Origin of the sequence: Terrabacter carboxydivorans (genome assembly GCF_039532035.1) — a bacterium.
GTDB lineage: Bacteria > Actinomycetota > Actinomycetes > Actinomycetales > Dermatophilaceae > Terrabacter > Terrabacter carboxydivorans.
Window position 1 is genome coordinate 113,685 of record NZ_BAAARE010000004.1, and the last position, 57,460, is coordinate 171,144.

Annotated in this window: 53 protein-coding genes (2 of these 53 only partly in view); 15 read left to right on the forward strand and 38 right to left on the reverse strand. The window is 71.9% G+C overall.

Features of this window, described 5'->3' with window-relative positions:
• A protein-coding gene (locus ABD297_RS05715; protein ID WP_344253818.1) for a TIGR03960 family B12-binding radical SAM protein crosses the window boundary here: on the reverse strand, positions 1–914 show its 5' end (the start). It extends 1,078 nt beyond the left edge of the window; the window shows 914 of its 1,992 coding nt (coding positions 1–914); the start codon lies at positions 912–914; its stop codon lies beyond the left edge, outside the window.
• A 115-nt stretch (positions 915–1,029) separates the two neighbouring features.
• Between ABD297_RS05715 and ABD297_RS05720 the strand changes: the two genes are divergently transcribed.
• Complete coding sequence (locus ABD297_RS05720) at positions 1,030–2,208, forward strand: MBL fold metallo-hydrolase (protein WP_344253820.1); 1,179 nt, start codon at positions 1,030–1,032, stop codon at positions 2,206–2,208.
• 126 nt (positions 2,209–2,334) lie between these two features.
• On the opposite strand, the gene ABD297_RS05725 is transcribed toward ABD297_RS05720, so the two are convergent.
• The 9 genes from ABD297_RS05725 to ABD297_RS05765 form a co-directional block, all read right to left on the reverse strand.
• The gene (locus tag ABD297_RS05725; RefSeq protein ID WP_344253822.1) at positions 2,335–4,188 is read right to left on the reverse strand and encodes an AMP-dependent synthetase/ligase; all 1,854 of its coding nucleotides are present in this window, start codon (positions 4,186–4,188) and stop codon (positions 2,335–2,337) included.
• A gap of 165 nt (positions 4,189–4,353) precedes the next feature.
• Positions 4,354–5,595 (reverse strand): rod shape-determining protein RodA, encoded by a 1,242-nt coding sequence (rodA, locus tag ABD297_RS05730; protein ID WP_344253824.1) that lies wholly within the window; start codon positions 5,593–5,595, stop codon positions 4,354–4,356.
• The gene (locus ABD297_RS05735; protein ID WP_344253826.1) at positions 5,559–6,530 is read right to left on the reverse strand and encodes a bifunctional riboflavin kinase/FAD synthetase; all 972 of its coding nucleotides are present in this window, start codon (positions 6,528–6,530) and stop codon (positions 5,559–5,561) included. Before ABD297_RS05735 ends, rodA begins: the two co-directional genes overlap by 37 nt.
• A 56-nt stretch (positions 6,531–6,586) precedes the next feature.
• Entirely contained in the window at positions 6,587–7,537 is a 951-nt protein-coding gene (truB, locus tag ABD297_RS05740) for a tRNA pseudouridine(55) synthase TruB (RefSeq protein WP_344253828.1), read from the reverse strand.
• A complete protein-coding gene (rbfA, locus tag ABD297_RS05745) occupies positions 7,534–8,037 on the reverse strand; it encodes a 30S ribosome-binding factor RbfA (protein ID WP_344253829.1) in 504 nt (167 codons plus the stop codon). The genes truB and rbfA overlap by 4 nt, the downstream gene beginning before the upstream one ends.
• 182 nt (positions 8,038–8,219) lie before the next feature.
• Entirely contained in the window at positions 8,220–11,177 is a 2,958-nt protein-coding gene (gene infB / locus ABD297_RS05750) for a translation initiation factor IF-2 (RefSeq protein ID WP_344253831.1), read from the reverse strand.
• A gap of 181 nt (positions 11,178–11,358) precedes the next feature.
• A complete protein-coding gene (locus ABD297_RS05755) occupies positions 11,359–11,757 on the reverse strand; it encodes a YlxR family protein (RefSeq protein ID WP_344253833.1) in 399 nt (132 codons plus the stop codon).
• A complete protein-coding gene (gene nusA, locus ABD297_RS05760) occupies positions 11,723–12,778 on the reverse strand; it encodes a transcription termination factor NusA (protein ID WP_344253835.1) in 1,056 nt (351 codons plus the stop codon). Before nusA ends, ABD297_RS05755 begins: the two co-directional genes overlap by 35 nt.
• Positions 12,778–13,407 carry a ribosome maturation factor RimP gene (locus ABD297_RS05765; RefSeq protein ID WP_344253837.1) on the reverse strand — a complete coding sequence of 210 codons (630 nt, stop codon included), beginning with the start codon at positions 13,405–13,407 and terminating at the stop codon, positions 12,778–12,780. Before ABD297_RS05765 ends, nusA begins: the two co-directional genes overlap by 1 nt.
• A 132-nt stretch (positions 13,408–13,539) precedes the next feature.
• Between ABD297_RS05765 and ABD297_RS05770 the strand changes: the two genes are divergently transcribed.
• From ABD297_RS05770 to ABD297_RS05780, 3 genes are all read left to right on the forward strand, one after another.
• Positions 13,540–14,598 carry a hypothetical protein gene (locus ABD297_RS05770; RefSeq protein ID WP_344253839.1) on the forward strand — a complete coding sequence of 353 codons (1,059 nt, stop codon included), beginning with the start codon at positions 13,540–13,542 and terminating at the stop codon, positions 14,596–14,598.
• Complete coding sequence (locus tag ABD297_RS05775) at positions 14,595–15,563, forward strand: aminoglycoside phosphotransferase family protein (RefSeq protein WP_344253841.1); 969 nt, start codon at positions 14,595–14,597, stop codon at positions 15,561–15,563. The genes ABD297_RS05770 and ABD297_RS05775 overlap by 4 nt, the downstream gene beginning before the upstream one ends.
• Positions 15,564–15,705: 142 nt before the next feature.
• A complete protein-coding gene (locus tag ABD297_RS05780) occupies positions 15,706–17,154 on the forward strand; it encodes an MATE family efflux transporter (protein ID WP_344253843.1) in 1,449 nt (482 codons plus the stop codon).
• On the opposite strand, the gene ABD297_RS05785 is transcribed toward ABD297_RS05780, so the two are convergent.
• Positions 17,130–17,753: a sulfocyanin-like copper-binding protein gene (locus ABD297_RS05785; protein WP_344253845.1), complete on the reverse strand. Its 624-nt coding sequence runs from the start codon at positions 17,751–17,753 to the stop codon at positions 17,130–17,132. The two genes, ABD297_RS05780 and ABD297_RS05785, sit on opposite strands and share 25 nt — an antisense overlap.
• A 91-nt stretch (positions 17,754–17,844) precedes the next feature.
• Here ABD297_RS05785 and ABD297_RS05790 point away from each other — a divergent pair, with 91 nt between their 5' ends.
• On the forward strand, positions 17,845–19,833 hold the full coding sequence (locus ABD297_RS05790; RefSeq protein WP_344253847.1) for a thioredoxin domain-containing protein: 1,989 nt from the start codon (positions 17,845–17,847) through the stop codon (positions 19,831–19,833).
• Between the two features lie 68 nt (positions 19,834–19,901).
• Positions 19,902–20,714, forward strand: coding sequence for a response regulator transcription factor (locus ABD297_RS05795; RefSeq protein ID WP_344253849.1), 813 nt, complete (start codon positions 19,902–19,904; stop codon positions 20,712–20,714).
• Between the two features lie 52 nt (positions 20,715–20,766).
• On the opposite strand, the gene ABD297_RS05800 is transcribed toward ABD297_RS05795, so the two are convergent.
• The 9 genes from ABD297_RS05800 to ABD297_RS05840 form a co-directional block, all read right to left on the reverse strand.
• Positions 20,767–21,240, reverse strand: a complete 474-nt coding sequence (locus ABD297_RS05800) for a hypothetical protein (protein ID WP_344253852.1) — start codon at positions 21,238–21,240, stop codon at positions 20,767–20,769.
• A 438-nt stretch (positions 21,241–21,678) separates the two neighbouring features.
• Positions 21,679–22,557, reverse strand: coding sequence for an FAD:protein FMN transferase (locus tag ABD297_RS05805; RefSeq protein ID WP_344253854.1), 879 nt, complete (start codon positions 22,555–22,557; stop codon positions 21,679–21,681).
• Between the two features lie 37 nt (positions 22,558–22,594).
• Positions 22,595–23,185, reverse strand: coding sequence for an FMN-binding protein (locus ABD297_RS05810; RefSeq protein WP_344253856.1), 591 nt, complete (start codon positions 23,183–23,185; stop codon positions 22,595–22,597).
• A gap of 47 nt (positions 23,186–23,232) precedes the next feature.
• On the reverse strand, positions 23,233–24,654 hold the full coding sequence (locus tag ABD297_RS05815; RefSeq protein ID WP_344253858.1) for a ferredoxin reductase family protein: 1,422 nt from the start codon (positions 24,652–24,654) through the stop codon (positions 23,233–23,235).
• A gap of 50 nt (positions 24,655–24,704) precedes the next feature.
• Positions 24,705–25,676: an NAD-dependent epimerase/dehydratase family protein gene (locus ABD297_RS05820; RefSeq protein ID WP_344253860.1), complete on the reverse strand. Its 972-nt coding sequence runs from the start codon at positions 25,674–25,676 to the stop codon at positions 24,705–24,707.
• Positions 25,673–27,241: a class I adenylate-forming enzyme family protein gene (locus ABD297_RS05825; RefSeq protein WP_344253862.1), complete on the reverse strand. Its 1,569-nt coding sequence runs from the start codon at positions 27,239–27,241 to the stop codon at positions 25,673–25,675. Before ABD297_RS05825 ends, ABD297_RS05820 begins: the two co-directional genes overlap by 4 nt.
• Positions 27,238–28,494, reverse strand: a complete 1,257-nt coding sequence (locus tag ABD297_RS05830) for a cytochrome P450 (protein ID WP_344253865.1) — start codon at positions 28,492–28,494, stop codon at positions 27,238–27,240. The genes ABD297_RS05825 and ABD297_RS05830 overlap by 4 nt, the downstream gene beginning before the upstream one ends.
• Positions 28,491–29,282 (reverse strand): glycosyltransferase family 2 protein, encoded by a 792-nt coding sequence (locus tag ABD297_RS05835; protein ID WP_344253868.1) that lies wholly within the window; start codon positions 29,280–29,282, stop codon positions 28,491–28,493. Before ABD297_RS05835 ends, ABD297_RS05830 begins: the two co-directional genes overlap by 4 nt.
• Entirely contained in the window at positions 29,279–30,289 is a 1,011-nt protein-coding gene (locus ABD297_RS05840) for a 3-oxoacyl-ACP synthase III family protein (protein WP_344253870.1), read from the reverse strand. The genes ABD297_RS05835 and ABD297_RS05840 overlap by 4 nt, the downstream gene beginning before the upstream one ends.
• 71 nt (positions 30,290–30,360) lie before the next feature.
• On the opposite strand from ABD297_RS05840, the gene ABD297_RS05845 reads away from it, so the two are divergent.
• The gene (locus ABD297_RS05845; RefSeq protein WP_344253873.1) at positions 30,361–31,626 is read left to right on the forward strand and encodes a cytochrome P450; all 1,266 of its coding nucleotides are present in this window, start codon (positions 30,361–30,363) and stop codon (positions 31,624–31,626) included.
• Between the two features lie 18 nt (positions 31,627–31,644).
• Here ABD297_RS05845 and ABD297_RS05850 read toward each other — a convergent pair whose 3' ends face one another.
• The 3 genes from ABD297_RS05850 to ABD297_RS05860 are packed head-to-tail and all read right to left on the reverse strand — an operon-like array spanning position 31,645 to position 34,984.
• On the reverse strand, positions 31,645–32,427 hold the full coding sequence (locus tag ABD297_RS05850) for a TSUP family transporter (RefSeq protein ID WP_344253875.1): 783 nt from the start codon (positions 32,425–32,427) through the stop codon (positions 31,645–31,647).
• The gene (locus tag ABD297_RS05855; RefSeq protein WP_344253877.1) at positions 32,424–33,209 is read right to left on the reverse strand and encodes an HAD family hydrolase; all 786 of its coding nucleotides are present in this window, start codon (positions 33,207–33,209) and stop codon (positions 32,424–32,426) included. The genes ABD297_RS05850 and ABD297_RS05855 overlap by 4 nt, the downstream gene beginning before the upstream one ends.
• Positions 33,206–34,984 carry a proline--tRNA ligase gene (locus tag ABD297_RS05860; RefSeq protein ID WP_344253879.1) on the reverse strand — a complete coding sequence of 593 codons (1,779 nt, stop codon included), beginning with the start codon at positions 34,982–34,984 and terminating at the stop codon, positions 33,206–33,208. The genes ABD297_RS05855 and ABD297_RS05860 overlap by 4 nt, the downstream gene beginning before the upstream one ends.
• A gap of 550 nt (positions 34,985–35,534) precedes the next feature.
• On the opposite strand from ABD297_RS05860, the gene mmsA reads away from it, so the two are divergent.
• From mmsA to ABD297_RS05880, 4 genes are all read left to right on the forward strand, one after another.
• Entirely contained in the window at positions 35,535–37,082 is a 1,548-nt protein-coding gene (mmsA, locus tag ABD297_RS05865; RefSeq protein ID WP_344254016.1) for a multiple monosaccharide ABC transporter ATP-binding protein, read from the forward strand.
• 59 nt (positions 37,083–37,141) lie between these two features.
• The gene (gene mmsB / locus ABD297_RS05870; protein WP_344253881.1) at positions 37,142–38,437 is read left to right on the forward strand and encodes a multiple monosaccharide ABC transporter permease; all 1,296 of its coding nucleotides are present in this window, start codon (positions 37,142–37,144) and stop codon (positions 38,435–38,437) included.
• A gap of 102 nt (positions 38,438–38,539) precedes the next feature.
• Positions 38,540–39,643: a substrate-binding domain-containing protein gene (locus tag ABD297_RS05875; RefSeq protein ID WP_344253883.1), complete on the forward strand. Its 1,104-nt coding sequence runs from the start codon at positions 38,540–38,542 to the stop codon at positions 39,641–39,643.
• 144 nt (positions 39,644–39,787) lie between these two features.
• Positions 39,788–40,591, forward strand: coding sequence for a methyltransferase domain-containing protein (locus ABD297_RS05880; RefSeq protein WP_344253885.1), 804 nt, complete (start codon positions 39,788–39,790; stop codon positions 40,589–40,591).
• 334 nt (positions 40,592–40,925) lie between these two features.
• On the opposite strand, the gene ABD297_RS05885 is transcribed toward ABD297_RS05880, so the two are convergent.
• A complete protein-coding gene (locus tag ABD297_RS05885; RefSeq protein WP_344253886.1) occupies positions 40,926–41,183 on the reverse strand; it encodes a hypothetical protein in 258 nt (85 codons plus the stop codon).
• A 73-nt stretch (positions 41,184–41,256) separates the two neighbouring features.
• Between ABD297_RS05885 and ABD297_RS05890 the strand changes: the two genes are divergently transcribed.
• Positions 41,257–41,499 carry a GNAT family N-acetyltransferase gene (locus ABD297_RS05890; RefSeq protein WP_344253888.1) on the forward strand — a complete coding sequence of 81 codons (243 nt, stop codon included), beginning with the start codon at positions 41,257–41,259 and terminating at the stop codon, positions 41,497–41,499.
• Here the strand turns inward: ABD297_RS05890 and ABD297_RS05895 are convergent.
• The 5 genes from ABD297_RS05895 to ABD297_RS05915 form a co-directional block, all read right to left on the reverse strand.
• Positions 41,489–41,899, reverse strand: coding sequence for a DoxX family protein (locus tag ABD297_RS05895; protein WP_344253889.1), 411 nt, complete (start codon positions 41,897–41,899; stop codon positions 41,489–41,491). The genes ABD297_RS05890 and ABD297_RS05895 overlap by 11 nt on opposite strands.
• Before the next feature lie 25 nt (positions 41,900–41,924).
• Positions 41,925–42,770, reverse strand: a complete 846-nt coding sequence (locus ABD297_RS05900) for a GNAT family N-acetyltransferase (RefSeq protein ID WP_344253890.1) — start codon at positions 42,768–42,770, stop codon at positions 41,925–41,927.
• Between the two features lie 122 nt (positions 42,771–42,892).
• Positions 42,893–43,570, reverse strand: a complete 678-nt coding sequence (locus ABD297_RS05905; RefSeq protein WP_344253891.1) for a nucleoside/nucleotide kinase family protein — start codon at positions 43,568–43,570, stop codon at positions 42,893–42,895.
• Between the two features lies 1 nt (position 43,571).
• A complete protein-coding gene (gene ispG / locus ABD297_RS05910; protein ID WP_344253892.1) occupies positions 43,572–44,732 on the reverse strand; it encodes a flavodoxin-dependent (E)-4-hydroxy-3-methylbut-2-enyl-diphosphate synthase in 1,161 nt (386 codons plus the stop codon).
• A gap of 47 nt (positions 44,733–44,779) precedes the next feature.
• Positions 44,780–46,126, reverse strand: a complete 1,347-nt coding sequence (locus ABD297_RS05915) for a M50 family metallopeptidase (protein ID WP_344253893.1) — start codon at positions 46,124–46,126, stop codon at positions 44,780–44,782.
• A 177-nt stretch (positions 46,127–46,303) separates the two neighbouring features.
• Between ABD297_RS05915 and ABD297_RS05920 the strand changes: the two genes are divergently transcribed.
• Positions 46,304–47,224 carry a DUF559 domain-containing protein gene (locus ABD297_RS05920; RefSeq protein ID WP_344253894.1) on the forward strand — a complete coding sequence of 307 codons (921 nt, stop codon included), beginning with the start codon at positions 46,304–46,306 and terminating at the stop codon, positions 47,222–47,224.
• 38 nt (positions 47,225–47,262) lie between these two features.
• Here the strand turns inward: ABD297_RS05920 and dxr are convergent, their stop codons facing one another.
• From dxr to ABD297_RS05935, 3 genes are all read right to left on the reverse strand, one after another.
• Positions 47,263–48,468, reverse strand: coding sequence for a 1-deoxy-D-xylulose-5-phosphate reductoisomerase (dxr, locus tag ABD297_RS05925; RefSeq protein WP_344253895.1), 1,206 nt, complete (start codon positions 48,466–48,468; stop codon positions 47,263–47,265).
• Positions 48,469–48,493: 25 nt separating this feature from the next.
• Positions 48,494–49,015: a pyridoxamine 5'-phosphate oxidase family protein gene (locus ABD297_RS05930; RefSeq protein ID WP_344253897.1), complete on the reverse strand. Its 522-nt coding sequence runs from the start codon at positions 49,013–49,015 to the stop codon at positions 48,494–48,496.
• A gap of 64 nt (positions 49,016–49,079) precedes the next feature.
• Entirely contained in the window at positions 49,080–50,453 is a 1,374-nt protein-coding gene (locus tag ABD297_RS05935) for an SRPBCC family protein (protein ID WP_344253898.1), read from the reverse strand.
• Positions 50,454–50,527: 74 nt separating this feature from the next.
• On the opposite strand from ABD297_RS05935, the gene ABD297_RS05940 reads away from it, so the two are divergent.
• Positions 50,528–50,995 (forward strand): guanyl-specific ribonuclease, encoded by a 468-nt coding sequence (locus tag ABD297_RS05940; protein ID WP_344253899.1) that lies wholly within the window; start codon positions 50,528–50,530, stop codon positions 50,993–50,995.
• A complete protein-coding gene (locus tag ABD297_RS05945; RefSeq protein WP_344253900.1) occupies positions 50,992–51,339 on the forward strand; it encodes a barstar family protein in 348 nt (115 codons plus the stop codon). The genes ABD297_RS05940 and ABD297_RS05945 overlap by 4 nt, the downstream gene beginning before the upstream one ends.
• 96 nt (positions 51,340–51,435) lie before the next feature.
• Here the strand turns inward: ABD297_RS05945 and ABD297_RS05950 are convergent, their stop codons facing one another.
• From ABD297_RS05950 to ABD297_RS05975, 6 genes are all read right to left on the reverse strand, one after another.
• On the reverse strand, positions 51,436–52,452 hold the full coding sequence (locus ABD297_RS05950; RefSeq protein ID WP_344253901.1) for a DnaB-like helicase C-terminal domain-containing protein: 1,017 nt from the start codon (positions 52,450–52,452) through the stop codon (positions 51,436–51,438).
• A gap of 100 nt (positions 52,453–52,552) precedes the next feature.
• Positions 52,553–54,022, reverse strand: a complete 1,470-nt coding sequence (locus ABD297_RS05955) for an NAD-dependent succinate-semialdehyde dehydrogenase (protein ID WP_344253902.1) — start codon at positions 54,020–54,022, stop codon at positions 52,553–52,555.
• Between the two features lie 153 nt (positions 54,023–54,175).
• Positions 54,176–55,423 carry a saccharopine dehydrogenase family protein gene (locus ABD297_RS05960; RefSeq protein WP_344253904.1) on the reverse strand — a complete coding sequence of 416 codons (1,248 nt, stop codon included), beginning with the start codon at positions 55,421–55,423 and terminating at the stop codon, positions 54,176–54,178.
• A 6-nt stretch (positions 55,424–55,429) separates the two neighbouring features.
• Positions 55,430–56,224: an ABC transporter permease gene (locus ABD297_RS05965; protein ID WP_344253905.1), complete on the reverse strand. Its 795-nt coding sequence runs from the start codon at positions 56,222–56,224 to the stop codon at positions 55,430–55,432.
• A 1-nt stretch (position 56,225) separates the two neighbouring features.
• Positions 56,226–57,176, reverse strand: coding sequence for an ABC transporter permease (locus tag ABD297_RS05970; protein ID WP_344253906.1), 951 nt, complete (start codon positions 57,174–57,176; stop codon positions 56,226–56,228).
• A gap of 1 nt (position 57,177) precedes the next feature.
• A protein-coding gene (locus ABD297_RS05975) for an ABC transporter ATP-binding protein (protein ID WP_344253907.1) crosses the window boundary here: on the reverse strand, positions 57,178–57,460 show its final stretch. It continues 842 nt past the right edge of the window; 283 of the gene's 1,125 nt are visible here — the last part of the coding sequence; its start codon lies off the right edge, out of view — the gene reads right to left on this strand; it ends in the stop codon at positions 57,178–57,180.

Here is a 57,460-nt window from a genome sequence, read left to right on the forward strand (position 1 = left end):
GACCGCTCGCGCACCGGACGGGTGATCATGCCCGCCTGGCAGAAGCGGCAGCCACGGGTGCAGCCGCGGAAGATCTCGACCGACATGCGCTCGTGCACCGACTCGGCGAGCGGCACGAGCGGCTGCTTCGGGTAGGGCCACGCGTCGAGGTCCATGACCGTGTGCTTGGACACCCGCCACGGCACCCCGGGGGCGTCGGCGCTCGGCGCGACCCGCTGGATGCGCCCGTCGGGCAGGTAGGACACGTCGTAGAACGCCGGCACGTAGACGCCGCCGGTGCGGGCCAGGCGCAGCAGCACCTCGCGTCGTCCACCGGGACGGCCCTGGGCCTTCCACTCCCCCACGATGTCGGTGACGGTCAGCACGGCCTGCTCGCCGTCGCCGACGATGGCCGCGTCGATGAACGACGCGATCGGCTCGGGGTTGAAGGCCGCGTGCCCGCCGGCGATGACGATGGGGTCGTCGACGTCGCGGTCGACCGAGTGCAGCGGGATGCCGGCGAGGTCGAGCGCCGTCAGCATGTTCGTGTAGCCGAGCTCGGTCGAGAAGCTGAGGCCGAAGAGGTCGAAGTCGCGCACCGAACGGTGCCCGTCGACGGTGAACTGCGGAAGGCCCGCCTCGCGCAGCTGCGCCTCCATGTCGGGCCACACGGCATACGTGCGCTCCGCAAGGGCGTCGGCCCGCTCGTTGAGGACTTCGTAGAGGATCATGACGCCCTGGTTGGGGACGCCGACCTCGTATGCGTCGGGGTACATCAGCGCCCAACGCGTGGTCAGCTCCTCGCCGTCGGGGCCGTGGCCGCCGACGTGCCAGTCCTTGACCGTCGAGTTGAGCTCGCCGCCGACGTACTGGATGGGCTTGTTGACCCGCTCCAGCAGGGGCTCGAGGGCGTTGAACAGTGACTCACCGGGCATTGGACCATCGTACGTGCGGCCGCCGGACGTGCGAAAACACCGCAGACCGCACCGGGTCGGCGAAGCCCCGGACACGCACCGGGGACGGTCCTAGTCTGGGCCTGAGGAGGCAAGGGTGGCGACGGTGCCAACGGCGATCCACGTGGAGGTGCTCCCCGCGCGTCTGGGTGACTGCCTCCTCGTCGAGTGCCCCCGCCCCGGCGGCCCGACGTGGCGCATGCTCGTCGACGGTGGACCGCCCGACACCTGGCCGCTGCTCGAGGCCCGACTGCGCCGCCTCGACCCCGCCGACCGGCACATCGACGTCGCGGTCATCACCCACATCGACAACGACCACATCGGGGGCATGATCCCCTTCCTCGCGAGCGACCTCGCCACGGACGTCGGTGACTTCTGGTTCAACGGCCGTACGCACCTGTCCCCGACCGCCCCCGGGCGGACACGCAGCATCGAGCAGGGCGAGAGTCTCGTCACCGCCCTGCTCGGACCGCTCGGCACCTCGAAGTCCGGCACGCCCGGCGTGCAGGCCCCCGGCCACGCCCTCCCGTGGAACGTCGCCTTCGGCGGCGGACCCGTCGAGACCGGCGCTCCCGCTGGTCCCGCTGGTCCCGCTGCTCAGGGGACGATCGGCGCAAGCGTCACGGTCACGGTTCCCGACGGCCCCACGATCACGGTGCTATCCCCCACGCCCGGCGGGCTCGCCAAGCTCGCGGCCACGTGGTCCGCGACCCTCCACACCGCGCTGCAGCCACGCGACCGTGGCCTCGCACCGCCGGTCGACGTGCTCGGACCGCTCGACGACCTCCCCCACCTCGCCGGCGAGCGGACGCCCGCGGACTCGTCCGTGCCCAACGGCAGCAGCATCGCGCTGCTCCTCGAGCACCGCGGCGCAAGCATCGTCCTCGGGGCCGACGCCTACGGCGACGTGCTCGCCGCAGGCCTCCACGGCGTGGCCAGGGCGCGCGGGCAGCAGAACCTGCCCGTCGACGCGGTCAAGCTCCCCCACCACGGGAGCCAGGCCAACGTCGTGGCTGCCCTTCTCGCGGCCGCGCCGGCATCGCACTACCTCGTCTCGACCAACGGCGACGTCTTCCACCACCCCGACGACCCTGCCATCGCCCGGGTCGTCGTCGACGCACCCGCGGGACCGACGCTGCGCTTCAACTACCGCACCGCACGCACGCAGCGGTGGGCCGACCCGGCGGTGATGCGGGCGCACGGGCACCAGGTCGTCTTCCCCGACCCGGCCCAGGCCGACGCCGGCGCCGTCCTCGACCTCCCCGCACGGACCTGAGAGGAAGCAGGTCCAGCGCGCGTCACGCCTGGACCGACGAGTTATGCGAGCGCAGCGAGCGAGCCGAGGAAGGAAGGCGTGACGACGAGGCGCGCCGAACACGGCGAGCGGAGCGAGCCAGATAATTCAGTACATGGCGTCGAGCTCGGCGCGGTGCTTCTCCGTCACGGCCTTGCGGCGCAGCTTCATGCTCGGCGTGAGGTCGCCGCCCTCGACGGTGAGGTCCTGGTCGAGGATCGTGAACTTCTTGATCGTCTCCCAGCGGTTGAGCCCGTCGTTGAGCTGGTCGACGTAGCGCTGCACGAGAGCCCGGGCCTGGGGCGAGGCCACGACCTCGGCGTACGGCTTGCCGCCCAGCCCCACCGTGGGCGCCCAGCCGGCCATGGCGTCGGGGTCGAGCGTCACGAGCGCCGTCGCGTAGTTGTGACCGGCGCCGTGCACGAGGAACTGGCTGACGAACGGGCACAGGCCCTTGAAGCGCGCCTCGATCTCCGCCGGCGCGATGTACTTGCCGCCCGAGGTCTTGAAGACGTCCTTCTTGCGGTCGGTGACGTAGAGGAAGCCGCGCTCGTCGATGCGGCCGATGTCGCCGGTGTGGAACCAGCCGTCGTCGGTCAGCACCTCGGCCGTCGCCTCGGGGTTGTTGTGGTAGCCGCGCATGACGCCCGGCCCCTTGACGAGGATCTCGCCGTCCTCCTCGGCGATGCGCACCTCGGTGCCCGGCAGGGGCCAGCCGACGGAGCCGTACTGGTAGGAGCCGTGGTCGGGGGCGTTGACCGTCGTGCCGGACGAGGTCTCGGTCAGCCCGTAGCCCTCCTGGACGAGCAGGCCGACCGACCCGAACCACCGGGCGACCTCGGCGTTGAGGGGCGCCGACCCGCTGATCATGAAGCGGACCCGTCCGCCGAAGCGCTCCTGCACCTTGTGCAGCACGAGCTTGGTCGCGAGGCCGTGGCGCCGCTGCAGCCCGGACGAGGGCTGCTCGCCGCGGGCCTGGACGTCGCGCATCTCGCCACCGACCTTGAGGGCCCAGTCGATGAGCCGCTTCTTGACGCCCGTCTCGCCGGCGAACATCAGCGCGATGCGCCCGTGGGCCTTCTCGAAGATGCGGGGCGGCCCGGCCATGAAGGTCGGCTTGATGACCGCCATGTTCTCGACGATCTTGTCGACGCGGCCGTCGACGGCCGTCGGGAAGCCGATCTGCAGTCCGGTCGCGACGAGCATCTTGCCGAAGACGTGCGACAGGGGCAGCCAGAGGAACTGCAGGTCGTCCTTGGTGAAGGTGCCGATGGCGTCGATGACGGCACCTTCGTAGACGACGCTGTCCTGGACGAGCCGCACGCCCTTGGGGCGGCCGGTCGTGCCCGAGGTGTAGATGACGACGGCGAGCGACTCAGGACCGAGCTGGTCGACGCGCGAGTCGACGATGTCGGGCGTCGCCGCGAGCCACTCGCGGCCCCGCTCGGCGAGCTGGTCGGTCGTGATGACCCAGCCGTCGTCGCTGCCGGGACCCGTGAGGGCGATGACCTGGCGCACCCCGGGCACCTCGGAGCGCACGTGCTGGAGCTTGGCGACCTGCTCCTCGTTCTCGGCGAACACGATGCCGCTGCCGGAGTCGGCGAGGATGTAGGCGACGTCCTCGGCGATCGTCGTCGGGTAGACGGTCGTGGTCGCGCCCCCGGCGCAGATGACGGCGAGGTCGGCGAGGATCCACTCGACGCGCGTCGTCGACGCGATGGCGACGCGGTCCTCGAGCTGGACCCCGAGGCTGATGAGCCCGGCAGCCCACTGCTCGACGATCTCGTGCGTCTGCGCCCAGCTGAGGGTCGTCAGCTCGCTCGAGTCGTCGGCGAAGTAGAGGTAGGCGGGTGCCTCGGGCGTGGCCCGGACCCGGCTGCGGAAGAGCGCGCCCACACTGGGTGCGCGGCCGTCGAGGACGTTCTGGTCGACGGTCCGGTCGGCAAGGGCCTGGAGAGGCATGTGGACTCCTTCGTCACTTCGGGCCTGCCCGTCATCGGCGTCTGCGGGCGCCCGCCATGCCGGGATGATGTCAACAATCGCCTCTCCAGTCACGCATTGTCGACCTTCCTCATCGAAACGTGACCGCCGGGTAACCCGCGGTGCCGACGGCAACCGCACCGCGGATCAGGCTGTCGGCGACACGATCCGGTGGCGACGCCCCTGGGCGGACACCGACGCGACGTTGCCGACCAGCCCGATCGCGACCCACGAGGCGATGAGGGAGGAGCCTCCGCTCGAGACGAACGGCAGCGGCAGCCCGGTCACCGGCATGAGCCCGAGGTTCATCCCGACGTTCTCGAAGGCCTGCACGCCCAGCCACACGGCCACACCGGTCGCGACGAGACGGCCGAACGCGTCGGCCCGGCGCGCCACGACGATGCAGCGCACGACGATGAACCCGATGAGCAGCACGACGCCGGCGGCCCCGAGGAAACCGAGCTCCTCCCCCGCGACCGAGAAGACGAAGTCGGTCTCCTGGAACGGGATGAAGCCGCCCTGGGTCTGGCGACCCTCGAACAGGCCCTGGCCGCCCAGACCGCCCGACCCGATCGCGATGCGCACCTGACGGGTCTGGTAGCCGATGCCCTGCGGATCGAGCGTCGGGTCGAGGAAGGCCCGCAGCCGGTTGCGCTGGTAGCCCGAGAGCACCGGGGTGAGGAAGGCCGCCGCCACGGCGCCGGCGCCCGCCACGAGCACCGCCGCCGTCCAGAGCCAGGGGGCGCCCGCCGCCGCAATGATGACGACCGACATCGCCACGAGCACGAGCGCCGAGCCGAGGTCGGGCTGGGCCAGGACGAGCAGCACGGGTATGCCGGCCACGACCCACGCGAGCACGACGTCGCGGTGCCGCTGGCGCAGCCCCCGCTCGGCTCGCTCGGCGAGGAGCATCGCGAGACCGACCGCGAGGGCCACCTTCATGAACTCCGAGGGCTGCAGGCTCGTCCCCCCGGGGAGCCGGATCCACGAGCGGGACCCGTTGACGGTCGAGCCGAGCGGAGAGACGACGGCGGCGAGGCCGAGGACGGCGAGCACGTAGACGACCGGGGCGACGGCCCGCACGGTGCGCACGTCGAGCCGGGTGACGGCGGCCGCGCAGCCGACGCCGATGGCCAGGGCGACGAGCTGCTTGAGCGCCGCCGACCCGCCGGCCGAGGAGCGGGTGGCCGACCAGACGAGCACCACCCCGACGAGGGAGAGCCCGAGAGCCCCGATGAGCAGGCCGAGGTCGTTCTGCAGCCACGTCGACGTGACCCGACGAAGGCTCCCGCGCCCGCCCGGCGGCAACCCGCTGCGGGCGGGCCGCGGAGCCGGCCGCGGAGCCGGCCGCGCTAGGACGGGACGATCGCCGAGAGGATCTCGCGACACCGGGCCACGTCCTGCGCCATCTGCTCGACGAGCGAGTCGATCGTCTCGAACCGCAGGGTCGGTCGCAGGTGCGAGACGAACTCCACCGCGACGCGCTCGCCGTAGAGGTCGAGGTCGGTGCGGTCGAGGACGTAGGCCTCGACCCGGCGCTGGTGCCCGTCGAACGTCGGGTTGGTCCCGACGGAGACGGCTGCCGGCAGCGTGCGGTCGGGAGCGCCCTCGGCGAGGTCGAGGCGGACGAGCCACCCGGCATACACCCCGTCGGCGGGCACGAGGCCCTCGTGGTCCTGCGAGAGGTTGGCCGTCGGGTAGCCGAGCTCGCGGCCGCGGTGGTCGCCGTGCACCACGGTGCCGGTGACGCGGTGGGGGCGCCCGAGGATCTGGGTGGCGTGGTCGACGTTGCCGCCGAGGAGCTCGGCCCGCAGCTGCGTGGAGCTCCAGCGGGCGCCCTCGGTGGCGCCCTCGCCGATGTCGTCGAGCGCGACGACGTCGAAGCCGTGCGCCCCGCCGAGCTCGCGGAGGGTGTCGACGTCACCCGAGTTGCGCACGCCGAAACGTGTGTCCTTGCCGACGACGACGGCGCACGCGCCGAGGGCGTCGACGAAGGTGCCGCGGACGAACTCCTCGGGCGTCTGCTGGGCGAACTCCGGCGTGAACTCGAGGACGAGCACGGCGTTGAGGCCGACGGCCTCGAGAGCGTCGAGGCGCTGCTCCAGGGACATGACGGCAGCGGGGGCGCGGTCGGGGTAGAGGACCGCGATCGGGTGCGGCTCGAAGGTCACCGCGACCGGGAGGGCGTCGCGGTCGGCGGCCTCGCGCACGACGCGCGTCAGGACCTCGCGGTGCCCACGGTGCACCCCGTCGAAGTTGCCGAGGGTGACGACGGTGGGCCCGAGGTCGGCCGGGATGTCGTCGAGTCCGTACCAGCGCTGCACGGCGCCCACTGTAGTGGCCGCCCCCGACCGGGTGTCCGAGGGCCCGGGCCGCGACATCAGGAGCCGGCCCCGGCGGCGGCGAAGACGACCTTGGCACGTGCCGTGTCGCGGGTCTCGTCGAGCACCGCCACGAGCCGTCCGTCGGGGTCGATGGCCGCGACCGCGTCGCTGCCACGCACGGCGCTCGGGATGCGCTGGCCGTAACCGAGCGCCATGGCCTCCGCGGCCGAGATCTCGTGCACGGGCAGCTGCGCGCGGGCCGCCTCGGCGATCGGGAGCAGGGGTATGCCGTCCGGCCCGTCGCTCTCGGACGTGGCCGTGAGCGCCTCGAGCGAGACGGCATCCCCGATCCCGAACCGGCCGACTCGCGTGCGGCGCAGCGCCGTGAGGTGACCCCCGACACCGAGCGCGGACCCGAGGTCACGGGCGAGGGCGCGCACGTACGTGCCCGACGAGACGTCGACCTCGACGTCGACGTCCACGACGTCGATCGGCGGACCGACCTCGGGCGTCGCGGATGCCGGGCGCACGGAGAGCACCTCGAAACGGCTCACCGTCACGGGGCGGGCCGGCAGGTCGACCTCGTCACCCTGGCGGACGCGCGTGTAGCTGCGCACGCCCTTGACCTTGATGGCGCTGACGGAGCTGGGGACCTGCTCGATGTCACCCGTCAGCGCGGCGACGGCGGCCGGTAGGGCCGCCTCGAGCGCCGGCACGTCATCCACACCGAGCGCCTGGGTCATCTCACCCTCGGCGTCGTCGGTGAGGGTGGCCACCCCGAGACGGATCGTCGCGGCATACGACTTGTCGCAGCCGACCAGGAAGGTCAGCAGCTTGGTGCCCCGCTCGACGCCGAGCACGAGCACGCCGGTGGCCATGGGGTCCAGCGTGCCGGCATGGCCGACGCGACGGGTCCCGCAGAGCCGGCGGGCCCGTGCGACGACGTCGTGGCTCGTCCAGCCGGCCGGCTTGTCGACGACGAGCAGGCCTCCCGAGCGGTCGGTCATCGTGCGTCGACGTCCGCGTCCACCCCGGCATCGGTGAGGTCGTCGTCGCCCTGGTCGCCGTTCTCGTCGGCCTCGGACCGGTCGACGGGCTTGCGGTACGGGTCGGCGTCGCCGGCTGGCTTGGCGTTGGCGGCCGCCCGGGCCAGCTCCTCGTCACGGGCGCGGGTCTGTGCCACGAGGTCCTCGAGGTGCGCGGCGCCCTCGGGGAGCGCGTCGGCGAAGAACTCGATCGAGGGCGTCAGCCGGATGCCGATGCCCTTGCCGACGGCCGAGCGGATGCGGCCCTTGTTGGCCTCGAGGACGGCGGCCGTGGCCTCGCGCTCCTCGTTGCTGCCGAAGACGGTGTAGAAGACGGACGCCTGCTGCAGGTCACCCGTGACACGTGCGTCGGTGATGGTGACGAAACCGAGTCGTTCGTCCTTGAGCCGGAACTCGAGGTACTCGGCGACGATGACCTTGATCCGGTCGGCGATCTTGCGGGCGCGGGCGGGGTCAGCCATGGCTACCTCTGCTTTCGTGTGTCGTGCGGCCGGACCGGTCGAGCCGGGCCGGCGTGGTGTTCACCCTAGTAGCGGGCCGGGGACACGCTGCATTCCCCGGGCCGTGCGGCGCAGGCCGGGTGGTCCTGCGAACGGCGACGGCACCGACCCCCGTGGGGGCCGGCGCCGTCGACGAGCCGTGCTCAGGCGCGCGGCTTCTCGCGCATCTCGTAGGTGGCGATGAGGTCACCGAGCTGCAGGTCGTTGTACGACCCGAGGTTGATACCGCACTCGAAGCCGTCGCGGACCTCCGTGACGTCGTCCTTGAAGCGGCGCAGACCGGCCACCTCGACGTTCTCGGACACCACGACACCGTTGCGGGTGATGCGGGCCTTCGAGCCACGCTTGATCTCGCCGCTGCGCACGATCGAGCCGGCGATGTTGCCGAACTTGCTCGAACGGAAGATCTCGCGGATCTCCGCCGTGCCGAGCTCGACCTCCTCGAACTCCGGCTTGAGCATGCCCTTGAGCGCCGCCTCGACCTCGTCGATGGCCTGGTAGATCACCGAGTAGTAGCGGATCTCGACGCCCTCGCGCTCGGCGTAGTCGGCGTTCTGGCCCTCGGCCCGAACGTTGTAGCCGATGATGATGGCGTTGGAGGCCATCGCGAGGTTGATGTTGTTCATCGTGATCGCGCCGACGCCGCGGTCGATGATGCGCAGGTCCACGTCGTCGCCGACGTCGATCTTGAGCAGCGCGTCCTCGAGCGCCTCGACCGAGCCCGACACGTCACCCTTGAGGATGAGGTTGAGGGTCTCCACCTTGCCCGCCGCGAGGGCCTCGTTGAGGTCCTCGAGCGAGATGCGCTTGCGGGCCTTGGCGAGCACGGCCTGACGGTCGGCCGCCTCACGCCGCTCGGCGATCTGACGGGCCGTGCGGTCGTCCGGCGCCACGACGAACGTGTCACCGGCGCGCGGCACCGAGCTGAGACCGAGCACCTGCACCGGGCGGGACGGACCCGCCTCGTCGACGTTGTTGCCGTGCTCGTCGAGCATGGCACGCACGCGACCGTAGGCCGAGCCGGTGACGATCGAGTCGCCGACGTGCAGCGTTCCGGTCTGCACGAGCACCGTCGCGGTCGCACCACGGCCACGGTCGAGGTTCGCCTCGATCGCGACGCCGCGGGCCTCCTTCTCCGGGTTGGCCCGGAGGTCGAGGGCCGCGTCCGCCGTGAGGAGGACCGCCTCGAGGAGGCTGTCGATGTTCTGACCCTGGCGGGCCGAGACGTCGACGAACATCGTCTCGCCGCCGTACTCCTCCGCGACGAGGTTGTACTCGGTCAGCTGCTGGCGCACCTTGGCCGGGTTGGCACCCTCGACGTCGATCTTGTTGACGGCCACGACGATCGGCACGTCGGCCGCCTGCATGTGGTTGAGCGCCTCGATGGTCTGCGGCATGACACCGTCGTCGGCGGCGACCACGAGGATGGCGATGTCGGTCACCTTGGCACCACGGGCACGCATCGCCGTGAAGGCCTCGTGACCCGGGGTGTCGATGAAGGTGATCGCGCGCTCGACGCCCTCGTGCTCACGGTGGACCTGGTAGGCACCGATGTGCTGGGTGATGCCACCGGCCTCGCCGGCCACGACGTCCTCGTTGCGGATCGCGTCGAGCAGGCGGGTCTTTCCGTGGTCGACGTGACCCACGACCGTGACGACCGGCGGACGGGCCTCGAGGTCCTCGTCCTCCTCGCCCTCGATACCGGTCTCGAGGTCGATGTTGAAGGAGTCGAAGAGCTCCTTCTCCTCCTCCTCCGGGGAGACGACCTGGATGTCGTAGCCGAGCTCGGCACCGAGCACCTTGAAGGTGTCCTCGTCGAGGGACTGCGTCGCCGTGGCCATCTCACCGAGGTGGAAGAGCACGGTGACGAGGGCACCGGGGTTGGCGTTGATCTTGTCGGCGAAGTCGCTCAGCGACGAGCCGCGACGCACGCGGACGACGGTCGAGCCGTTGCCACGGGGGACGGTGACGCCACCCAGGCTCGGCGCCTGCATCTGCTCGAACTCCTGGCGCTTGGCGCGCTTGGACTTACGGCCTCGGACCGGACGACCGCCACCGCGACCGAAGGCACCTGCCGTCGAGCCACGACCGCCGCCGCCACCGCGAGGACCACCGAAGCCACCGGGACGACCGGGGGCGCCGCCGGGGCCACCACCGAAGCCGCCACGACCGCCACCGCCACCGGGGCCACCACGGCCCGGGCCGCCGGCCGGGCGCTGGCCCGGACGACCGACGGTGCTGCGCTCCGGCATCATGCCGGGGCTGGGGCGCGGACCACCGGGACGCGGAGCGCCACCGGGAGCACCCGGACGACCGCCCGCGGGGGCACCGGGACGCGGAGCGCCACCGGGAGCACCGGGACGCTGGCCGCCGGGACCGCCCTGGCCACCGGGGCGCTGCTGCGGACGCGGCATGCCCTGGCTGGGGCTGAACGGGTTGTTGCCCGGGCGCGGACCGGCGTCGCCACCGGGACGGGCTGCACGGGTCTGGCCCATGCCCTGGCTCGGTGCGAACGGGTTGTTGCCCGGACGCGGCTGCCCCGGACGGGGAGCCGGACGCGGGGAGGACGGGACGCCGGAGGACTGCTGACCGCCGTCACGGCTGGACTGCACCCGGGACGGAGTCGAGGCGGCGGGGGCCGCCGGAGCAGCCGGAGCCGGAGCGGCAGGTGCCGGTGCAGTCGGGGTCGGCGCCTTGGGTCCCGGCGCCGACGGCGCGGGGGCCGCCTTCGCGGGGGCAGGCGTCGCCGCGCGGGCGGCGGGGGCCGCAGGTGCGGCCGGCGTCGACGGCGCGGGGGCTGCCGGTGCCTTGGCAGCGGGAGCAGCCGGCGCGGGGGCCGACGGCGTCGCGGCCGCCGGAGCGGCCTTCGGGGGCGCGGACGGAGTCGCGCCGGTGGGGGCGGCCTTGGGGGCCGCCGGCTTGTTGCCGCCGCCGGAGGAGCCCTCCCGAGGGAAGGTCTCGATGATCTTGCGGACGACGGGGGGCTCGATGGTCGACGATGCCGACCGGACGAACTCTCCCTGGCTCTTCAAGTGTGCGAGCAGTGTCTTGCTCTCGACTCCGAGCTCCTTGGCGAGCTCGTAGACCCGGACCTTAGCCACATCTCTCCTGTTCCTGGTCCGGCCTGAACAGGGTGTGGCCGAACCGTGGGTTATTGCTGGGGCTTGCTCATCGCTGAGTACTCATCGGGTGCTCATAGCGTTTTCAACCCGCCTTGTGGTTCGTTGACTGATCTCTGACTGATCCGGCGCGGCCCCCAGAGGGGGACGACGCCACTTCGTGCTACGGGTGCTGGACCCCGAGGTGCCGTGCCACCGCGCTCACGTCGACCGCGGCCTGCAGGCGCAGGGCACGTCCGAACGCCTTGCGGCGCACTGCCAGCTCGAAGCAGTCGGGGGTCGGGTGCAACCATGCACCGCGTCCCGGCATCCGGTGCCGTGGGTCGGGGCGGAGCGTGACCGGGGGTTGGCCCCCAGCGTCTCCGTCCGTCGCCGCGACCACTCGCAGCAGGGCCGACCAGCTATCCATTCCTCGACATCCCACACACGTGCGGGACGGCTCAGCACGGAGTCCAGTCCGGTCGGCCACAGGAAAGTCTACCGCGTTCGGGCGGCCATCCGCTCCACGGGGGCCGCCGGATGCCTGCTCAGGCGTCGTCGGAGGGGGTCGCGTCGCCGCCACGGGTCGAGGACGCGGCCCCCGCCTCGGTGTCGGGACGGATGTCGATGCGCCACCCCGTGAGCTTGGCGGCGAGGCGGGCGTTCTGGCCCTCCTTGCCGATCGCGAGGCTCAGCTGGTAGTCGGGCACCACGACCCGGGCCGTGCGGGCCGCGGCGTCGACGATCTCGACCGACTGCACCCGGGCCGGCGACAGGGCGGCCGCCACGAAGGTGGCCGGGTCGTCGGCGTAGTCGACGATGTCGATCTTCTCGCCGCGCAGCTCCGTCATGACGGCACGCACCCGCGCTCCCATCGGGCCGATGCACGCGCCCTTGGCGTTGACCCCCGAGACCCGGCTGTGGACGGCGATCTTCGTGCGGTGGCCGGCCTCGCGGGCCAGCGCGGCGATCTCGACGGTGCCGTCGGCGATCTCGGGCACCTCGAACTTGAACAGCGTGCGCACGAGGTTGGGGTGCGTGCGGCTCAGTCCGACCTGCGGCCCCTTGGGCCCCCGCTTGACGCTGACGACGAAGCACCGCAGTCGCTCGCCGTGGACGTACTTCTCGCCCGGCACCTGCTCGGCGAGCGGCAGGATGCCCTCGACGGTGCCGAAGTCGACCAGCACGTTCCGGGGGTCCTGGCTCTGCTGGACGATGCCGGAGATGACGTCGCCCTCGCGGCCCTTGAAGTCACCGAGGATCGCCTCGTCCTCGAGGTCACGCAGTCGCTGCACGATGACCTGGCGCGCCGTCGACGCGGCGATGCGACCGAAGCCGACGGGGGTGTCGTCGAACTCGGGTCCGGGCTCGCCGCGCTGCGGACGCTCGCCCTCCTCCGTCACGGGGAGCAGCTCGCCCTCCTCGCGGGCCCACACGATGACGTGGCCGGTCTTGCGGTCGAGCTCGACGCGAGCGATGCGCTGGCTGCCGTCGGTGCGGTGGTAGGCCACGAGCAGGGCCTGCTCGATGGCCGGGATGAGCACGTCGAGGCTGATGTCGCGTTCTCGTTCAAGGGCGCGCAGGGCTGCGAGGTCGATGTCCATCAGTGGTCCCCTTCCAGGGCGGACATGTCGTCCGGGTCGTGGGTGTCGTCGTCGGTGTCGTCGTCGGTGTCGTCGTGGGGGTCGGCGGCGTCGGTGGCGGCGTCCGGGTCTGCGGAGGAGGCTGCGGGGCGGGTGAACTCCACCTGCACCGTGCCGCGCTGGACGGTGTCGAGGTCGAGGGCCAGACGCCGCGAGGGCGTCTTCTTCGTCGCCGGGACCTCGAGGACGAGGTCGTCGAAGCCGACCTCGACGAGGCGTCCGGTGTCCGTGCCGCCCTGGTGGACGACCTCGACGAGACGCCCCACCTGCCGGCGGAGCTGGTCACGCGAGCTGAGGGGTCGGCCGACGCCGGGTGAGGACACCTCGAGGACGTAGGCCGCCTGCCCCATGACGTCGCTGTCGTCGAGCACGTCGCTCACGGCGCGCGTCGCGTCGGCGACCGCGTCGAGCGACAGCGGTGTGACGGCGCTGGTCGTGTCGGCGACGTCGAGGCTGCTGATGTCGGAGTCGACGAGCACGCGCACGAGCCGGCGCTTGCCGGCCGGCGACACGGAGACGTCCTCGACGACGAGCCCGAGGGGCGCGAGCACCGGCTCGAGCGTCGCTCTGATCTCCTGGGCCGTGCTCATCAGTCGACGCCTCCTGCTCTTCTCGAATGTCCAGCGCCGGCGTCCCCGGACAGGGACGAGCACCGCGTGCGCACCACTCTATCGGCGCCGGGGCGTGGTCGCCGACCGCCGACCGCGTGCGAAGATCTCGGCATGGACGGCGACACCCGTGGGCTCGGGTCACGGGTGATGGACGGCATGGGCCGTCCACCGAGGCGCCTCTTCGCCCTCGGGGCAGGTGCCGCCGCGCTCGCCGTGCTCGTCGACCGGGGTCTGCGGCTGGACGTGCCGCAGCCTCCCCCACCTGCGCCGACGCGCCGGCCGGCTCCCGACGAGGCGCTGCTCCTCTCGTCGGTCGTCGAGCTCGACCACCTCGTCAGGGCCGAGTCCTCCGTCCTCGCGCACGGCGACCCGGGAGGGCTGGTCGGTCGGCTGCGCACCGTCAACCGTGAGCAGCTGGCCGTCCTGCGTGGTCGGCTGACGAACGCCGGCGTGCCGACGACGGTCATCGAGGCGGCCATGGCCCGGGGACCCCTCCCCCTCCCGGACACCTCGACCACGCCCGGATCGACGGGCTCGGCCACGACAACCGGCACACCCTCCCCGACGCGCTCCGCCGCCACGGGATCGGGCGCCGCACCACCCTCCGGCTCGCTGCCCCGCACCCGCGCGCAGCTGGCCGCCCTGCTCGACTCGCTGGGTCCGGAGCACTGGGCCGCCGCAGCGGGTGCCACGACCGACACCCGCGAACTGCTCGCCGCCGCCTGGTCGCAGCGTTTGGCGGCAGCCGTCCTACTCGGTCGTGACGTCGCTGTGACCGCCCCGAGTCCCGCCCGGCCCGCCATCGTCGGGCGCACCCAACCACTCGTCTACGCCTTCCAGGTCGTCGCTGCACAGAGCACCGGCAGCCAGCGCCGGACGGCCTCGGCCACGCTCGACGCCCTGACGCGGCTCGAGATCGCCGTGTCCGGCTCGAGCTCGACGACACCTGCCGGCTGGGCCCTGCCCTTCCCCGTGACCACCCCCGCGGAGGCCCGACGGCTCGCGACCCGGACGCTGTCGTCCGCCGTCGACGCCGGCACGGAGGTCGCTGGGACCCACCCTGTTCCGGCATCCCTCGAGGACGTCACCCGCTGGAGCGCCGACATCCAGGCCCTCGCCGTCGACTGGGGCGTGCCACCGACCGCCTTCCCGGGAGCCACCACGTCATGACCTACGACCCGATGTACGACCTCATCCCGGCCCACTTCGCCCACGCCGTCAGCGCCTACGAACCCGATGGCCACGAGTCCGGGGACGACTGGATCGACGCGCTGCCGGGCCTCATCCGCAACCTGCTGGCCGAGTGGGAGCTCGAGCCCATCGGCAGGAGCTCGAGCGGCGTCTGCGCCGTCGCCATCCCGGTGCGGCTGCTCGGGGCCGGGCGCGACGTCGTCGGGGTGAGCGGCGAGGGCGTCCTCAAGGTCTCCTGGCCCCACCCCGAGGCCGCCACCGAGCACCTCGCGCTGCAGACGTGGAACGGTCACGGCGCGGTGCGCCTGGTGCGTGCCGACCCCTCCCGCTTCGCGCTCCTGCTCGAGCGCCTGCACACCCGGGACCTCACCCGCGTCGACATCGACGAGGCGTGCGAGGTCATCGGCGGCCTGCTCTCGGTGCTGCGCCGACCCCCGCACCCCCGCGTGCCCAGCCTCACGGCATACGCCCTCAGGCAGGCCGAGGAGTTGCGGGCCGCTCCCGCTGCGCTGCCGCGGCGCTACCTCGACCAGGCATCCGCGCTCGCACGCGAGCTGACCGACCGGCCGGCCTCCGAGGACCGCCTGCTGCACACCGACCTGCACTACACCAACGTGCTCGCCGCCTACCGCTCGCCGTGGCTCGCCATCGACCCCAAGCCGATGGCGGGCGACCCCGCCTTCGAGGTGGCGCCCGCGCTGTGGAACCGGGCCGACGAGCTCGGCACGGGCTCGGAGGTGCGGTGGTCGCTTCGGCGCCGTCTCGAGATCATCTGCGAGCGCGCCGGCCTCGACGAGGGCCGGGCGCGCGCGTGGACGATCGTCCGGGAGGCCGACAACGCCCTCGACGCCGCCGAGCAACTCACCGGACACCCGGCCGGCGACGCGTGGGCGCACGACCGGATCAGCCTCGCGGTGACGATCATCAAGGCGATGAACGACTGACGGACGACCGACCGTCCGGCGCCTCGTCGGCGCCTCGGAGCGTGTCGATCAAAACGTTTCGACTCATCGGCCCGGCACGCCGTAGCCTTGTCGCGCTCCCCCACCTCGTTGTCGAAAGTGCACCCGCATGCCTCGCCTTGCCATGCCCACCTCCCGCGACCGTCGCCCGGCACCGCCGACGCCGGCGCGCGAGATCGCGCGCATCGCCGTCCCGGTAAGCATGGAGTTCGTCCTCATGCTGGTGCTGAACTTCGTCAACCAGATCGTCGTCGGCAGCCTGGGCGCCACCGCGATCGCGGCGGTGGGCTTCTCCAACAGCCTCACCTTCATCCTCGCCGTCACCCTCGGGTGCCTCGGCACCTCGGTCAGCATCCTCGTGGCGAGGGCGCACGGCGCGGGCCGGCGCGACGACCTCGACCACACCGTGACGGCGGCACTACTCGTGGCCCTGGGCCTCGGAGCGGTCGTCTCGGTGGTGCCGTGGTTCTTCGCCGACCACCTCATGTCCCTCGTCGGTGCCTCACCATCGGTGGCCGCCGCCGGCACCGACTACTTCCGCCTCACCGTCCTCGCGACGCTGCCCGTCATGCTGAGCGCGATCCTCTCGGGCGTCCTGCGGTCGGCGGGGCGGCCGACGAGCCCGATGATCGCGACGATGGTCACCGTCGTCGCGAACTCGGCGATCGCGTACTCCCTCGTCGTCGGGCTCGGCCCGCTGCCCTCGCTCGGGGTCGCCGGCGCCGGCTGGGCCACCCTCGTCACTGCCGTCGCCAAGGCACTCATCCTGCTGTGGATGACCTATGGCCGCCGCGGCGTGGTGGGCTGGAGCCTGCCCGACAGCGTGCGCCAGTGGCGAGCGGTGATCGTCCCGCTCTTCGTGCTCGCGCTGCCCCTCGGCGTCACCGAGCTCTTCTGGACCGTCGGGACCTTCCTCTACAACGTCGTCTTCCAGAAGCTGGGTGACGAAGCCCTCGCGGCGGCCCAGATCGTCACCACGCTCGAGGGCGTCTTCATCGTCGGCAGCATCGGCCTCATGAGCGCGACCACGACCCTCGTCGGGCGCTCGGTCGGCCGCGGCGACGTCGACGACGCGATGGCGTGGGTGCGCCGGCTCACGCGCGCCGGCATCGGGACGGCCGCGGCCTTCGGGGTCCTCTTCGCCGGGTCGGTGCTGCTGCTGGACGCCCTGTTCGGCGAGGCCGGCCGCGACGTGCGGATGATGGCCGGGGTCGGCATCCTCATCAACGCCGCCTTCCAGGTCGTCAAGGTGCGCAACATGATCGTCGGCGCCGGCGTCCTGCCCAGCGCCGACGACGTGCGCGGCGTCATCATGGGCGACGTGGTCGGCGCCTTCGCGATCGGTCTGCCGCTCGCCGTGGTGCTGGGGCTGCACACCCCGCTGGGCTACGTCGGCATCTTCGTCGCGCGCATCCTCGAGGAGCTGACCAAGCTCGCGATCTTCACCTGGCGTGCCAGGCGGGTCCGCTGGGACGTGCTCGTGGCCAAGGCCGCCGGCTCACGCGCACCGAGCACACCCAGCGCACCCACCGCGTCGGAGATGCCGACTCAGCCGGTGACCACGAGCTCCTGACGCATCCCGTCGGCGTAGTGGTTCTGCAGGTTGCACACGAGCTCGTAGTGACCGGGCGGCAGCGTCAACGTCACCCACCCCACCGCTCCAGAGACGATGCCGTCACCGGCGCCGGCGCGGCACGAGCTCGAGGCCTCACCGAGACTGCCCGTCTCGTCGACCTTGCCGTCTGATCCGACGGGACGCTGGCCGGCGACCGCACCGGAGGCGAGCGGCAGGACGACGACCTCGTGGGTGCGCCAGCCCGTGTTGTCGACGACGATGCTCACCCGGCCGCCGTGCACCGTGGTCGGCGCCGCGGTGAGGAGCATGTGGGCGCCCATCGGGGCGATGCCGCCCATCATCCGTGACATCCCCATGTCCATCAGCGTCACCGTGACCCGCTCGCCGGGCAGGTCGGAGGGAGCGTCGCAGGACAACGGCGCGACCATGCGGGCGCCGGGTGTCGACAGGGCTCGCTGGCCGCCCATGCCGCCGTAGGCACCGCCCATCGGGCTGGTCGTGACGTTCGTCGTCGAGCACCCGGCCAGCACGCCGCCGAGCGCGAGGACCGCCGCCCAGCGCCGAAGTGGGACCGGGATCCGAGCACGCGTCTCCATACCTCGACGGTAACCCTGGGGGGTATCGGCAGATGCCCGGTGTGACGCACCAGTCGACTCCGTGACCCGCGGGTGCGCGAGAGTGGTGGCCATGCCCAACCGACTCGCAGCCGCCACCAGTCCCTACCTGCTGCAGCACCGCGACAACCCGGTGCACTGGCAGGAGTGGGGTGACGCGGCGTTCGCCGAGGCCAGGCGGCGCAACGTGCCCGTCCTGCTGTCGGTCGGCTACGCCGCCTGCCACTGGTGCCACGTGATGGCCCACGAGTCCTTCGAGGACGATGCGGTCGCAGCGGTGCTCAACGAGCGGTTCGTCTCCGTCAAGGTCGACCGGGAGGAGCGGCCCGACATCGACGCCGTCTACATGTCCGCGGTGACCGCGACCACCGGGCACGGCGGGTGGCCCATGACGGTCTTCCTCACGCCCGAGGGCGAGCCCTTCTTCTGCGGCACGTACTTCCCGCGCGACCACTTCCTCAGCGTCCTCGGAGCGCTCGACGAGGCGTGGCGCACGCGCGAGGAGGAGGTGCGGGCCTCGGGGACGCACATCGCCACCAGCCTCGCCGGTGCCCTCCGGGCTCCGACACCGTATGCCGTCGAGCCCGCTGCGCTCGCCGGTGCCGTCGACATCCTGGCGCGCCAGTTCGACCGCACCGCAGGTGGTTTCGGCGGCGCACCGAAGTTCCCGCCGTCCATGGTGCTGGAGTTCCTGCTGCGGCACCACGCCCGCACGGGCGAGGACTCGTCCCTGGAGATGGCCACGCGGACGCTGGAGGCGATGGCCCGCAGCGGCCTCTACGACCAGCTCGCCGGAGGCTTCGCGCGCTATGCCGTCGACGCGCGGTGGGTGGTGCCGCACTTCGAGAAGATGCTCTACGACAACGCGCTGCTGCTTCGTGCCTGCACGACCTGGTGGAAGGTGACCCGGGACCCGCTGGCCGAGCGGGTCGTCCGAGAGACCGCCGACTTCATCGTGCGCGACCTCGGCACCGCCGAAGGCGGGTTCGCGTCGTCCCTCGACGCGGACGCCGACGGCGTCGAGGGACTCACATACGCCTGGACCCCGCAGCAGCTGCGCGAGGTCCTCGGGGACGACGCCGAGCAGGCGGCAGAGCTCCTCGTCGTCACGCCGGAGGGGACCTTCGAGCACGGGGCGTCGACCCTGCAGCTGCCCGCGGATCCGGAGGACTCCGCCTGGTTCGAGTCGGTGCGATCCCGACTCTCCGCGGCCCGGGCCCGCCGACCGCAGCCCGGCCGCGACGACAAGGTCGTGACCTCGTGGAACGGCCTCGCCGTCGCTGCGCTCGCCGACGCAGGCGCGACGTTCGACCGTCCGGACTGGGTCGGCGCAGCGACCCGGTGCGCCACCCACGTCCTGGACGTGCACGTCGTCGACGGCCGGCTGCGGCGCGCGTCACGCCTCGGAGAGGTCGGCTCGGCACGTGCCGTGGCGGACGACCACGGCAACCTCGCCGAAGGGCTGCTGGTGCTCCACCAGGTCACGGGCGGGCCGCACTGGCTGGAGGCTGCGCGCGACCTGCTGAGCGCCGCCGGGGACTTCGCAGCCGACGACGGCGGATTCCACGACACCGCCGGAGACGCCGAGACGCTTTACCTGCGCCCCCGCAGCGCCGCCGACAACGCCGAGCCCGCCGGGCAGTCCTCTCTCGCAGGGGCCCTCGTGATGCTCGGAGCGCTGACGGGTGACCCTGACAGCCTCGAGGCGGGCGCACGGGCCACGGCGGCGGGACTCGGGCTCGCCGTCCGCGAGCCGCGCTTCGGGGGATGGTCGCTGGCCGTGGCCGAGGCCCTCGTCGCCGGTCCGCGCCAGGTGGCGGTCGTGGGGTCGGGTCCGGCCGCCGAGGCGCTGGAACGGGCAGCACGCCAGTCCCCCGCTCCCGGGCTCGTCGTCGTCCGCGGAGAACCGGACGCCCCCGGGGTCCCCCTGCTCGCCGGACGGCCGCTCGTCGCAGGCGCCCCGGCGGCCTACGTCTGTCGTCACATGGTCTGCGAGCTGCCGACGACGAGCCCGAGCGGCCTCGTCGAGCAGCTGGGCCGGACCGAGGCGGACACGGCCTGACGACGGCACGAACCGCCCATCCTGTCGATCTGTCGGGCCAAACCCTCGCATTCTGCAAGAATCGCCGCATGATGGGCTCCGCACGCACCGCAGTCGTCGTCGAGGACGACGACGACATCCGCGAGCTCATCACGCACAGCCTGACCATGCAGGGGTTCGAGGTGTCGACGGCGTCGTCCGGACAGGCCGGCCTCGAGCTCGTCGTCGCGACCGACCCGGACCTCGTCACGCTCGACCTCGGCCTGCCCGACCTCGACGGCATCGAGGTGTGCCGGCGGGTGCGTGACGTGAGCCAGGCCTACGTCGTGATGATCAGCGCCCGCACCGACGAGATCGACCGGCTCATGGGTCTCGAGATCGGCGCCGACGACTACCTCACCAAGCCCTTCAGCCCCCGTGAGCTGCAGGCACGCGTCAACGCGATGTTCCGCCGCCCACGCACCGGTGGCTCCAACGCCGCCGCCGACGCCGGCGGCGCAGCGACCAGCGGCGCTGCCGCGCCGGGCCCCTCGTCCGCAGCCCTCTCGGTCGCCACGGCGGAGACGGCACCTCCCGAGGACGACCACTCCCTCGTGCGCCACGGCCGAATCGCCGTCGACCCGGAGGGTCGCGTGGTCACGGTCGACGAGCAGGAGGTCGAGCTGACCCGCACCGAGTTCGACCTGCTGAGCACCCTGCTCAGCGCGCCCCGACGGGTGTGGTCCCGCGCCGTGCTGCTCGACAGCCTCTGGGGCCCCGGCTGGTCCGAGGAGCACCTCGTCGAAGTCCACGTGGGCAACCTGCGCCGTAAGCTGAGTCGGACCGGCCCCGAGGGCATGCGTGCCCCGATCCGGACCGTGCGGGGCGTCGGCTACCGCATGGAGGAGCCCGACGCGTTCTGACCCCGCGGCAGCGGGGCCTCCCGAGGCGTCGGGTGGCTGCTGCGGCGACTGCTCAGAAGGAGCTGTCGGCGGCCGGTCGCAGGTGCGGCACCGGGAGACGAGTCTCCTCGAGGCAGGCACCGGGACGGGCATCGTCACGCACCTCGAGGTGGGTGCTGAGCGCCGCTCGGGCGTCGTCGGCCAGGCCGACCATGGAGGTCCCACGCTGCCGGGCGAGCTCGTGCTCACCGCGGCGCACGGCGTCGATGACGCACCGCACCGCCGACTCCAGACGGACCAGGCCGACGGTGGCCGAAGAGACGCGGAGGCTGAGCAGCACGTCCATGGCCGCGATCTCGTCGCGGCGCTCGAGGGCGGAGGCTGCTCGCGTGAGCCGCGAGTCGAGCATCCGCAGGTAGGTCTGGGCGATGGAGCGGGCGAGCTCGTCGCTGTCCAGCTCGGAAGCCAGGCGAGTCAGGGCGCCGGGATCGAGCTCCTCGGCGGCGAGACCCGGACAGGTCGAGCCTGACAGCCGCTCAGCGGCCACGGCCGGCGCCGCTGACGTGCTGCGCCACTGCGCACGCGCGGGCCCGATGCAGGCCCCGGGCCGGTCGGTACGGGGCGGGCCAGCCTCCCACCAGGTGGCCCGCCCCGATCCGGTTCCCTCCCCCCAACGGAGTCCTCGAGTGGGCCCGCCGTCCGGGGCGGGCGCCGTGACCGCGCTCCTCCACTGCAGGGTCAGTGTCGGTGCTGGCGGTCATGGCACTCCTCTCCCCGGATCGGCGGGCACTCGCCCGAAGGTCTCTGTGTCAGCCGGCGGTCCCCCGACCGTTCCTGCTGATGAGGACGACTCTGCCGGGCCAACTGCAAGGCCCGAAGCCCGTGCCACGCATGGTTTGCGCAAGAAAGTCGCAAGCGGATCCCGGTTGCGGACACCGTGGGGCTTTTGTCCTGCGCCGGCCGCCAGAGGCCGACGGGACCGGGGTCAGAGAGCGGTCGAGAGGTAGTCCGTCGCCCGGGTGGCGAAGGCCTCACTCGTGCGTTCCGACCCGACGAACAGGGCCGTGGCCCAGATGTCGGCCCACAGCAGGGTGGGACCGGTGACCGTCACCGAGCCGGGTCGCCCAACGAGCTCACGGGCCTGCGGGTCGTAGAGGTGGGCACCGCGTGCCGCGGTGCCGGAGGTCGCCACCGCTCCGCGCGCCAGGGTCAGGGTGCTCGCGATCCGCTGGCGGTCGAGCGGGTCCTCGACCCCGACGCGCCACATGATGGCCCCCGGGCCGGTCGTGGGCATGTCTGCGTGCGCACCGACGAGGATGTCGCCACCGGCGTTGATGCAGAAGGAGACTCGCTCCAGCGCCAGCAGCGGGACGGCGGCGCGGTCGACCGCCCAGCCCTTGACGAGGCCGGTCGGGTCGAAGGCCAGGTCGCCCTCGCCCGTCGGCAGCAGCGTCGTGAAGGCTCCCGCGGTGACGACCTCGGCCTCCTGGCCGATGCGCAGCGCCTCCTCGACGAGAGGACTGCACTGCGACACCTGCACCTCCTCGCGCCGCAGGCGCATGAGGTCCGAGTCGTCCCGGTAGGTGGAGAAGATCGAGTCCATCTCGCGAAGGATCCGGAAGGACTCGGCCACCGCCGCCTGCGCCTCGGGACGGTCGACGTCCTCGCCGCGCAGGTGGATTGAGATCGGCATACCCATGATCTGCTCGACCCAGGCGCGCCGGGCGGGAGCACCGACGGCCTCTGGACGTGCCTGCGGGGCAAGGGGTGCCGACAGGGCCGGTAGCACGGGCTTGCCGGCCTGCACGGGCTTGTCGGGCTGGACGGGTGGGACGGGCTGGCCGTCGGTCAGCGGTCGGCTCATGGTGGTTGGCTCCTCGGTCGCCTGTCTCAAGAGTGCCTCACAGGTGGGCCTGGTCGATGGCGGACTGCAGGGACTGCGTGTAGCCGTCCCACGTGTAGGTCGCCCCGGAGACGACGTCGATCTGGGCCGACTGGGCGCTCACGGCCTCCTGGTTGTAGACCGGGACGGCCGAGGAGTTGATCATCTGGTCGTGGCGGTCGTTCATCGGGACCTGCAGCACGTCGGCGGCGGTGATCTTGCCACCCTGGACGGTGATCTGGACCTGGACGTTGCCGTAGCGGGTCATGATCGCGTCGCCGGCATACGTCTTGGCCGCCGACGACGAGCCGGACGAGCCGGACGAGCCGGACGAGCCGGACGAGCCCGACGTCGACGGGGACCCGCTCGAGCTGCCGGCGGAACCGTTCGCGCTGCTCGTCGAGCCGGTGGGCTGCTGGCCCGAGGAGTCGGTCGCCGACGCGGACGAGGACCCCGAGGTCGACCCCGTGCTGCCGGAGCTCTTGCTCGTCGTCGTGACGGTGCGGGTCTCGGCGGCCACGAGGGCCGTGGAGCTGCGGGAGGTGCTGTAGCTGAAGAGGAGGACGAGCACGGTCAGGGTGCTCATGGCCCAGAGGACGATGCGTCGCATGGGGAGGCTCGTTTCGTTTTCGGTGCGGTGCTGGTGCGCGCAGTGGGTCAGTAGGTGAAGCGTTCGTGGTGCACGGCCTCGGCCGGGACGCCGGCCTCGTGGGCGGCGGCGATGACGGTGTCCATCCAGGCGGGGTGGCCGCACACGTAGACGTCACGCTCGGCGATGTCGGGGACGATCCGGGTGAGCGCCTCGGCGTCCGTCAGGTGCTGCGAGTCGACGGGCAGCCAGCTGGCGCGTTCGCGGTTGCGGTGGCCGACGACGGCGACGACGCGGCCGCCCTTCGCGCGGGTCAGGTCGAGCAGCTCGTCCGCCAGGACGATGTCGGACTGGCTGCCGACGCGGTAGATGACGACGACTCCGTCGGGCGCGGCCGGGAGCGCCTCCAGGATGGCTCGCAGCGGCGTGATGCCGATGCCGGCACCGATCAGCACGGCCTTGTCGCTGGTGCGCACACCGGCGTGGAGCCGGCCGTACGGCCCCTCGATGAGCACCTTGGTGCCGGGACGCAGCGTCGTGAGCCGGGCGCTCGAGGCACCGACGGCCTCGGCCGTGATGCGCAGCGAGCGGCCGTCGGGTGCAGCGGAGAGGGAGTAGGGGTTGCCCCGGGTCCACCCGGCGCCGTCGAGGAAGCGCCACTGGAAGAACTGGCCGGCGCGGACGGGGAGACGGTCGAGCCGACGACCCGTCATCACGACGGAGGTCACGGTGGGTGACTCGGCGACGACCTCGGAGACGACGAGGCGGTGGCGGGTCGAGCGGACGAGGGGCAGCCCCACCCGGTAGACGAGCACGGCGACGAGCGCGAAGGCGTACAGCCCCCACCAGAAGACGGTCGCCGTGACGCTGGACTTGAAGTCCTGGCCGGTCCAGAGCTGGTGCGGCAGGGCGAGGCCGGCGCCGAAGTAGGCGTAGAGGTGCAGCAGGTGCCAGGACTCGTAGCGCAGCTTTGCCCTCGCCTTCTTCACCGACGTCACGACGACCATGACGAGCGCGACGGTGCCGGCGAGGGCGAGCAGCATGCCGGGCGAGTGCAGCACCTGGTCGACGAAGGTGGCGATGACGCCCATGTCGGTGCCGGCGCTGTAGCCGATGGTGGTGAGGACGATGTGGGCGACCATGAGGTTGAACGAGGTGAAGCCGACGAGCCGGTGGACGCGGGCGAGCTCGTCCTGGCCCCAGGCCTGCTCGACGAACGGGATGCGCGCCATGAGCAGCACCTGCAGGAGCATGAGCACCGAGGCGACGAGTCCGGTGAGGCGACCGAGGTTGATGAGGCTCTCACCCGGCGTGCCGAAGGCGGTCAGCCCTCCCCCCGCCACCCAGAGGGCGACGACGAAGAGCGTCACACCCCAGGCGAACACGGCGGACGCGTCACGCCACCAGACCGGCGTCGGGGCAAGGGCCTGGCGCCGCGACGCGGCCGGCACCGAGAGGTCGCGGCTCTCGGGGAGGGCGAGTGAGGTCATGACAGTCAGATTCGTGCTCGACCCTGTGCGTGTGCTGTGTCACACGGATGTCACGGGTGTGAGTCGTCGCTCGCGCCGTCGGCGTCTGCCGTGGGAGCGGGACGCCACCGCGAGAGGTCGGTGGGACCGGGCTCGACACCGAGCCGCTCCCGCAGGAGCGTCGTGTCGAACACCCGGCTCACGGCGAGGTGCGACACGGCGTATGCCGTCAGCACGGGCGGCGACGACGCGCGGAGGAGCCGCGCGGGTCCCTCGAGGGCGAGCGCCGCGGTCCACGCGGCCAGCGAGCCGGTGAAGAGCGGCCTCTCGGGCCAGCGGTTCGCGATGGCCACGCCGGCGGCGACAGCGGCCAGCCGAAGGGGGGCGGCATCTGCGACGTTGAGAACCGCTGTGCCGCAAGGGATCTCGCACGCGGCGGCTACCGCCTGCGCGACGAGGCGGACGTCGGTGAGGTGGACGAGCGTGTCTGGTCCACCGGGACAGACGAGTCTGCCGCCACGTCGGGCGCGGGCGAGCCGGGGCAGCAGCGTCGGGTCGCCGGGGCCGTGGACGGCGTGGGGGCGCAGCACGACAGTCCCCTCACGGTCGAGGACGACCCGCTCCTGGGCGGCCTTGGCACGTGAGTAGGCCGAGAGCGGCCGACGGCTCGGTGCCACGTCCTCGGAGAAGTGGTGTCGTGGACGCCGCGGCGCGCGGAGCGGGTAGACGCTGCACGACGACACGAGCACGATCCTCGCCCGTGGCCACGTCGTCAGCACGGCGCCGGTCCCGTCGACGGTCACGGCTCGGTGCACGGGCCAGGGGTCCCACTCGTCCACGTGCGCGGCAGCGTGCACCACGACGTCGACCTCCGGCGGGTCCGCCAGCGGCCCCGTCGTGAGGTCCCACGGACGGTGCACGAGTCCGGGCCGCGGTGGCACGGGGCGGCGGCTGAGGGCCAGCACGTCGTGGCCCCGTGCTAGCAACAGCTCGACGACGACTCCCCCGACGAAGCCGCTGGCCCCCGTGACGGCCACCCTCATCGAGTGCCCTCCGCCAGCCTGCTGGAGACGACCGGGCGCAGCGCCTCCAGGTCGACCTCGGCCGACCGGCCCCGGCGCGGCACGATGTCGACCGCGACGACGTCGTCGGGGCGCCAGGCGTCGTCCGCGAGGCTCTGCCACAGCCGGTGGACGCGTCGGGTCAGTCCGTCGTCAGCGCGGGACGGGCGGCCCCCGTCGGCACGCACGAGTGCCAGCACGACGCGCTCGTCGCCCGTGACGGGATCCGGCATCCCGACGAGGGCACAGTCGGTGATCGCGTCTCCGAGACGGTCGAGAAGAAGCGGCTCGACGAGCTCGGGGTAGATGTTGGCCTGGCCCCGGATGATCATGTTCTTGGCGCGTCCGGCGAGCAGGATCAGGCCGTCGCCGTCGAGCTGCCCCAGGTCCCCGGTGCGCACCTCGTCGTCGGGTCGTTCGCCCGCCAGTCGGTGTCGGACCTGGGGACCGCGGACGACGATCTCCCCCACGCCTGCGTCGTCGGGTCGGTCGATGCGCACCGACACCCCCGGCAGCGGGCGCCCCAGGCAGGTACGTCCCGGCGGCGACCCGAGCACCTGCTCGTCCGTGGCGACGGCGACGGGCAGGGCCTCGGTCAGCCCGTAGACCGCTCGGACGGCCACCTCCGGTGCGAGGGAACGGATCCTGCGGACGGTGTGGGGCAGGACCGGTGCACCGCCCATCGCGACGTGGCCCACCGTGGGCGGCAGGCCACGGGAGGCTGCCGAGAGCATCTTGGCCGGCACGGCATACGCGTGGGTGGCGCGCTCCCGCTCCGCCTGACCCAGCCACGCCGCGGTGGACGCGGTGACGGGTGGCAGCGACCACACTGCGCCGGCGGCGAGCGTCGGCAGGCCGATCATCAGCTGGTCGGTGTGCATGACGACGCGCTCGTCGAGCCCGAGCGCTACGACTGCTGCTCGCACGCCTGCCGAGAGCGAGGCAACGGTGTGCACGACGGCCCGCGGCGCTGTCGTGGAGCCGGAGGTGAACACGACGAGGGCGTCGCGGACCGGGTCCTCAGGCTCGGGGACCGCGACCTCACGGGGCAGGTGCTCCCACCGGGTGGCCCGGCGAGGCACCCCAGGCAGCCGCGGCCCGGTGACGACGTGGACGAGTCCGGCCGACGACAGGTCTGGCAGCCTCAGGCCCGAGGTCGCGGGCAGGCGTGCCAGCAGGGACGAGAGGGGGCGTCGGGTGGCGGCGTGGACGACCGTGTCCGCGACGGCCGCCCGCACCGGCACCGTGCGTCGCCGCACGTCGAGCAGGGCCTCGCCGGCTCCGGGGTCGGCCACGACGACGACACCTCCGGCCAGGACGACCCCCAGCGCGGCCGCCACGGCGCGGGGCGACGGACGGACGGCGAGCAGCACGCCGTCCCCGGCGACGAGCCCCGTCGACGTCAGGTGGGAGGCGACGCCGGTGATGCCTGCGGCGAGCTCGCCGAACGTCACGGAGCGACGCCGGTGGTCGCGGATGGCGATGCGACCGGGGTCGTCGGCAGCCCGCGCGAGCACCGCGGCCACGACGTCGGGGGTGGTGCTCACGCCGACCGGCTCGCGGGGTGCAGCGGCCGGCCGTCCCCGGTCCCGTGCCCGTGGCGCTCCCCCGGCTCGCCAACGCCTTGCGTGCGCACGGTGAGCTCGGCGTAGCGCGGCACGAGGACTCGACGGGCCGCGCGGCGGGAGGAGACGACGAGTCCCTCCTCACCGGCCACGTCGAGGAGCATCGACGTCATCGCCCGCAGCTCGGCGAGGGCGAGCGGTGCCCCGAGGCAGAAGTGCGACCCGGCGCCGAACCAGAGGTGACGAAGGTCGCCCGTGGCCGGGCGTCCCGGCTCGAAGCCACCGTCGCGCCGGGTGGCCCACCAGAGCAGCACGACGACCCGCTCGTCCGCGCCCATGCGGACCCCGCCGAGCTCGGTCGCCCGGACGCAGCGACGCAGCGTGGCCAGACTCGGTGTCGTCATGCGCAGGCCCTCGGCGACGACGTCGTCGACGTCGCACGAGGAGGGGCCGCCGGGCGTCAGCAGCCCGGCGTCGGCGAGCTGTCCGGCGATGCGTGGGAGCGCGCAGCTGACGGTACCCGTGCCGGTGAGGAAGAGCGCAGCCGCCAGCGAGCGCGCATCGTCGAGCGAGACACCCTGTCGCGCCAGCCGACCCATGACGGTGTCGGATGCCCTTGCGGCATGGGCGGACTCGGCCGCGTCCTGCACGACGGCAAGGGCCGAGCGAGCCCTTGCGACGGCGGCGTCGTCGAAGGAGCGCGTGCGCCAGCTGACCATGGACTCGATGGCGTCGCTCGCCCGGAGCAGCACCGCGGGGGGCGTGTCCCGGTCGAGTCCCACCACCACGCCGATCGCGGCAGACGACACCTCTCGGGCGAGGCGCACGACGTCGACGTCCTCACCCCGTCGGAGGCTCGCCGCGGCGGCTTGTACAAGGGGTCCGGCGGCCGCATCGCAGACCTCGCGCACGACGCGCGACGAGAAGAGGTCGGACAGCGAACGCCTGAGGGCGTGGTGCTCGTGGCCCTCCATGTTGAGCAGCACCCGCTCCCCCAGGACGGGCGTCCAGAGGGCACCCGAGGAGCCGGGGCCGTTCTTGGCGAACCGGTCCGGGTCGGTGAGCACGGTGCGGGCCACCGCCGGGTCGGCGACGAGCACGCCGACACCGGGCACTCGCACGACGGCGCGTCCCGAGACGGCCGCGTCGACGACGCGGGCGACCACCGGGTGCGCCGAGCGGATCAGCCGCGACTCCCACCTGCTCCCCGGGTCCGCGCCGGCGAGGGCTCTCACGCGATCTCCCGCACGTCGACCACGTCGGGGCGATGGCCGTGGTCGAGGTACCAGCGCAGCGTGTTGCGCAGGCCGTAGGCGCGCAGCCGCCGGACGGAGGCGTGCACGACGAGGTCACGGCGGTACTCGACCCGCGAGCTGACGCGCCGCACCCGGTTGACCAGCTCGCGGTCCTCGTGCAGCTCCTCGATGGCGGTGCGCGGGAAGCCTCCGCACGCCTCGTAGGCGGCGGCGCTGACGCCGAGGTTGCAGCCGGGGCTCATCCGGTAGGGCCCCTTGAGCTCGGGCGACCGGTTGCTCGGACGGAACCTGCCGAACGCCTGGCAGAAGCCGATGACCCCCGGCAGCACGACCCGCTCCCAGGGCCGCAGCCGCACCTCGTCGGTGCGCGCCCGCATCGGTCCGGTCACGAGGTCGGCCCCCTCGATGAAGGCCCGGCGCCCGGCCGCCGTCCAGTCCCGCACGGGCAGCGTGTCGGCGTCGGTGCGCAGCACGTGCGTGGCACCGTGTGCGATCGCGTGGCGCACACCCGTGTCGGACGCGGCGCCCGTGCCCTTGCGGGTCTCGGTGATGACAGAGACGCCGAGTCCGTATGCCGCACAGGCCGTTCGGACCTCGACCGCCGTCCCGTCCGTGCTGGCGTTGTCGACGACGACGAGGCGGAAGTCGCGGTCGCGCTGTGCCGCGAGCGCCGCGATCGTGCCGGCGATGCCGGCCGCCTCGTCGAAGGCGGGCACGACGACCCAGAGCCGGACCTCACCGGCTCCGAGGGGTGCCGGTCCCGTCACCAGCGCACCGCCATCGTGCCGACGCTGATGCCGCCCGCGAGCCCGACGAGGAGCACCGGCGCGCCCGGCTGGGCGAGATGGCGGCGCTCCAGCTGCTGCCACTGCAGGGGCAGCGTGGCCGAGGCGCAGTTGCCGTGGTCCGGCAGCGTCTCGACGACGAGGTCACGGCGCAGGCCGAGCCGCGCGGCGAACACGTCGAGGTAGGGCATGGCCACCTGGTGGACGGCCACCGCGGCGAAGTCCTCGACCCCGAGCCCGTCGGACTTCAGGGCCCGGTGGATCTCCTCGACATCGACGCTGTCGAAGGCTTGGCGCAGGCGCGCGCCGTCCATGACGAAGTAGCCCTTGTCGACCTCACGGGGGTGGCGCGTGCCGCCGGCGGGCAGCTGCCCCACCGACCAGTGCCGCGACTCGGCGGTGAACCACCGGTGCAGGATCTCGCCGCGCGACCCCTGGGCGGCCCGCTCGACGAGGCAGGCGGCCCCGGCATCGCTCATCGTGTAGCCCGGCACCGACTCCACGAACTGCGCTGCGTCGCGCACGTCCCAGCGGGCCGCACGCGAGGGCATCTCGCCAGTGACGACGAGGACGCGGTCGTGCTGCCCCATCGCGATGAGCGCCTCGGCGACCTGCACGCCGTTGAGCCAGGAGTTGCAGGCGTTCTTGACGTCCATGACCGGGCAGCGGGCTCCGAGCAGGTCGGCCACGATGTGCGACGTGGCGGGCTCGACGAGGTCCTGCGAGGCCGAGGCGAAGACGAGCAGGTCGACGTCGGAGATCTCGAGGTCGAGGCGGGCGAGGGTGGTGCGCGCGGCCGCCGCAGCGAGGTCGGACGCCTGGGTGTCGGCACCTGCGTGGTGGATGCGCCGGACCCCGGTCAGGCGTCCGAGCACGCCGGTGGGAGGGACGAATCCGCTGCTGGAGCCGATGACGCGGGCCTCGACCTCGTCGATGGTCATGGCGTTCTCGGCGACGTGGGCGCTGACGCCGGCGATGCGAACGGACATGCGCGCGTGACCCCTCCCTGGCTCGGCGACCGGGCCCTCCCGGAGCCGTGCGGGCAGTTTACGGTGAGCCCATGGAGCCCGTGCTGAGCCGACGTACTCACCCCGTGTCGTCACCCACGGGCAACCGGCTCGCCTCGATGCACGAGCGCCGCGTGATCCGGTCGGCCGACCCCCGTCTGGGTCTGCTCGTCGCCCTCGCCCGACGCGGTCCGCGCATCGTCCAGGTGCCGCGCCTCGGCTGGGTCGTCCGGGACCCCACGCTGATCCGTGAGCTGCTCGTCGACCACCGCTCCACCTCGCTCCTCGGAGAGGGTGGCGTCGGACACCTCTGGTCGCAGGTGCTCGGCGACTGGGTCGAGGACCTCTTCGACGGGCGCGGTCACCACTCTCTGCGCACCAGGGCCCGCGACCTCTTCACCGAGGCCGCTGCCCGCGACCTCGTGGCACAGGCGGCCGGTCCCGTGACGGACCTGGTCCGGGCCCGTCTGGCGGCCGGCGGCAGCGTCGACGTCGCCGACCTCGCCCGGGTGCTCGTCGGACGGCTCGTCGTGGCCATGCTCGGCATCGACGTGGCGACGTTCGCCGGTGAGGCCGCCGCCGCGGGACTCGACGAGGACGGTTGGGGCGCCTACCGGCTCGTCTTCGCCCGCGGTGAGGAGCTGGCCGCCCTCGCGCTCGGCACGCAGGCGGACACGCACCTGGGGGCAGCCACCGTCGACCGCGCCCGCACCATCCTCGGCACGCTCACCGGAGGGGTGGCGACGGCATACGCCTCCTCGCCGGAGACCACCGTGCTGGGTCGGTGTCGAGCGCTCGGCGTCACCGAGCAGGAGGCGACCGGGCTCGCTTCGCTGCTGCTCGTCGCCGGCACGGAGACCGCTGCCAGCGCGATCGCCCGGACGGCCGCCCTGCTCGCGGACACCGGCCAGGCGGCCCGGCTCTCCGCCTCCGGCGGAGACGAACGCGACCACCTCCTCGACGTCGCCGTCCGCGAGGGTCTGCGCGTCACGACCCCCGTCATCGGTCGCCACGTGACGCGCGACGTGAGACTCGGCGGCCGCATCCTGCGGGCCGGTGACCGGGTGCTCGCCCTGACCTACGTCGCCAACACCGCGCCCGGGTCGCTCGACCTCGACCGGCCCTACCTCCCGGACAACCGGCACCTGTGGTTCGGCGCCGGCCGCCACCTCTGTCTCGGCGCGCCGGTCGCCCGGGCCGAGCTTCGCGCCGTCCTGGCGGCGTTGGCCGACGCCGGGCCGTGGACCGTCGTCGAGCGGGAGGCGGCCCGCGGCGTGCTCATCCCGACCTACCGTCGACTTGTCGTCGCCCGCCCGTGAGCCAGGCCGCCCGACCTGTCAGGGCCACCAGCCGAGCAGGCTGCCGCTGATCTTGACGATGAAGGCACTGACGATGACGACGAAGACCGCCCGGACGAAACCGCTGCCCTTGGCGACCGCTGTCCGGGCCCCGACGTAGCCGCCGAGGAGGTTCGCGGCGGCGATGACGAGACCGACCTTGACGATGACGAGACCCATGGGTGCGAAGACGGTCAGGGCTCCGAGGTTCGTGGCGAAGTTGGCGATCTTCGCCTTGGCGCTCGCCTCGAGGAAGTTGTAGCCGAGCAGGCCGACGAGGGCGAAGACGAGGAAGCTGCCGGTGCCGGGCCCGAGCGCACCGTCGTAGGCCCCGATGACGAAACCGGTCAGCATCGCCAGCACCGTGTGCCGCGCCCCGTGGAAGCGTCGGATCGACTCGGAGCCGAGGTCGGGCTTGAAGAGCGTGTAGGCGCCCACGAGGACGAGCAGCACGAGGATGATCGGGTTGAAGGCCGACTTCGGGATGTGCAGGCCGATCAGCGCCCCGCCGATCGAGCCGACGTAGGCCACGGCCGCCATGGGCAGGGCGGTGCGCAGGTCGGGCCGGACCCGGCGGTAGAAGGTGATCGAGCTCGTCGCCGTGCCGAAGATCGAGCCGAACTTGTTGGTCGCGAGCAGCTGCGCGGGCGAGGCACCCGGCAGGCCGATGAGCAGCGCCGGCAGCTGGACGAGCCCTCCGCCGCCGACGACGGCGTCGATCCAGCCGGCGACGAAGGCGGCGGCCGCGAGCAGTGCGAGCGTCGTGAGCGTGGGGTCGCTCACGCCTCGTCCGCCTCCTGGGCCTCGTGGTTCCAGAGGGCGACGATCCCCGCGACGTCGAGCAGCTCGTGGGCCACCGCGTCCGGACGGGCCTCGACCGCCGTGCGCTGTCCCGCCGGGATGTCGGAGTGCGGCACGAGGATCGCGCGCATGCCGACCTGCTGCGGCCCGTGGACGTCCTCGAAGATGCGGTCCCCGACGTAGACCGCGCGCTCCGGCGCCACCCCGAGCGCATCGCACACGGCGTGGAACGCGTCCGGGTGCGGCTTCACGACGTGGATCTCGGACGAGTAGACGTCGGCGTCGAGCAGGTCGAGCACCCCGTCCCGCTCGAAGACCTCCCGGTGGTAGTCGCGGGTCCAGATGGTGTTGGAGAGCACACCGACCCGGATGCCCTTGCGCTGCAAGGACTCCCACAGTGGACGCACCTGCTCGTCCGTGTGGGTGTGCGGCTCCCAGAAACGCTGGTATGCCGCGAGCGCCAGGTGGTGCCGGTCGTGCTCCGGGTCGACACCGGCGGCCTCGAGGATCGCCGCGATCGACGCGCTCTCGTGCCTCTCCCGACCGCGTCGCCAGGCGTGCTCCTCCGCGTCGTGGATGCGCATTGCGAGCGAGTCGGCCTCGGCGAGGTCCTCGGCCGGCATACCGGGGTCCTCTACCGGGAGGCCGTGCACGGTGCGCGCGAACACCCGCCACTGCTGCGGCAGGTCCACCTCGTGCCAGGGCGTCAGCGTGCCGCCCCAGTCGAAGACCACGGCCTCCACGGGGCGCCGGGAAGCGGTCACGAGCGCTCGACCTCGGCGGTGACCTCGGCGGTCAGGGCGGCCACGGCGTCGTCGACGGCGACCTCGCGACGCTCACCCGTGCGGCGGTCCTTGATCTCGACCTTGCCCTCTGCGAGGCCGCGCCCGATGACGAGGATCGTCGGGACGCCGATGAGCTCGGAGTCCTTGAACTTCACGCCCGGGCTGACGCCCTTGCGGTCGTCGACGAGGACCGTGAGCCCCTGCACCTCGAGCTCCCGGGCGATCTCCTCGGCCTTGACGAAGAGCGCCTCGTCCTTGCCGGCGGCGACGATGTGAACGTCGGCCGGCGCGAGCTCACGAGGCCAGACGATGCCGGACTCGTCGTGGTTGCCCTCGACGACGCACGCCACCGCACGGGAGACACCGACGCCGTAGGAGCCCATGACGACCGTGACGAGCTTGCCGTTCTGGTCGAGCACCTTGAGGTCGAGCGCCTCGGCGTACTTCGTGCCGAGCTGGAAGACGTGGCCCATCTCGATGCCGCGGGCGGTCGAGAGCGTGTGGTCGCAGGTCGGGCAGGCGTCGCCCTCGCGCACCTCGGCGGCCTCGATGGTGCCGTCGGCGGTGAAGTCCCGGCCGGCGACGAGGTCGATCACGTGCTGGCCGGCGACGTTCGCGCCGGTGACCCACCGGGTGCCCTCGGCGACGCGGGGGTCGAGCAGGTAGCGGATGCCGCTCGTGCCCTCGAGCCCGAGCGCCCCGGGCCCGATGTAGCCCTTGACGAGTGCCGGGTTGGCGGCGAAGTCGGCCTCGGTGAAGGCCTCGACCTCGGCCGGCTCGACCTGCGCGCCGAGGCGCTTCTCGTCGACCTCGCGGTCACCGGGCACGCCGATCGCGAGCGACTCACGGGTGCCGTCGGGGTGCACGAGCATGACGATGACGTTCTTGAGCGTGTCACCGGCCGTCCACGCACGGTCCTCGCGCGGGAAGTGCTCGTCGAGGTGCGCGACGAGGGTCTCGATCGTCGGGGTGTCGGGGGTGTCCTCGGCGTGCGCCGCCGCCGTGCCCTCCCAGCCGACGGGGTCGGGCGCCGGCACGCGTACGGCCTCGACGTTGGCGGCGTACCCACAGCTCGTGCAGTGGACGTAGGTGTCCTCGCCGACCTCCGCAGTGGCGAGGAACTCCTCGCTCTTGCTGCCGCCCATGGCGCCGGCCATCGCCTCGACGATGACGTAGTGGAAGCCGAGGCGGTCGAAGATGCGGACGTACGCCTCTCGGTGCAGCTGGTAGCTCTTGTCGAGGCCCGCGGCGTCGACATCGAAGGAGTAGCTGTCCTTCATGACGAACTCGCGGCCGCGCAGGACCCCCGCACGCGGACGGGCCTCGTCGCGGAACTTCGTCTGGATCTGGTAGATCGACAGCGGCAGGTCCTTGTAGGAGCTGAAGAGGTCCTTGACCGTGAGGGTGAACATCTCCTCGTGGGTCGGACCGAGCAGGTGGTCGGCGCCCTTGCGGTCCTGCAGGCGGAAGATGTTGTCGCCGTACTCGGTCCAGCGACCGGTGGCCTCGAAGGGCTCCTTGGGCAGCAGCGCCGGGAAGAGCAGCTCCTGGGCGCCGATGGCGTCCATCTCCTCGCGCACGATCCGCTCGACGTTGCGCAGCACCCGCAGGCCGAGCGGGAGCCACGTGTAGACGCCGGGGCTGACGCGGCGGACGTAGCCGGCGCGGACGAGGAGACGGTGGCTCGGGACCTCTGCGTCCGCCGGGTCCTCGCGAAGGGTTCGCAGGAACAGGGACGACATGTGCAGGGCCACCGGGTCTCCTCATGTGGTGCTGGGTGCACGCGCGGCCGGGCGGGCGCGCGGGTGCGGAACCTTGGAAGGATATCCGCCGCCACGTGGCGCTGCCGGACGCCGCCCTGTCCACTTCCTGTCCTGACCGGACAGGAAGTGGTCATCTTCTTGACGACGGGCCGGACCACCGGTTCAGTGACCGTGCCGGACGACGCCGACAGGCGACCGACGGGCCGGCTGCCGAGCACCCGCCCACCCGAGAACGACCCGAGAACGACCTAGGAACGACTCACGAACGACCCGCGACCTGCTCATCACCGGCTCACGAACGGCCCCGTCCAGAGATCGTGACGTCCTTGTGACAGAACCGCGCGATGTTCGGCCACGTCGGCCCGAGCCGTGCGGAACAATCGGGACGGGCGTACGCGCCTCACGAACACCACAAAGGAGTGTTGACGACCAGATGAGCAACCCCTCCAACCCGGCTCCTGGATCACCGAGCGCCCCGTCGGGTGCCGACACGGCCGGCGCCGCGGCGACCGCCGCCCCGGCCGGCAGCATCATCCTCGAGATGCGGGACATCACCAAGGAGTTCCCCGGGGTCAAGGCCCTCTCCAACGTCTCGATGGCGGTCCGTCGGGGAGAGGTCCACGCGATCTGCGGGGAGAACGGGGCCGGCAAGTCCACGCTGATGAAGGTCCTGTCCGGGGTCCACCCCGCAGGGACCTACGACGGCGAGATCCACTTCGAGGGTCGACTCTGCGAGTTCAACAACATCCGCGACAGCGAGCACGCCGGCATCGTCATCATCCACCAGGAGCTCGCCCTCATCCCGGAGATGTCGATCGCCGAGAACATCTTCCTCGGCAACGAGACGGCCTCCGGCGGCGTCATCGACTGGCTCGCCACCCGCGTCAAGGCCCGCGAGCTGCTCGCCCGCGTCGGCCTCGAGGAGGAGCCGGACACCAAGATCCGCGACATCGGCGTCGGCAAGCAGCAGCTCGTCGAGATCGCCAAGGCGCTGTCCAAGGACGTCAAGCTCCTCATCCTCGACGAGCCGACCGCCGCCCTCAACGAGGGCGACTCCCAGCACCTGCTCGACCTCATCGCCGGTCTGCGCTCCAAGGGCGTGACCTGCATCATGATCAGCCACAAGCTCAACGAGATCGAGCAGATCGCCGACTCGATCACCATCATCCGCGACGGCCGGTCGATCGAGACCCTGCGCGTCAAGGAGGACGGCGTCGACGAGAACCGCATCATCCGGGGCATGGTCGGCCGCGACCTCGAGTCGCGCTTCCCCGACCACACCCCCGAGATCGGCGAGGTCTTCTTCGAGGTGAAGAACTGGACGGTGCGCCACCCCAGCGTCCCGGACCGCCTCGTGGCCAAGCACAGCGACTTCTTCGTGCGCCGCGGTGAGATCGTCGGCTTCGCCGGTCTCATGGGAGCCGGGCGCACCGAGCTGATGCGCAGCCTGTTCGGCCGCTCCTACGGCACCTACGTCGAGGGCACGATCATCAAGGACGGCCACGAGGTCCGGCTGCGGTCGGTCTCCGACGCCATCGACGCCGGACTGGCCTACGTCACCGAGGACCGCAAGACCCTCGGGCTCAACCTCCTCGACGACATCAAGCGGACCACGGTCTCGGCGCGGCTCAAGCGCATCACCCGTGGCTTCGTCGTCGACGAGCGGGAGGAGTACAACTTCGCCGAGTCCTACCGCAAGTCCCTGCGCACCAAGGCGCCCAACGTGGACGAGGGGGTCGCGAAGCTCTCCGGCGGCAACCAGCAGAAGGTCGTGCTCGCCAAGTGGCTCTTCACCGAGCCCGACCTGCTCATCCTCGACGAGCCGACCCGCGGCATCGACGTCGGCGCCAAGTTCGAGATCTACGGGATCATCCAGCGCATGGCCTCGGAGGGCAAGGGCGTCATCCTCGTCTCCTCCGAGCTGCCTGAGCTGATCGGCCTGTCCGACCGCATCTACACCATCGCCGAGGGCGCGGTCACCGGCGTCCTCTCCCGCGAGGAGGCGGACCAGGAGTCACTGATGCGCCTCATGACCCGGCGGACCCACGGCGGCTCGCAGGCGACCACCACCGCGCGCGAGAGCGCGTGACGGGCGCGCCGGCCCCGACCACTCCCCCATCCACACTCGACACAGCCAGGACTGCACCCATGGACAAGGTCAAGAAGATCTTCGGTGGAGACACCCGTCAGCTCGGCATGATCTTCGCCCTCGTGGCGTTGATCATCTTCTTCCAGATCTGGACCGGCGGGCTGACGCTCACGCCGGACAACGTCATCAACATCTTCCAGCAGAACTCCTACATCCTCGTTCTCGCCATCGGCATGGTGCTCGTCATCATCGCCGGCCACATCGACCTGTCCGTCGGCTCCGTCGCGGCCTTCGTCGGCATCTGCGTGGCCATCGCCATGCGTGACTGGAACCTGAGCTGGTGGATGGGGATCCTGCTCGGGCTCGCCATCGGCGCGCTCGTCGGCGCGTGGCAGGGACTCTGGACGGCCTACGTCGGCATCCCCGCCTTCATCGTGACGCTGTCGGGCATGCTGCTCTTCCGCGGCGCCAACCAGTACGTCGGCAAGTCCAACTCGGTCCCCGTGTCCGAGGACTTCCAGGTCATCGGCGGCGGCTACCTTCCCGAGATCGGCCCCGACACCGGCTACAACAACCTCACCGTGCTCATCGGCCTGCTGCTGGCCGTCGGCATCGTCGTCGGCGCGGTGCGCAGCCGCCGCGCCCTCGTCAAGCTCGGCGCCGAGGTCGAGGACGCCTGGATCCTGTGGGTGCGCCTCGGGCTCATCTGCGCCGCCATCATCGGCGCGACGCTGCTCTTCGGCTCGGGCCGCCCGGGCACGTCCTTCCCGATCTCCGGGATCATCCTCGCGGTGCTCGTGCTCCTCTACGGCTTCATCTCCAACCGCACCGTCATCGGCCGGCACATCTACGCCGTCGGTGGCAACCGGCACGCGGCCGAGCTGTCCGGCGTCAAGAGCAAGAAGGTCAACTTCCTCGTCATGATGAACATGTCGATCCTGGCGGCCCTGGCCGGCATGATCTTCGTGGCCCGCTCGACCGCCTCGGGTCCGTCCGACGGTGTCGGCTGGGAGCTCGACGCGATCGCGGCCGTCTTCATCGGTGGCGCCGCCGTCACCGGTGGTGTCGGCACCGTGGTCGGCTCCATCGTCGGAGGCCTCGTCATGGCCGTGCTCAACAACGGCCTCCAGCTGCAGGGCATCGGCGCCGACGCGACCCAGATGATCAAGGGCCTCGTCCTGCTCGTCGCCGTCGCCTTCGACGTCTACAACAAGTCGCAGGGCCGCGCGTCGCTCATCGGCATGATGATGAAGAACTTCCGACGCGGCTCCGACGACGACTCCTCGGCCCCGCCGCCCCCGTCGGCGGCGACCGAGACCACCCCGGTCAGCGAGACGATCCGCCAGTCCAGCTGAGCGGTCGACCCACCGCTTCACCCCACAGACCCGGTCAGGGCGCCGCCCGTGACCGAGAAGGATCCGCGTTCCGCCCGGACGCGATGAGAGGAAAGAGAGCACATGCGTACCTTCACCAAGGTGCTGGGCGTCACGGCTGTGGCCGCCCTTGTTCTGACCGGTTGCGGTCGGAGCAGCGACACCGGCACGACGCCGGGCGCATCCAACGGGGGCGCCGCTGCGGCTGGCTTCCCCGCCGACGCGGTCATCGGCGTCGCGCTGCCGCAGAAGACCTCCGAGAACTGGGTGCTCGCCGAGCAGCTGTTCAAGGACGGTCTGTCCGCGGCCGGCTTCAAGGGCGACGTGCAGTTCGCCAACGGTGGTGTGTCCGAGCAGCAGAACCAGATCTCGGCCATGGTCACCAAGGGCGCCAAGGTCATCGTCGTCGGTGCCATCGACGGCTCGCAGCTGGGCACCCAGCTCAAGGCCGCCAAGGACGCCGGCGCCAAGGTCATCGCCTACGACCGCCTCGTGAAGAACACGGCGGCCGTCGACTACTACGTGGCCTACGACAACTTCAAGGTCGGCGAGCTCCAGGGCCAGGCCCTCCTCGACGGCATGGCCAAGAAGAAGCCGAACGGCCCGTACAACATCGAGCTGTTCGCCGGCTCGCCCGACGACGCGAACGCCCAGGTCTTCTTCGACGGCGCCATGAAGGTGCTCCAGCCGAAGATCGCCGACGGCACCCTGAAGGTCGTCTCCGGCCAGAAGGACTTCAACCAGGTCGTCACGCAGGGCTGGAAGGCCGAGAACGCCCAGAAGCGCATGGACACGCTCCTGTCGGCGAACTACCAGAGCGCTGCGCTCGACGGCGTCCTGTCGCCGAACGACACGCTGGCCCGCGCGATCATCACGTCCGTCAAGGCCGCCGGCAAGCCGGTCCCGATCGTCACCGGTCAGGACTCCGAGGTCGAGTCGGTCAAGTCGATCATGGCGGGTGAGCAGTACTCCACGATCAACAAGGACACGCGCAACCTCGTCAAGGAGACCATCGCCATGGTGTCCTCCCTCCAGAAGGGCCAGACGCCGACCGTCAACGACACCAAGTCGTACAACAACGGCGTCAAGGTCGTCCCGGCCAACCTGCTCCCCCCGGTCATCGTGACCAAGGAGAACGCGGCCCAGGCCTACGCGAACGACCCGACGCTCGAGCCGCTCACCAAGTGAGCTGACCCCAGCGCCCAGTCGTAGCCTGCGAAGGCCCGCCCCCTTGCGGGGCGGGCCTTCGTCGTGTTGCGGGCAAGCGTCCGTCACGGACCCGGCCCGTGGACGGGCGCGGCCGCCCTCACCGTGTCGGCGTAGCGTCTCGCCATGGCCGACGTCTACCTGCACGGGCACCACGCGAGCGTCCTCGCCTCCCACGGGGCACGCACGGCCGCCGACTCGGCGGCCTACCTGCTCCCCCACCTCCGCGAGGGCCTGCGGGTGCTCGACGTCGGCTGCGGTCCGGGCACGATCACGCTCGACCTGGCCGAGGCGGTCGGCCCGTCCGGGGAGGTGACGGGCGTCGAGGTGGTCCCGGGTCCGCTCGCGCACGCGCGCCGTCACGCCGCCGAACGGGGCGACGCGCGCACCCGCTTCGAGGTGGCCGACGTGATGGGCCTTCCGTATGCCGACGCCTCCTTCGACGTCGTCCACGCCCACCAGGTGCTCCAGCACCTCACGGACCCTGTCGGCGCGCTGCGCGAGATGGCTCGCGTGACCGCTCCCGGCGGCATCGTCGCCGTCCGCGACGTCGACTACGCGTCGATGGTCTGGCACCCGGCGTCCGAGGGGATGACGCGGTGGCTCGAGGTCTACCGCCGCCTCGCGCGCCTCAACCACGCCGAGCCCGACGCGGGCCGGCACCTGCTCGCCTGGGCGCACGCCGCAGGGCTGCGGGACCTGACCCCGTCGGCGTCCCTGTGGACGTATGCGACGCCGGAGCAGTGCGCGTGGTGGGGCGCCACGTGGGCTCGTCGCACGCTCGAGTCGACCTTCGCGGCGCAGTCGCTCGAGCGCGGTCTCGTGACTGCTGAGGAGCTGGCGCAGATCAGCGCGGCCTGGCAGGAGTGGTCGACTCATCCCGACGCGTGGTTCGCGATGACCCACGCCGAGGTCGTCGCTCGGCTCTGAGCCGACGGCGCGTGCGGGGGAAATGCCCTCGCGCGCAAGGTCGCCGGTTTGCCAGAGTGGGCGTATGCCGTCAGCACCCCTCACGTTCGAGCTGGTCACCGAGCCCGCCGAGGCGCAGACCCGCTTCGCCGGGCTCGTCGCCGCCGAGCCCGAGGCACTGAGCGTCCTCGCGAGCGTGACGGGGTCCCTCGTCGTGGATCCCGACCGGTATGCCGGCCCGCGGTGGTGGGCGGGGACGGACGCCTCGGGCGAGGTCGTCGCCGCCTTCATGCACACGCCACCGCACCCGCTGCACATCGCGCTGGCGACGCCCGGCCAGGCACGGGGTCTGGCATCACGGCTCGCGGCGGAGGGAGACACCGTCCCCGGTGTCGGAGGCCTGCGCGAGCCTGCTGAGGCCTTCGCCGACGAGTGGACCGCACGCACCGAGGCTGTTGCGAGGGTGGCCATGGAGGTGGGCCGGTTCGACCTGCCGGTCCGGCCCCGGCTGCCCTTCGCGGTCGAGGGGTCCTTCCGGGTCGCCACCGAGGCGGACGCGGCGCTCCTCGAACGCTGGAACCAGCAGTTCGTCGACGCCATCGAGGGCGGGCACGGCCCCCTCCCTGGCCCACCACGTCGCCGACGGTCGGGTCGGGCTGTGGGACCACGGCGGACGCAGCGTGTCGATGGCCTACGCGTCACCCGCCAACGGCGGTGTCACCCGCATCTCGGGCGTGTGGACGCCTCCGGAGCTGCGCGGGCACGGATACGCGAGCGCGGTGGTCGCCGCCCTGAGTGCAGCGCGCCTCGACGCCGGTGAGGCGTGCATGCTCTTCACCGACCTGGCCAACCCGACGTCGAACGCGATCTACCAGGCACTGGGCTACCGCCGGGTCGGCGACAGCATCAGCATCACCTTCAGCGCATGACTCCACCGGCGCGCAGCGCGGTGCGGATCATCGGCCACTGAAGCGGCAGCCTGGCGACGGTAGCGGCGAGGTAGCCCTGTCGCTTCGCGTCGTCGGGGGCCCGGTCGAGCCGACGCTTGGCCTGGCCCGTCATCGTGACGTTCGCGGGAAAGACCGCGACGAGGAGGCCCGCCGACACGATGCCCGCCACACGCCGGGTGCGCGGGACGAAGAGGCCCACCGCACAGGCGATCTCGAGGGCACCCGAGGCATACACCAGGCCCCTGCGGGACGGGAGCTGCTTGGGCACCATCGCCTCGAACGGCTCGGGCTTGACGAAGTGCATCGTGCCCGAGGTCAGGAAGAGGGCGGCGAGGCCGATGACGTCCTTGCCGAGAGGTGCGGGGTTCGCGGTCTTCATGTGCCCACCCTAGGGGCCACCAGCGCTAGAGCAGGACGGTGGTGAACGCGCCCACCTCGCGGAAACCGCAGCGGGCGTAGGTCGCCCGGGCCGCGACGTTGAAGTCGTTGACGTAGAGCGAGACCTCGTCGGCCATGCCCGACAGCACCTGCTCGACGACGCTCGCCATGGCCGGCACGGACAGCCCCTGACCCCGCAGGCGCGGATGCAGCCACACCCCCTGCACCTGCGCGCAGCCCAGGGCGAGCGAGCCGACATCCGCCTTGAACACGACCTCGCCGTCCTCGACCTTGACGAACGTGTGGCCTGCCCGGATGAGGGAGGCGATGCTCGCCCGGTAGCTGCGGTCGGAGCCGAAGTAGGGCGGGTAGCCGATCTCCTCGGTGAACATGGCGGCGGCCGCGGGCAGCACGAGGTCGACCTCGTCGAGGCGAGCCGGCCGGACCTCCGGGTCGACCGCCAGGCCGAGGTCGGACGGCAGGGCACGGGTCGTCAGCAACGGCTGGTGCGTGCGGATCGCGCGCACCGGCCCCCACGTCGGACCGAGGCGCCCCCAGAGCCCCATGACCTGCTCGCTCGGCCCGAAGATCGAGGCACACTGGCGCCGCATGCGCATGATCCGCGCCGCGACGGCTGACACCCCCTCGTCGTCCAGCTCGACCGGGACGACGTTGGCGCTCACCCACGCCAGGCCGCGCAGCTCACCGTCGGCCCAGTGCCCGAGGAACGAGCCCGGCGACGTGCGCAACGACCCCTCGACGATGCGCGCCGCCACGAAGGCGTTGGCCACGCGGTCCCGAGCGCAGACCTCGAGCGCGGCGTCGTGGTCGGCCGCCGACAGGGGTCGCACGGGGAGGCGTTGTCGGAGCACCTCCCAAGAGTGCCTGTCCACGGGCCGGGTGTCACCCCGGCACGCCTCACGAACGCCTCACAGCCTGCCTGCCCGGCGCACGAGCCCGGCGAACCAGCTCGGCGTTGACGCCCAGCGCCCGCTCAGACCCCGGGGTGCAGGACCGGCCGGTCGAGGTCGGTGTTGTCGAGCACCCACGTCGCGCGCGACCGAGGCTCGACGGCTGCGAGGTAGAGGCGCTGCCCGCCGACGTAGCGCTGGTTCGCGGCTGCCTCGGGGTCCCCGTCGTGGCCGTCGCCGAAGCGCGCGTTGCCGCGCGGCACCGAGACGGAGAATGGCACCTCGACCCACACGGCGGCGTCCCACACGTCCGCCAGCTCGGGCCGCTGGAGGAAGATCCCGTCGACGAGCAGCACCGTGTCCGGACCGACCGGCACCGGGTCGGGGCGCACCGGCCGGTCGGCGTCGACGTCGTTGACGGCCGGGGTGACCGGCTCGCCGCGGCGGAACGGCTCGATGACGACGTGGCGGAAGGCGGCGTAGTCGTAGGAGTCCTCGTAGAACGACTCGGGTCCACGACCCCGGGCCACCCGCTCCGCCCTGGGCCGGTGGAAGCCGTCGACCGAGACCCGCAGCACCTCACGATCGCCGGCGAGGGCACCGATCACCTCGGCGAGCTCGTCGGCGAGGACCGTCTTGCCGGCGCCGTCCACCCCGTCGACCGCCACGGCCACCCGCTCACCCGGCCGCAGCGCGAGGATGCGCTCGGCGAGGTCGCGCAGGACGGCATACCGCTCGGTCGAGCGGACGGGAGGGCGCACGTCAGCTGACGGTGACGCTGGGCGCTCCCGCCGACTCCTCGTCTACCGGCTCGCCCATCTCCTCGGCGAGGCGCATGGCCTCCTCGATGAGCGTCTCGACGATCTGGGCCTCGGGGACGGTCTTGATGACCTCGCCCTTGACGAAGATCTGGCCCTTGCCGTTGCCCGAGGCGACGCCGAGGTCGGCCTCACGCGCCTCGCCGGGACCGTTGACGACGCAGCCCATGACCGCGACCCGCAGCGGCACGGTCATGCCCTCGAGACCGGCGGTGACCTGGTCGGCGAGCGTGTAGACGTCGACCTGCGCGCGGCCGCACGACGGGCACGAGACGATCTCGAGCTTGCGGGGGCGCAGGTTGAGGCTCTGCAGGATCTGGATGCCGACCTTGACCTCCTCGACCGGAGGGGCCGACAGCGAGACGCGGATGGTGTCGCCGATTCCCCGCGAGAGCAGCGCGCCGAACGCCGTCGCCGACTTGATGGTGCCCTGGAAGGCGGGGCCGGCCTCGGTGACGCCGAGGTGCAGGGGCCAGTCACCGCGCTCGGCCAGCAGCTCGTAGGCGCGCACCATGATGACGGGGTCGTTGTGCTTGACCGAGATCTTGAAGTCGTGGAAGTCGTGCTCCTCGAAGAGGCTCGCCTCCCAGACCGCCGACTCGACGAGCGCCTCGGGCGTCGCCTTGCCGTACTTCTCCATGATCCGCTTGTCGAGGCTGCCGGCGTTGACGCCGATGCGGATCGAGACGCCGGCGTCCTTGGCCTCGCGCGCGATCTGCTTGACCTGGTCGTCGAACTGGCGGATGTTGCCGGGGTTGACCCGCACGGCGGCGCAGCCGGCCTCGATCGCCGCGTAGACGTACTTCGGCTGGAAGTGGATGTCCGCGATGACCGGGATCTGGCTCTTGCGCGCGATCGCCGGCAGCGCGTCGGCGTCGTCCTGGCTCGGGCAGGCGACGCGCACGATGTCGCAGCCGCTGGCGGTCAGCTCGGCGATCTGCTGCAGGGTCGCGTTGATGTCGGTCGTGGGCGTCGTCGTCATCGACTGCACCGACACCGGGAAGTCGCTGCCGACCCCGACCTTGCCGACCTGGATCTGACGGGTCTGGCGCCGCGGGGCGAGGACCGGCGGGGGCAGGGGCGGCATACCGAGGGAGACGCTCATGCCGCCATTATGTCTCGCCCTGTCGGTGACCCGTGCCCTCGGGCGGCTCAGCCGAAGAGCTTGATCGGCTTGACGATGTCGGCGTAGATGAGCAGGACCGACATCGTGATGAGCACGAGGCTCATGCCGTAGGCGATCGGCAGGCCCTTGGCGACGTCGACGAAGCCCGGGTCGGGGCGGTTGCGCAGGCGCGCCCAGCCCTTCTTGACCGACTCCCAGATCGCACCCGCCACGTGGCCGCCGTCGAGCGGGAGCAGCGGGATGAGGTTGAAGACGAAGAGCGCCAGGTTGAGCGAGGCGATGAGCAGGATGAGCTGGGCGAGCTTGACCCAGTTGCCACCCTCGTCGGCCGGGATGTCGAGGGCTGCGACCTCGCCGCCGATGCGTCCGACGCCCACGACGGAGATGGGGCCGTTGGGGTCACGGGCCTCGGAGCCGAACGCCGCCTGGAAGACGCCGGTCATCTTCTCGGGGATCTTGACGATGATCGAGGCGGTGTCGACGACGCGGGCCCACACGAAGCCCGGCGCCTGGGCGATCGGCGTGCGCACGAGCTCCTGGCCGGGGGTGATGCCGGCGAACCCCATCGACGCGAGGACGGGCTTGCCGTCCTTGGCGACGGGGTTGCCCTGGGCGTCGTACGTGGCGCGCGAGAGGACGGCCGGGGTGATCGAGATCGACACCTTCCGGTCGCCGCGCTCGACGACCCACGTCATGGTGACGCCCTTGCTGTCTCGGATGGCTGCGGTGACCTGGTCCCACGTGGTGACGGCCCTGCCGTCGACGGAGAGGATGCGGTCGCGCGCCTGCAGGCCGGCGGCCTTGGCCGGGGCGACGGGGTCTCCGGGCTTGCACGTGGGCTGCGGCACCTGGAGCGTCGGCGCGGTCGTCGGGACGCAGGCGGACAGGGCGCCGACCTTCGGGGCGACCTGCGGCAGGCCGTAGAGGGTGATGACGCCGGTGATCAGGACGAAGCCGATGAGGAGGTTCATCACCGGGCCGCCGAGCATGATGACGATCTTCTTGCCGGGGCTCAGCTTGTAGAAGACGCGGTCCTCGTCGCCGGGCTTGACCTCCTCCATCGAGTCGGCCCGCGCCTGGTCGACCATCTGGCTGAAACGGCCGGTCGAGAGGGTGCGCAGCTCGCCGGGCTTGTCGCCGGGGCGCGGCGGCAGCATGCCGATCATGCGGACGTAGCCGCCGAGCGGGACGGCCTTGATGCCGTACTCGGTCTCGCCGCGCTTGCGCGACCAGATCGTCGGGCCGAAGCCGACCATGTACTGGGTCACCTTGACCCCGAACTTCTTGGCCGGCACGAGGTGGCCGATCTCGTGCAGCGCGATGCTCAGCGCCACGCCGATGACGACGACCAGGACCCCTAGGAAGAACAGCACCCCTTCATTGTCACATCGACTCCCTGTGATTCCCGACTCGATGTATCTCCGCGGCCCAGAGGCCGCGGAGATACATCGAACGGAGAAGGATCCACAGCCCCCTCCGCCAGGTCCCGGTTGTCCACCGCGGAGAAGCGGCACCCGACCGGCCGTCGACCCCGCCCCCATGGTGGGGCGGTGGAGAGAAGCACCCGTCGCCGTCTGGCCCGAGAGCTCGCCCTGGCCTCGGACGGGGTCCTCTCGAGGAGGATGCTTGCCGCAGCAGGGATCACCCGCCACGACGTCCGCTACCAGGTGAAGGGCGGTCGGTGGCGCCCGTACGGGCAGCAGACGGTGGCGGTTCACAACGGCCCGCTCGGTCTCGCTGCTCGGCGATGGGCAGCGGTCTTCGAGACCGGCGCCACCATCGCCGCGATCGACGGTGTGACGGCGTTGCAGCACGCTGGACTGACCGGCTACGAGGACGACCAGATCCACATCTCGGCCGTCCACAACCACAACACGGATCGCCTATCGGGAGTCACGACGCACAAGGTCATCCGTCGCGTGTCCGGCGAGCTCGGACTGGGCGGACTGCCGCACCCGTGCCCCGAGGTGGCGGCGATCCGGGCCGCGCACTGGGCGAGGTCCGACCGGCAGGCCGCCCTGATTCTCCTCATGACGGTGCAGCAGCGGCTGACGACGCCTGCCCGGCTCGCTGTAGCACAACGCGTCGTCCGTGGACGCACCCGGCGCTCGTTCATCAGGAGCGTCGTGCGAGACATCGCGTTCGGGGTCCAGAGCCTCGGGGAGCTCGACTTCGCCCGACTGTGCCGGTCCCGGGGCCTGCCCGAGCCGTCGCGGCAGGTCGTGCGCCAGACGCCAGGGGGCCGCATCTACCTTGACGTCGCCTGGGACGGCCACGACCTCGTCGTGGAGATCGACGGTGCCCAGCACCGGTGGGGCACTGCGGTGACCTTCGACAACCTGCGGCAGAACGACGTCGCGCTCTCGGGCGACCGGGTCCTGCGGATCGACGTCATCGGTCTTCGCCTCGAGACCGACCGCTTCCTCGACCAGGTCGAGCGCGGCCTGGCGGACCGCCGGTTCGATGTCTAGCCGCGTGCCCTGGGCCGCGGTGATACATCGAACCCGGGTCAGGCGGGGGTGATCGCGTGGGCGGCGGCGGCTCGCGCCCAGGCGTCGGCGGCGAGGACGTCGTCCAGCGTGAGGTCGCGGCCCCGCGAGCCCGGCTCTGCGGCATACGAGTCCACGACCGCGGCCACCGTGTCGACGATGTCGACGAAGTCGATGCGGCCCTCGTGGAAGGCGTCGACGGCGACCTCGTTGGCGGCGTTGTAGACGGCCGGCCACGTGCCGCCGGCCTCCCCCACCCGCCGGGCCAGGGCGACGGCCGGGAAGGCCTCGTCGTCGAGCGGCTCGAAGTCCCAGCTCTGCGCCTTGGTCCAGTCGACCGGCACGTCGGCGTCGGCGATGCGCTCGGGCCAGCTCATCCCGAGGGCGATCGGCACGAGCATCCGCGGCGGCCCTGCCTGGGCGATCGTCGAGCCGTCGACGAACTCGACCATCGAGTGGATCATCTGCTGCGGGTGCACGACGACGTCGATGCGCTCGAACGGGATGTCGAAGAGCAGGTGCGCCTCGATGACCTCGAGCCCCTTGTTGACGAGCGTCGCGGAGTTGGTCGTGATGACGCGCCCCATCGAGAAGTTGGGGTGCGCGAGCGCCTGCTCGGGCGTCACGTCGGCGAGCTCTGCCCGCGAGCGCCCCCGGAACGGGCCGCCGCTCGCGGTGACGACGAGGCGGCGCACCTCCTCGGCACGGCCGCCGCGCAGGCACTGGGCGATGGCCGAGTGCTCGCTGTCGACGGGCACGATCTGGTCGGGCGCCGCGACGGCCTTGACGAGGGGCCCGCCGATGATGAGCGACTCCTTGTTGGCCAGGGCCAGCGTCGTGCCGGCGCGCAGCGCCGCGAGCGTCGGCTCGAGGCCGATGGCACCGGTGATCCCGTTGACGACGACGTCGGCCTCCCGGGCGGCGAGCGTCGTGCTGGCCCCGGGACCCACGAGCAGCTCGGGGTCGTATGCCGTGACGCCGGCCGTGTCGGCCGCGCGGGCCACCGCTCGGGCGAGTTCCTCCTGCGTCCCTGCGGCGACGGCGACGACGGGGACGCGCAGGGCGACGGCCTGCTGCGCGACGAGGTCGAGGTTGGTGCCTGCGGAGAGCCCGACGACCTGGAAGCGGTCGCGGTTGCGCTCCACGAGGTCGATGGCCTGCGTGCCGATCGACCCGGTGGATCCGAGCAGGGCGATGCGGCGGGGGCGGGCCGTGGTGTCAGTCACCCGGGCATTCTCGCGCAGGCCGGCCTCAGGCGGTCACTCCCCTCGCCCGGAGCAGCTCGTCGCGCTTGAACGCGTAGGCGACGGCCCACGTCATGCGCAGGCGGTACATCCGGATGTCGTCGCCCCAGGACAGGGGGCTGGTGCCGTAGTGGGCGGTCCAGTGGGCGTCGACCTCGTCGAGCTCGGGCCCGGGCGCGAAACGCTCGGCCGTGCCATGGCTGAAGAGGGCGAGGTCCTCACCGTCGACGTGGGCGACGCTCGCGGCCGGACGTGCAGCCAGGTGTCGCGCCTTGGCCGAGGTGCCGGAGGTGCCGAAGGTCCACGTGCCGTGGAGGAAGTGGCCGTCGAGCGCGCTGATGCGGGGCTCGCCGGCTGCGGTGACGGTGGCGACGGAGAGCACCTTCATGCCGGTGAGCAGTGCGACGAGCTGCTCGGCGGTGAGGGTGCGGTCGTCGTCGATGATGCTGCGCAGGTGGCCCGACGCGCGGGCGTGGGAGGCGTCGAGCAGGGCCTGCAGGGCGGCTGTCTCGTCCGGTGTCTCGAGCATCCTCAGACGCTAGCGCCGTGCACCGACGACCGACCCGTCGCGCGCGTGGACGCGCAGCGGCAGCTCACCACCAGGTGGTCTCGCTCGCGGCGTAGAAGCCGTCGTCGTTCCACGTGCGCCACGTCCCGACGTCGTAGCCGGCTGCGGGCGCCGCCACGTGCGGGGGCGGCAGGAGCACGCTCGACGGCACGGACGCACGAGCGCCCACGGCCGACTCCGCCCCGGCGCCGACCTCACCCGCCGCCCCCGGTGACGGGGGTGCGGGGCTCGCCGGGACCCCGCTCGGGGGCGGCAGGTCAGGCCCCTGCCCGGGTGGCGGGGGTGCGAGGCTCGCCGGGACCCCGCTCGGGGGCGGCAGGTCAGGCCCCTGCCCGGGTGGCAGGAAGCCCGTCGCCGGGTCACGTTGCGGGACGACACCGGCCTCGGCGAGGTTCTTGACGACGGCGAGACGGGTGGCCATGAGCGCGGCGATCCCGGACCCGTCGACGACGCGTCCGGGCCCTGCCGGGAGCCAGCCGGTGAAGGTCTCGGTGAGCCGGGCACCGACCTCGCACGGCTCGACGGTCGTGACGACGTCGGCCTCGTGGGACGAGGTCAGGTCTCGCTCGACGGTCCGTCCGGGCTCAGGCGACGGGGCGACGAGCGACACCGAGCAGGCCCGGCGTCCGTCCCCCTGTCGGTGGACCGCGAGCACGTGCTCGCGCCCGGGCTCGTCGGCGAGCTCGAGGCGCACGAGCTGCTCGAGCGAGGGCTTGAGGAGCTGCTCGGACGACGGCTGCTCGAGCAGCTCCCGGAGCCGGTCGGGAGCGACCGCGATGTCGACCGAGGCCGACTCGTGCACGGGCAGGACCCCGGGTCCGCCCGCCGTCGCCGGACCGTGCCCCACGAAGCCGCTCGCCATCGCGTCCTCGACCGGCCCGTCGGACGTCGGGTCGGTCGTGCGGCTGCGCGGGGTGCCCTCGACGTCGGCCTTGAGCCCGAGCAGCGCCCGCGCGACCCAGGACCGGGCGAACTCCGCCGCGGGGTCCGTCGGCGCGAGACCGTCGAGCCGCTGGGCGACGACGCAGCCACCGTCGAGCGGCTCGACCGTCGTCGTCAGGGTGAGCGGCGTCGCGCCGTCCGCGGTGCGGCACACGACCTGCACCCCGTGCCGGACGTCGACGACGGTGCTGAGGCCCACCCAGAGCCGGCCGTTGGACCGCCGCCACACGCCGGCGAACTCGGGCAGACCGCCGGGGCCCGAGGCATGCAGGGCGAGCACCCGCACGCAGTCGACGCCGAGCTCGGCGCCCGGGGCGGGGGCCACGAGGTGCGGCCAGACCTCCGACGGAGCACGCTCGATGAAGACCCGGTGGCCCACGTCGCGCACCACGACGGCCGGGGCGGGCTCGTCACGGCGACCGCCCCGGTCCCCGAAGAGGTCGCGCAGAAGGCTCACGCCCGGCAGTCTCCCCCAGCGCGCCGGGCACGTCAGAGGATTCGCCGTTTAGGCGGCTGGGGCATGATGAGGGCGTGAAGACGCTCGGCTCGCGTCAGGTCCTGCTCGGCGTCCTCGCCGTGGCCGTCGTCGTGCTCGCCTGGGTCGTCGTCCGAGCGGGCCAGGGTCCGACTGCCACGTCGACGCCGAGCGGGCCGGGAGCAGCCGCGACGGCCCCGTCGACACCGGGCCCTTCAGGCACCGACCCCGTCTCGGGCCTGCCCTGGGTCGCCGAGTCCGCCCTGCCGCGGCAGGCGCGTGACACGCTGGCGCTGATCCGGGCCGGTGGACCGTTCCCCTACCCCCGCAACGACAACCAGACCTTCACCAACCGGGAACGCCTGCTGCCACAGGAGGCCCGCGGCTACTACCGCGAGTTCACCGTCGTGACACCGGGATCCGCCGACCGCGGCGCCCGTCGCATCATCACCGGGAGCAGCGGCGAGAAGTACTGGACCGACGACCACTACGCGTCGTTCAGTCGCATCAGGGAGGGCACGTGACGACGTTCCTGGGCAGGCACAGCGAGGCCGACGACCACATCGAGCAGCTGCGGTGGCTCGGCCACGACGTCCGCGTCGTCTCCGGGGGCGACGACAAGGCCGGCGTGCTCGAGGCCTTCGCCTCGGGGCTCGCGCTGCCGGAGTGGTTCGGCCACAACTGGGACGCGCTCCTCGACGCCCTCCGGGACCTCGACGCACCTCGCGACGCACCCATCGAGCTCGTGTGGGACCACGCCGCCGGCCTGCGGGCGCGGGACCGCGACGCCTACGACACCGTCGTCGAGATCCTCGAGCAGGTGGCCGACGAGCGCGACGACCTGCACGTCACGGTCGTGACCCGCTGAGACGCTGACGCGCACGGGCACGCATGCCGTGACGCGACCTCCCACAAGAGCGCGGGGACCCGCTCCCGCCGCCACACGGCATACGCCCTCGGGACCTCAGGAGACGAAGACCCGGTCGTCGATGAGCCGCTCGGTGACCTCCTGGCCCTCCGTGTGGAACCGGCCGTGCTCGAAGTCCTTGGCGAACTCCAGCTCGACGTGGGCCTTGCCGTGGCGGTTCTTCTCGACGCTGACCACCGACCACCCCCGGAAGCGCTGGATGTTGCCGAGGTCGTAGACGAGGTGCTCGCGCGAGACGATGTCGACCTTGTCGTTGACGATGAGCACGACGTCGGCCTCGAAGGCGAGGGCCGAAGAGCCCCGCAGGTCGTGGGTGCGCATCCGGTGGCCGGCCGCGAGGGCGTCCTTGTCGGCGGCCGAGATCGCCACGACGGGCACCCGGGCCGACAGGGCGAGGTCCTTGAGCCCCTCGGCGGCGGCGGTGATCCGCTCGTCCTCGCCGGGGCGGTCGACGGGCAGCTTCTGGATGTAGTCGAGCAGGACGAACGGTGCCTGCCCCGTCGCCTCGGTGACGCGGTCGACGGTCGCCGCGATCTGCTCGAGCGTCGTCGTGGCACCGGACGACTCGTGGATCTGGAGCCGGTCGCCGTAGCCCACCAGGGCGGCGTGGGCGCGGGCACCGCCGGGCAGGCTGCCGAGCACGGCGTCGAGCGAACCGCCGTCCTCGGCCGTCTCCAGCGCCCGGCGCACGTCGACGACCCCGGCGACCTCGCCAGGGTCGCCCTCGGCCGCCTCCATCGAGATGAGGCGCTCGAGCAGCGTGTGGCTCTCGTGCTCGTAGGAGAAGACGAGCGCGCTCCCCCCGGCCGCGACGACGTTGCGGCCGAGCTGGAGACCGATCGTCGTCTTGCCGTGGCCTGCCGGACCCCCGAGGAGCACCAGCTCGCCGGAGCGCAGCCCGCCGGTCAGGACCGAGTCGAGCGCCGGGAACCCGGTCGGCCACACGCGCGCACCGGCAGGCGACCCGCCCCGCAGGACCTCGTCCGTCTCGCTGAGCAGGGCATCGAGCGGACGCAGGGATCCGGCGTCACGCGGGCCGGCTGGTGTCACCATGCGCAGATTGGACCACAGCGCACCCGGCCGACGGGTCGGTTCGGGGAAGGTGCCTCCGTGAAGGTGCGCCGGTGGAGGTGCCCCGGTGGAGGCGCCCCGGTCAGAGGGCGATGCCGACGTACTTCGTCTCGAGGTACTCCTCGATGCCCTCGAAGCCGCCCTCGCGCCCGATCCCGGAGGACTTGACCCCACCGAAGGGAGCCGCGGGGTTGGAGACGATGCCCTGGTTGACGCCGACCATGCCGTACTCCAGGGCCTCGCTCATCGTGATCGCGCGGGAGAGGTCCTTGGTGAAGAGGTAGGCGACGAGGCCGTACTCGGTGTCGTTGGCGAGGCGGATGGCCTCGGCATCGGTGCGGAACGTCGTGACGGGTGCGACGGGACCGAAGATCTCCTCCCGGGCCATGTCGGCGTCGGTGGGGACGTCGGCGAGCACGGTCGGGCTGTAGAACCAGCCATCGCCCTCTGGGGCGGACCCGCCGACGAGGACCTTGGCGCCCTTGGCGACGGCGTCGTCGACGAGCGCCGAGACCTTGTCGCGGGCCTTCTCGTCGACGAGGGGGCCGACGTCGACGCCGTCCTTGGTGCCGCGACCGAGGGTGAGTGCGCCCATGCGTCGGGCGAGCCCGGCGCTGAACTCGTCGGCGAGCGACTCGTGGACGTAGAAGCGGTTGGCCGCGGTGCACGCCTCGCCCATGTTGCGCATCTTGGCGAGCATGGCGCCCTCGACGGCCTGGTCGACGTCGGCGTCCTCGAAGACGAGGAACGGCGCGTTGCCGCCGAGCTCCATCGAGACGCGCAGGATGCCCTGGGATGCCTGCTCCATGAGGGAGCGGCCCACGGGGGTGGAGCCGGTGAAGGTGAGCTTGCGCAGCCGCGGGTCGCGGATGAGGGGCTCCATGACGTCGCCGGTGGTGCCGTGCGTCGTCATGACGACGTTGAGCACACCGTCGGGCAGGCCGCACTCGCGGAGCAGCTCGGCGAGGGCGAGCATCGTCAGGGGGGTCTGGCTCGCCGGCTTGATGACCATGGTGCAGCCGGCCGCGATGGCCGGACCGATCTTGCGGGTGCCCATGGCGAGCGGGAAGTTCCACGGCGTGATCATCAGCGTGGGGCCGACGGGCTGCTTCATCGTCATGAGGCGGGTCGCGCCGTTGGGCGCCGTCGACCAGCGTCCCGAGATGCGCACGGCCTCCTCGGAGAACCAGCGGAAGAACTCGGCGCCGTAGGCGACCTCTCCCCGGCTCTCGGCGAGCGTCTTGCCCATCTCGAGGGTCATGAGCATCGCGAACTCGTCGGCGCGCTCGGTGATCTTCTCGTATGCCGCCCGCAGCAGCTCCCCACGCTCACGCGGGGCCGTGCGGGCCCAGTCGGCCTGCGCCGCCACCGCGGCGTCGAGGGCCGCCCTGCCGTCGGCGACGGAGGCCGCCGCGACGTGGGTCAGCACCTTGCCGGTCGACGGGTCGTCGACGGCGATCGTCTGACCGTCGCTGCCGTCACGCCACTGCCCGCCGATGAGCAGGCCCTTGGGCACTGCGTCGATCACTGACTTCTGTGTCACCGCTGCCATGCGAGAAACCCTATTCCTGTTCGGTTGGTGGTCGGCGGCGACCCCGGGGGTGCGCCGGCAGGGGGCGGACCAGCGGACGCTGCCGCGCCGGCCTCGGTTCTGGTTCCGGTGCTGGTCCCCGTGCTGGTCCCCGCGCTGGTCTCGGCACCTGCCTCAGCGCTCGTCGATGCCCCACGGAGAGCCGTAGCCCTCGGGCTTCGCGGCCGCCAGCAGGTCGAGGAACGGCACGGCGTCGAAGGCCTCGGGGCCGAGGACACCGGCGCCCTTCCACGTGCCACGGGCGAGCAGCTCGAGCGCGACGACGGGGTTGACCGCCGTCTGCCACACGACGCACTGGGCGTCGTAGGCCGCCATCGTCTCGGCGTTGTCGACGACGTGGTAGAGGTACGTGCGGCGGGGCCGACCGTCCTTGCCGGTGCCGGTGACGTAGAGGCCGGCGCAGGTCTTGCCGGTCATCCGCGGACCGATGGTCGCCGGGTCGGGCAGTACCGCGGCCACGACGTCTCGCGGTGAGACCTGCACGCCCTTGACGCTCACCGGCTCGGTCCGGTCGAGTCCCAGGGTGCTCAGGACCTTGAGGATGCCGATGAACTCGTCGCCGAGGCCGTACTTGAAGGTGACCCTCCTGGCATCGACCCAACGCGGCATGAGGAGAACCTCCTCGTGCTCGACGTTGACGCACTCGACGGGCCCGATGGCCTCCGGGAAGTCGAACACCTCGGGCTCGCTGAAGGGCGCCGTCGTGAACCAGCCGCGGTCCTTCTCCCACACGACGGGAGGGTTGAGGCACTCCTCGATCGTCGTCCACATCGAGAAGCTCGGGGCGAAGATCTCGTTGCCGTGCTCGTCGTGCACGACGAGGTTGGCGCCGTCGCGGGTGCCGAGCTCGTCGATCTCGGAGAAGAGGTGGTCGGCGGCGTAGCGGGCGAAGACGTCGGACAGCCCGGGTTCGACGCCGATGCCGACGAGCGCGAGCCGGCCGTCGGCCTCCCACTCCCCCGCCACCGCGAACTGCTCGTCGCCGAGCTTGACGCCCGTGACGGCATACGGCTGCTCGGGATGGCGCTGCGACAGGCTCATCGCCATGTCGAGGTAGTCGGCCCCGGCAGCCTTGGCACCGTTGAAGATCGGCATGACGAACTTCGGGTCGACGGCGTTGAAGACGTGCGTCGCCTCGTGCTCGCGGGCCAGCGCCGTCACCGCCTCGACCGACGATGCGTTGACCTGCGCCGCGACGAAGCGTGCGTCGCCGCCGCCGCGCGCGGCCACCGCCGCGACGGTGCGCTCGGCACGCGTCACGTCGTAGTCGGCGACCACCCAGCGCTCGAAGAAGTCACGCTCGGAGGCGATGCGCGCGGCGGCGTCACCGACCCCACCGGAGCCGATCATGAGGACACGCATGACGAATCAGGCCACCTGTCGGTTGCGGCGTCGCCCGAGCAGCTGACCTGCCAGCACGATGACGAGGGCGCCGAGGAACATCACGGTGCCGATGACGTTGATCTGCACCGGCGTGCCGCGCTGCGCGGCACCCCAGACGTACATCGGGAACGTCACGGACTCGGGGCTCGCGTTGAAGTTGGTGATGATGTAGTCGTCGAACGACAGCGAGAACGCGAGCAGCGTGCCGGCGGCGATGCCGGGCGCCACGAGCGGCAGGGTCACCTTGAGGAAGGTCTGCACCTCGTTGGCGTAGAGGTCGGCCGCCGCCTGTTCGAGGCGCGGGTCGAGCGAGGCGACGCGCGCCTTGACGGTGACGACGACGAAAGACAGGCAGAACATGATGTGCGCGATCAGGATGGTCGTGCGTCCCGTCGGGATGCCCATGGCGATGAAGAGCGTCAGCAGGCTCGACCCCATGACCACCTCAGGGGTGGCCATCGGCAGGAAGATGAGCAGGTTGGTGCCGGCCCTGCCCCGGAACTTGTAGCGCCCCAGCGCGAAGGCGACCATCGTGCCGAGGACGGCAGCGGTCAGCGAGGCGATGAGCCCGATCTGGAGGCTGAGTCCCACGGACTGGCAGACCCCCGGCACTCCGCACGGGTTGGTCCACGCGTCGAGCGAGAACTGGGTCCACTCGTAGTTGTAGCGCCCTGCCGGCTTGTTGAACGAGTAGGCGATGACGACGAGGTTCGGGAGCAGGATGTAGAGCATCACCAGGACGCCGATGATGATGACGAGGTTGCGTCGCAGCCATGACATGTCAGACCAGCTCCTCTGTGCCGGCGCGGCGCACGTAGGTGATGACGAGGGCGACGATGAGCAGCATGAGGATGAAGCTCAGGGCCGCCGCCGTCGGGTAGTCGAGGACGCGGAGGAACTGCGCGTCGATGACCTGGCCGATCATGACCGTCCGCGTGCTGCCGAGCAGCACGGAGTTGATGTAGTCACCCGTGGCCGGGATGAAGGTGAGCAGCGTGCCGGCGACCACGCCGGGCAGCGAGAGCGGCCAGATGACCCGTCGGAACGCCTGGAAGGGCGAGGCGTAGAGGTCGCCCGCCGCCTCGACCAGCCGGTGGTCGAGACGCTCGAGGTTGGAGTAGAGCGGCAGCACCATGAACGGCAGGAAGTTGTAGGTCAGGCCGCAGATGACGGCGAACGGCGAGAAGAGCAGCTGGTCGTTGTTGATCAGACCGAGCGTCCGCAGCACGTCCTTGAAGCCCGTGAGCAGGAACTCCGTCCCGGTCGCGTGGGTGACCTGGTAGAGCAGGCCGCTGTCGCCGAGGATCGTCTGCCAGGCGAGCGTCCTGATCAGGAACGAGGTGAAGAACGGGGCGATGACGAGCACCAGCAGGAAGTTCTTGTACCTGCCCGAGCGGTGCGCGATGAACCAGGCGAGCGGGTAGCCGAGCGCCAGCGTCGCCAGGGTGGCGACCCCTGCGTAGACCAGCGACCGGACCATCTGAGGCCAGTAGGTGGACAGGGCGTCCGCGTAGGTGGCGAAGTTCCACGTCAGCGTGTAGCCGTTGTCGACGTCACCGGTCTGCAGCGACTGCGACGCGAGCGACAGCATCGGGACGACGAAGAAGACGACGAGCCAGAGCAGGCCCGGGAGAAGCAGCAGGTAGGGCACCCGCGCGCCGCGGCGCCGGCGCGGCTTCGCTCCGGCGGTCGTCGGCTGCGTCGGCGTCACCGGGAGTGTGGTCGCTGACATGTCACTCGTCCTCGATGTGCTCGGCCCCGGCGTCCGCGTCCTGCGACGCGTCGAGGGCGAAGCTGTTCTCCGGCACCCAACCGAGCGTCACGTTCGAGCCGAGCTGGGCCCGCGGCATGCCGTCGTTCTGCTGGACGACGGTGAGCTCGCGGCCCCACGGCATCGCCACGAGGTACTGGGTGGCCACCCCGAGGAACGACACGTCGGTGACCTCGCCCTTGAGCGTGTTGAGGCCGGTCGCGTCGGCGGAGTCGCTGATGATGCGGACCTTCTCCGGACGGATG

Bases quoted from the DNA above. Each gene is read 5' to 3' on its own strand.
- ABD297_RS05725 (WP_344253822.1), bottom strand. From the start codon at position 4,188: ATGCCTCTCCAGGCCCTTGCCGACCGGACCGTCGACCAGAACGTCCTC.
- truB (WP_344253828.1), bottom strand. From the start codon at position 7,537: ATGACCGACCGCTCGGGAGGCCTGCTCGTCGTCGACAAGCCGGCCGGC.
- rbfA (WP_344253829.1), bottom strand. From the start codon at position 8,037: ATGGCTGACCCCGCCCGCGCCCGCAAGATCGCCGACCGGATCAAGGTC.
- nusA (WP_344253835.1), bottom strand. From the start codon at position 12,778: ATGGACATCGACCTCGCAGCCCTGCGCGCCCTTGAACGAGAACGCGAC.
- ABD297_RS05765 (WP_344253837.1), bottom strand. From the start codon at position 13,407: ATGAGCACGGCCCAGGAGATCAGAGCGACGCTCGAGCCGGTGCTCGCG.
- ABD297_RS05770 (WP_344253839.1), top strand. From the start codon at position 13,540: ATGGACGGCGACACCCGTGGGCTCGGGTCACGGGTGATGGACGGCATG.
- ABD297_RS05775 (WP_344253841.1), top strand. From the start codon at position 14,595: ATGACCTACGACCCGATGTACGACCTCATCCCGGCCCACTTCGCCCAC.
- ABD297_RS05780 (WP_344253843.1), top strand. From the start codon at position 15,706: ATGCCCACCTCCCGCGACCGTCGCCCGGCACCGCCGACGCCGGCGCGC.
- ABD297_RS05785 (WP_344253845.1), bottom strand. From the start codon at position 17,753: ATGGAGACGCGTGCTCGGATCCCGGTCCCACTTCGGCGCTGGGCGGCG.
- ABD297_RS05790 (WP_344253847.1), top strand. From the start codon at position 17,845: ATGCCCAACCGACTCGCAGCCGCCACCAGTCCCTACCTGCTGCAGCAC.
- ABD297_RS05795 (WP_344253849.1), top strand. From the start codon at position 19,902: ATGATGGGCTCCGCACGCACCGCAGTCGTCGTCGAGGACGACGACGAC.
- ABD297_RS05805 (WP_344253854.1), bottom strand. From the start codon at position 22,557: ATGAGCCGACCGCTGACCGACGGCCAGCCCGTCCCACCCGTCCAGCCC.
- ABD297_RS05810 (WP_344253856.1), bottom strand. From the start codon at position 23,185: ATGCGACGCATCGTCCTCTGGGCCATGAGCACCCTGACCGTGCTCGTC.
- ABD297_RS05815 (WP_344253858.1), bottom strand. From the start codon at position 24,654: ATGACCTCACTCGCCCTCCCCGAGAGCCGCGACCTCTCGGTGCCGGCC.
- ABD297_RS05820 (WP_344253860.1), bottom strand. From the start codon at position 25,676: ATGAGGGTGGCCGTCACGGGGGCCAGCGGCTTCGTCGGGGGAGTCGTC.
- ABD297_RS05840 (WP_344253870.1), bottom strand. From the start codon at position 30,289: ATGTCCGTTCGCATCGCCGGCGTCAGCGCCCACGTCGCCGAGAACGCC.
- ABD297_RS05845 (WP_344253873.1), top strand. From the start codon at position 30,361: ATGGAGCCCGTGCTGAGCCGACGTACTCACCCCGTGTCGTCACCCACG.
- mmsA (WP_344254016.1), top strand. From the start codon at position 35,535: ATGCGGGACATCACCAAGGAGTTCCCCGGGGTCAAGGCCCTCTCCAAC.
- mmsB (WP_344253881.1), top strand. From the start codon at position 37,142: ATGGACAAGGTCAAGAAGATCTTCGGTGGAGACACCCGTCAGCTCGGC.
- ABD297_RS05875 (WP_344253883.1), top strand. From the start codon at position 38,540: ATGCGTACCTTCACCAAGGTGCTGGGCGTCACGGCTGTGGCCGCCCTT.
- ABD297_RS05880 (WP_344253885.1), top strand. From the start codon at position 39,788: ATGGCCGACGTCTACCTGCACGGGCACCACGCGAGCGTCCTCGCCTCC.
- ABD297_RS05890 (WP_344253888.1), top strand. From the start codon at position 41,257: ATGGCCTACGCGTCACCCGCCAACGGCGGTGTCACCCGCATCTCGGGC.
- ABD297_RS05895 (WP_344253889.1), bottom strand. From the start codon at position 41,899: ATGAAGACCGCGAACCCCGCACCTCTCGGCAAGGACGTCATCGGCCTC.
- ispG (WP_344253892.1), bottom strand. From the start codon at position 44,732: ATGAGCGTCTCCCTCGGTATGCCGCCCCTGCCCCCGCCGGTCCTCGCC.
- ABD297_RS05930 (WP_344253897.1), bottom strand. From the start codon at position 49,015: ATGCTCGAGACACCGGACGAGACAGCCGCCCTGCAGGCCCTGCTCGAC.
- ABD297_RS05950 (WP_344253901.1), bottom strand. From the start codon at position 52,452: ATGGTGACACCAGCCGGCCCGCGTGACGCCGGATCCCTGCGTCCGCTC.
- ABD297_RS05955 (WP_344253902.1), bottom strand. From the start codon at position 54,022: ATGGCAGCGGTGACACAGAAGTCAGTGATCGACGCAGTGCCCAAGGGC.
- ABD297_RS05960 (WP_344253904.1), bottom strand. From the start codon at position 55,423: ATGCGTGTCCTCATGATCGGCTCCGGTGGGGTCGGTGACGCCGCCGCG.
- ABD297_RS05965 (WP_344253905.1), bottom strand. From the start codon at position 56,224: ATGTCATGGCTGCGACGCAACCTCGTCATCATCATCGGCGTCCTGGTG.
- ABD297_RS05970 (WP_344253906.1), bottom strand. From the start codon at position 57,176: ATGTCAGCGACCACACTCCCGGTGACGCCGACGCAGCCGACGACCGCC.